The organism is Streptosporangium sp. NPDC005286, assembly GCF_040607515.1.
In the GTDB taxonomy this organism is placed as follows: domain Bacteria; phylum Actinomycetota; class Actinomycetes; order Streptosporangiales; family Streptosporangiaceae; genus Streptosporangium.
In genome coordinates, this window is sequence record NZ_JBEXGU010000024.1 from 1 (window position 1) to 56,888 (window position 56,888).

A 56,888-nucleotide genomic window follows, 5' to 3' on the forward strand; every position below is an offset into this window, starting at 1 on the left:
AGGACTACCTCGACCAGCAAGGCATCCCGCGCTTGCGTTCCTGGCGAGCCGCCAGCTGACCCGACAGCGAACAAGATCCCCGACAGAGTCAAGCTGAGAGACTGCCGCCATGGGTTTGACACCCAATCAGGCCGCATTGGCGGTAGAACGACACGACTGCCCGAAGTGTGACGCGCCCGCCAGCAGCGCCTGCCGCACGAGGGGCGGGAAGACCGCTTCGAAGTACCACACCCCGCGCTTCGTCCTCGCGCCCGCGCTGCGCGAGGAACTCGAAGTGCCGGTACCCGCCGACCGCAGCCCCGGCCGCGCGCCGACGACACAGCTCCCTCGGCTACCAGGCACCAGCGGCCTACGCCGCGTCGTGCACACACCGATGAGTCGTCCGTTGTCGACCGCAGCCCACATGGCCACGCGCGGCAACCCCTGTGGCGTAAGGTCCCGGGTGTGGACACAACAGCCCCGGTACCCCGCGTCCTCGTGATCGGCCTTGACCCGTATCGGGTTCCCGGGCCCTGGAACCCGAAGCCGGTGGCCGACGCGATCGAGGTCGGCATGGCTCGATTCGCCGAGCACGGCGTCGGCGTCGAGACCTGCCTGTTCGGCCTCGACGGCAGCGACGACGTGGAAACGATCGTCAGCCGTACCCTGCGCGCGCGGCCCTGGGAATGCGTCGTCATCGGCGGCGGTGTACGGAAACCCGAAGATCAGCTTGAGTTGTTCGAGCAGGTCGTCAACCTGGTACGACGACACGCTCCCAACGCGGCGATCGCGTTCAACAGCACCCCGACGGATACCTTCGACGCAGCCGCCCGCTGGATCGACACTCCCAGACCGACCGGTTCCGGCTGACCAGCGCGGCACCTGGCCAAAGCACACCCCGGCCGCCGGGCTTCGGGGCGAAGCACCACCGGACCGCCGGCTCTCACCGCGTCTGGATCACTTCTCGGGGTCCCTTCACAGGTCCAACTGTCACCACGGGTGCCATGGCTGGCATGCGCCGTCGCGACCGAGGGCAGTATCGAACAGATCGACAAGCGTCTCGTAAAACAATTCGCAGCGCTGCTGCAACCCGGGGCTGAAGAATCCGGGAACAGCGGTTATCGCTGAGAATGATCAAGCTTGCGGAGTGTCCGTTAGGGGTCGCTCACCGAGACGGCCCCGATGTTCCTTACGTGGAGACCCGACCTGCGGCGACGCGGTCTCATTCAGGTTGTCCGCCAAACTGTCCGGTGATGGGGGGCTAAACGGTACGTTGCTGGCCCGCTCGGTCCCCGACGCCCGCGACATCGGTGACGCCCCGGTCGCCCGGGGTGTTCGCCTGTCTTTGGGTGGGAGCATCTACGACCCGGCCGACCCGATGTCGAAGATGTTCTTCAACATGCTGGCGGTGTTCGCCGAGTTCGAGGCCGGCTTGCTCAAGATGCGGACTCGCGAGGGGATGGCCGTCGCCCGTTCCCGAGGCAGGCTCAAGGGCCGCCGGCCCAAGCCGACCGCCCGGCAGCAGGCCGAGCTGGTGCGGATACACGCCACCGGCGAGTACACCATCGCCGAGCTGATGGAGGTGTTCTCCATCGGACGTGCCACCGTCTACCGGGTCCTGGGCCGCGCTCCTGGTAGGTCTGAAGGCCAACGCGAGGGCCGGGCGGTCTCGTGAGCGCGGCAGTACGCCGATATCGCCGCCGGCATCGGGGCAGTCGCGGCGCGGAGGCTGCATGCGGACGGGCATTCCGTCGTCGTCGTGGGCCGCTCCGCCGAGAAGACCCGCGCCGTCGCCGCGGAACTCAGGGCCGACAGTTTCGTCGCCGACTTCACCCGCCTCGACGACGTCGAGCGGCTCGCCGCTGGACTCCGTGCCGCGTACCCGCGGATCGATGTGCTCGCCAACAACGCCGGCGGGGTGTTCGGCACCCGGACGAAGACCGTGGACGGCTTCGAGAAGACGTTCCAGGTCAACCATCTCGCGCCGTTCCTGCTCACGCGGCTGCTCCTAGACACGCTCATCGCCTCGCGGGCGTCGGTGCTCCAGACCTCCAGCACGGTGCGGTTCGCCAAGGAGATCCACCTGGACGACCTCGACCATGACCGCAACTACGACCCGGTCCACGCGTACGGCGCGTCGAAGCTGGAGAACATCCTGTTCACGACGGAACTCCACCGGCGCCACCACGCCGATGGCCTCTCGACGGCCTGCTTCTACCCGGGCAACGTCGTGACGAACTTCGCCTCCGACACCACTAGCCCGATCATGCGTACCGTCCGTTTCTTCGGTACCAAACCGGTGATCCGGAACATCCTGCTGTCCACGCCCGAGCAGGGTGCGGACCAGATCGTGTGGCTCGCCGAAGGCACACCGGGGAGGGACTGGCGGTCAGGGGCCTACTACTACAAGCGCAAGGATGTGGAGCCGAAGAACCCGCAGGCTGTCGACGTCGATCTCGCCCGCAGGCTATGGGAACGCTCCGAGGAGCTCCTCGCGGGGCGACTGCCCGCATCGGCGTGACGGGCACGGCGAGGGCGCCCTTCGTGGCCGTACGCGACGGCCCTGCGCGAGTGTGAATCAGAGCTTCTCCATCACGTAGTCCACGCAGTGCGTCAGCGCCTCGACGGCCGCCGTCTTCGGTGATGCCGGTGGTGATCACGATGGCCTGGGAGACGCCCGCACCCGCCGCAGACAATCTGCCACTGCTGCACTTCTTCGATCATTCCTGCATATCTCTAAACCTGGAACAACGGCACAGTGGAAGCCTGATGGTGACTGAACACCCCGACAGCAAGGGTCACCGCTACCTTCCCTTGAACAGGACAGGGAAGGCCCCGCTCACACGGGACGGCGGGCGGGGCTGGGCTATGGACGGCCCGCGGCAGGTGAGCGTCAGTCCTGCTCCGGGTCATCTCCCCGGCCATCGGCGGGCGAGCGCAGTGGCCCCAGACCAGAGTCTCCTGCTCGTCAATGTCGATCAGGTCGAATGCGGTATCGAGATCGCAGAGAACTCCAGAGCCCGGATCCACCCGGAAACGCTCCGCGACTTCATCGATCTCCTCCGTGTCGATCCAGGCCACATCGAAGCGGCTGTTCAGGAGATCCTCCTCCAGGAGATCCCACTGGCTCTCCGCGGGCATCGCTCGCGACAGGTTCAACAGACAGATCCTTTCGAGGTTCGAGCAAGTCTGTGAGTGGAGGCGGATGACCGCCTCCACTCACAGACGTTCAGCTGGGCAACCTGAGATTGTCCGGATCAGTTCACGATCTTGACCCAGAACTGATTACCGGGCACGACACGATAGTCGGCGTAGAAGCTGTCGAGAGCGGCCCCATGATCCAGGTTGTGCTGCTTGGGAACCGCTTGGATGGAGTAGTTCCCGTCCTTCTTGCCGGCGCCTTCCAGCGTCGACGCGAATGGATACTCGTCACACTGGAGCCAGCCCGCCTGCGGAACTCCGTAGGCCCATTTCTTCGCCGTCTTGTACTCATCCCAGAAGTAGTACTTGCAGTGGTTCACCCCTATGAGCTGTTTACCCGTCGGCTTCGGCCTGGTGCCGTCGGGAGCCCGGGGAAGGTCCGGCCAGTGTTTCTCGTCAGCCGTACCTTGGTCCGTGATGAACTCGATGTTCTGGAAGAAGCTCCGGTTGTAGGTCCCGCCGTCGAGGGTAGATCAACACCCGACGGATCACGGTTCGGGGCGGTTCGATGACTCTCGACCCGGTTCCTTACACTTGATCAGATGCCCAAAGACACGACGCTCGCTCTCATCGTGGTCGACCATGACCCCGCCTGGCAGGCACGAGGAACCGCCCTCGCAAACGACCTGCGCTCCGCGCTCTCGCCACTGGCCCTGCATGTCGAGCACATCGGAAGCACGGCGATCCCCGGCATGGCAGCCAAGCCGATCTTCGATCTGCAGGTCAGCGTCCGGGATCTCCAGGAAGCCGAGCACAACTTCGACCAGCCATTGGCCGACCGGGGATTTCAGCGATCCGTCTATCGGTATGACCACGTCCCGGCCGGATGCGACGATGCCCAGGAACGTTGGACGAAGAGACTGTGGTCACGGCGCGGGCACGTGGACGAGGACATCAACCTGCATGTCCGCATCCTCGGCACCCCCAACGAGCGATTCGCTTTGCTGTTTCGCGACTGGTTTCGGGCACACCCCGAGGCGGTCCCCGCCTATGCCCGCTTCAAAAGGGTCCTCGCAGACACCGTCAGCGAGATTGGTACCTACGCCGACGTCAAGGACCCCGTGGTCGATCTCGTCATCACGGTCGCCGAGCCCTGGGCCACCGCAACGAACTGGGTGCCGCACGCCGGATAGAGCTTCAGGGGCGTGATGCGGTGCGCCGACACCGATCACTGACACCGAGAAGATCGACCGCCTCGCTCACGAGGCGGCTCCCTTGCCGCGGAGCGCGGTCTCGGCGGCGGCGCGCTGGGTGCGCTCGTGGGTCAAGGCTTCGCGCACCGCCTCAGCGGCGGCGTGGGCCCGGCGGACGTCGGCCAGCGGGGCAGTCCATGGCCGACAAGCTGTTGTTCATGGTCGCGGAGATGGAACGCGAGATGATCCGCGAGCGCACCTTGGACGGCCTGGCCGCGGCCACGGCCCAGGGCCGCAAGGGCGGCCGGCCCCCGGCGGTGGACGACGACACCCTGGCCATCGCCCGCTCCCGCTGCGCCCGCGGGGAGTCCATCACCGCGATCGCCACTTGGCGTGGTGCCAGTGCTGGCGGCCCAGCTCGCCTTCGCGCAGCTGCCCGGCGAGCTCGGCCAGGTGCGCCAGCCACTGCTGCGCCGTCGCCGGGACGGCCGACGTCGCGCCCGGCTCGGCGGGCTCGCGGGGGGCGGTGACGATGCGGGTCTGCACGACGGTTTCGCGGACCACCTCGCGCACCGGCTCGGTCCGCACGGTGCCGGCGGCGATGTCGCGCTGCAACCGGGCCTCCGCGCTGCGCACCTCCCAGGCCCGGTTGCGACACGACTTCGAGCAGTAGGTGGCCAGGCGGCCGCGCCCGGCTTAGGGCACGTGCCGGCCACACCAGCCGCACGAGCGGCCCAGTAGCTGCTTGCGGACGCATACGTAGGGCCACCCGTGAGGCGGCGGATCCGGCGACTCTGCGGCCTCGGCGGGCATCGCGTTTCCCCCTTTTCGTCCCGGACGCATCGACACGAAAGTGACGATGCCTTAGCACTGCTGGTTGATCCTGCTGTTGGTGGTGTCGCTGGTTGGCCTGCTGATCCGCTGTGCTCTGTCGTTCGTGGTCTCGTTGGTGTTCGTGCTCTCTTCGTCGTGTCGTCGTCCTCTCCTTCGTGGCGCTGGTCTTCTGTGATCACGGTTCGCACCACTTCTCGTCCCTCGGCCCGAAGGCGTCGCCGGACGGGGCTCCTCGTCCTCCTGGCCCTCCTCGCCGACACCGACGGCCTGCCCTCGGATCGGTAAGTCCGACTTGTGTTCTAACTTGCTTCGTAGAAGCCGGTGGGTTCGAACGGCCCGGCCTTCCCGCCGACCTTCCTCACCCTCCCGGCTCGTCCCCGGAGGGCCCTTCGGCCGGTGCGCGGCCGACTGGACCGGCGGCAGGCAGCGGCCACGCTTCGGGCCGGGGGAGGAGACACATCACCGCAGGTCAGTGGCAACTTCGTTGGAAATTTCTTCATTGCTAACGGGACCCCGTACAGGGCGTTGATACGGGTGTTGTCGGCGGGGGAGATCGGCGTCATGGGGCGAACGCTAGGTCCCGCCCGCGGATGTGCGCCGCGGTCTTCCAGCCACCGGGACCGCCGGGCTATCGTGGACGCTGCGCGCGCAGATCTCCGCGACCTTTCAGATTTTCTGAAAGGTTCCCTGCAGAACTCCTCGATGGACGCGCGCTCTCGCCCGCCAACAGACTCCCTTCCTGAGATCCAAGCAGCGGACCCGACCGATCGGGACCGCCTCACAGGAAGCGCGATCTATGGCGAATCGATCCCGGAGAGTGGTGCCCGCAGGGCTCGCGCTCGTCCTGGCCCTCGTGATGGCGGGCTGCAACGCGAACTCGCAGTCCACCGAGCCGACGAAGGAGAAGAACACGACGGCGCTCGAGTCCGTGCCCCAGGGCGGGACCCTGCACTACCTCTCGCGGCGCGCGACCGAGTCCTTCGAGACCGCCAACGCGCAGATGGTGCCGACCAGCCGGCTGCGGTGGGTGCACCGCGGGCTGACGTCGTGGCGGACGCTCCCGGACAAGGACACGATCCTCGTGCCGGACCTCGCCACCGACACCGGTACGACGGACGACGGCGGCAAGACGTGGACCTTCACGCTGCAGAAGGGCCTGAAGTTCTCCGACGGCAGCCCGATTACCGCGCAGGACGTGAAGTACGGCATCGAGCGGTCGTTCGCGCCGATGTTCCAGGGTGGCCTTGGCTACCACAAGACGCTGCTGGTCGGCGGCACCGACTACGACGGCCCGTACGACGGCAAGGAGCTCGACTCCATCGAGGTCGTCGACGATCACAAGATCGTCTTCCACCTGACGCGTCCGTTCGGCAACTGGCCGTGGATCGTCAGCATGCCGGCCTTCGCGCCGGTGCCGGCTGCGGCCGACACCGAGCCGGAGACGTACGGCGAGCACCCGGTCGCCAGCGGCCCGTACCAGGTGACGAGCTTCCGCAAGGGCTCGCAGGCGGTGCTGGACCGCAACCCGAACTGGAAGGCCGACACTGACCAGGCACGGTTCGCCGGCCCGGACAAGATCGTCCTCGACATGGGCCTGAACAACGACACGATCGTGCAGCGCCTCATCGACGACAAGGGCGAGGACGAGACCGCGATCAGCAACGCGCTCATCTCGCCGTCGCAGTTCCAGCGGATCGAGTCCGACCCGTCGATCTCCGACCGCATGGCCAACAGCCCGTCGGGCTACTTCCGCTACCTCGCCATGAACGTCAAGCGCCCGGGCCTCTCCGACGTCCGCGTGCGGCAGGCGATCAACTACGCGATCAACAAGGCCGAGGTGCAGAGCGTGTACGGCGGCCCGAAGTTCGGCGGCCAGATCACCTCGACCATCATGACGCCCGGCATCCCCGGCTACACCGAGTACAACCTGTACGACGGCGGTGACACCGGCAACGTCGACAAGGCGAAGGAGCTGCTCGCCGACGCCGGCGTCTCCGACCTGAAGCTCACGCTGACCTACCCGACCGACGTGAGTGCGATCGAGGAGAAGGAAGCCCAGAGCATCAAGAACTCGCTGGCGCGGGTCGGCGTCAAGGTCGAGCTCAAGGGCCTCGACGGCGACACCTGGTACGAGCTCGTCTCGTCCGCCGACGGCGACTACGACATGACGACGAACGGCTGGGGAGCGGACTTCCCGAGCGGCATGAGCACCATCCAGCCGCTGTTCGCGTCGAGCGAGATCGACAACGGCGGCGGCAACGCCTCGAAGTTCTCCAACCCCGAGGTGGACGCCGCGATCGACGCCGCGAGCGCGGAGCCGGACCTCGACAAGGCCGCCAAGATGTGGGCCGCGATCGACAAGCAGATCATGGAGGACGCCCCGGTCGTGCCGATCCTCGTGCAGCGCACGCAGGCCCTGGCCGGTTCGAAGATCCTGAACTACTTCATCCCCGCCTACCCGCCGTTCGCGAATGAGCTGGTCGTCGGTGTCGATCGCTGAGATCCAGCAGGCGGAGGGCCGGGGTACGCCAGTCCTCGGCCGCTTCCTCCGGAAGCGGTCCGGCGTCGCCGGCCTGGTCATGCTGGTCGTGCCGCTCGTCGCGGGGCTCTGCGCCCCGCTGCTCGTGTGGATCGAGGGACAGGACCCGAGCACCTTGCACACCGACCTGCTCGACCCGGACGGCGGCCGTCCGCTGGGCGCCTTCGGTGGCGTCAGCGCCGACCACTGGCTCGGCGTCGTCCCGGTGACGGGCGTCGACCTGTTCGCCCAGATCGTCTACGGCATCCGCTCGTCGCTGTTCATCGCGTTCGGGGCGAGCATCCTGTCGATCGCCTTCGCCGCCGTCCTCGGTACGGCGATTGGGTACTTCGGCGGCTGGCTCAACGCCGTCGCGGGGCGGGTGATCGACTTCATGTTCGGCTTCCCGGGCCTGATGTTCGTCATCGCGATCATGGCGATCGTGCCGCCGGAGATGCCGCGGGGCCTGGTCCTCGTGCTGGTACTGGCCTTCTTCGGCTGGACCGTCCCGGCCCGGATCATCGGCGCCCAGGCCGGCGCCATCAACGCCCGCGCCTTCGTCGAGGCGGCGCGCGCGACCGGGGCTCCGCCCTGGCAGATCATCCGCCGCGAGATGCTGCCGCACCTTTTCGGCCTGGTCGTCGTCCTGTTCGCGATGTCACTGCCCGGCAACGTCAGCGTCGTCGCGGGACTGTCGTTCCTCGGCGTCGGCCTACGTGGCGACGTCCCCGACCTCGGCAAGCTGCTCTCGGACTCGCTGCCGTGGATCTACAGCGGTGCGGACGTCTGGTACATGCTCTTCCCGGGCGCCGTGGTGTTCCTGATCGTATTCGGCGCCACGCTCGCCGGTGACGCGCTCCGCGACGTCCTCGACGTGCGCACGGAGGATGCTGCATGATCGTCTACATCGCCCGCCGCATAGTCACCGCGGTGTTCATGCTCCTCGCGATCGCCTTCGTGACGATATCCCTCTTCTTCGGGGCCTCGAAGGACCCGGCCCGCGCCATGTGCGGCAAGCCGTGCCCGCCCGAGACCCGGGCCAAGGTCAGCGCCTACATGCAGACCGACCAGAGCGCGGTGTGGCAGTACACCGAGTTCGTGAAGGGCCTCTTCGTCGGCCGTACGTACGGCGAGGGCGCCCAGCAGGTGCACTGCCACGCACCCTGCTTCGGCTACTCATTCCCGAACCGCAGCGACGTCACGACGCTCATCGCCGAGCGGCTGCCCGTCACGTTGTCGCTCGCGGTCGGCGCGGCCGTCCTGTGCCTCGTCGTGGGCATCGGCCTCGGCGCGTTGTCGGCGATACGCAAGGGCGGGATCGTCGACCGGTTCTCGACCGGCTTCGCGATGTTCGGGCTGTCGGTGCCGACCTTCCTCGTCGGCCTGCTCGTCGTCCAGGTCTTCGGCTTCATGCTCAACGCGCTGCCGTACTCCGGCTTCGTGTCGTTCTCGGAGTCACCGACGGACTGGGCCTGGCACCTGATCGGCCCGTGGATGGTGCTGTCGTTCATCCTCGCCGCCGGCTACATCCGGGTCACCCGCACCCAGCTCCTCAACGAGCTCTCGGCCGACCACCTCGTCGCGATGACCGCGCGCGGCGCGTCGACCCGGCAGGTGAACCGGCACGCCGTCCGCGGCGTGATGGTGCCGGTCGTGGCGATGTTCGCGCTCGACGTCACCGCGCTCCTGGGCGGGTCGGTGATCGCGGAGAAGGTGTTCAGCCTGCACGGGCTCGGCGACCTGCTGCTGTCCGGCGTGAACGAGTCCGACCTGAGCATCGTCGTCGGGGTGACGCTCTTCTCCGCCTTCCTCATCATCGTCGGCAACCTGATCGCCGACCTGCTGATGCCGCTTCTCGATCCGAGGATCCGCCGTGCCTGACCCCGTACTCCAGGTCGAGGACCTGTGCATCTCGTTCACCAGCGGCGGCGTCACCGCCGATGTCGTCCGGGACCTCTCCGTGAGGCTGGACGGCGGCCGCACGCTCGCCGTGGTCGGCGAGTCGGGGTCGGGCAAGACGATCACCGGCCGGGCGATCATGCGGCTGCTGCCGCGCGGGGCGAGCGCCCGGGGCCGGATCGTCGTCGCCGGCCGGGAGATGCTCTCCGCCGACGAGCGCGAGCTGCGCCGGGCCCGCGGCTCCGACGTGGCCATGGTGTTCCAGGACTCGATGTCCGCGCTCAGCCCGTACCTCGACATCGGCGCGCACATCGCCCAGGCGGTCCGCCTGCACGACCCGTCGGTCACCCGCCGCGCTGCGCGGGCCCGTGCGGTCGAGATGCTCGACCGGGTCGGCATCCCCGAGCCCGCGGACGCCGTATGCCGCTTCCCGCACGAGTTCTCCGGCGGCATGCGGCAACGCGCGGTGATCGCGATGGCCCTGGTGAACCGGCCGGCGCTCCTCATCGCCGACGAGCCGACCACCGCGCTCGACGTGACGGTGCAGGCGCAGATCCTGGCCCTGCTCCGCGAGCTCCAGCAGGAGTACGGCATGGCGATGCTCCTGATCAGCCACGACTTCGGGGTGGTGGGGAGCGCGGCGGACGACGTCCTCGTGCTGTACGCCGGCCGCCAGGCCGAGTACGGCAGCCTCCGCGACATCTTCGATCAGCCCGCCCACCCGTACACCGCCGGTCTCCGCGCGGCCACGCCGCGGCTGGACGCCCGACTCGACACTGGAGGGGAGCGGACCCGGCTCCGCGCCATCCCCGGCGCGCCCACGTCGCTGCGCGACGCCGGACCAGGTTGCGCCTTCGCGCCGCGCTGCGGCCTCGCGGACCAGGTCGGCGAGCGCTGTGTCGTCGAGGCACCGCTGCCCACCGTCCGCCCGACCAGCGAGGGCGGCGGCCTGCACCTTGCGGCCTGCCACCTCGATCGTCTCCCCGCACTGCAGGAGGTCGTCCGGTGAGCGAGCCGATCCTGGAGATGACCGACGTCAGCAAGCGCTACCGCACCGCCGGTGGCTTCGGCCGCGGGCGCAAGGGCTTCCTCGCCGTCGACGGCGTCTCGCTCCACGTCGAGCGGGGCGAGGCGCTCGGCCTGGTCGGCGAGTCCGGCTCGGGCAAGTCCACGCTGGCGCGGATGGCCAACGGCCTGGTGGTGCCGACGTCCGGCACCGTCCGTACGGACGGGCAGGACGTCGCCTGCCTCAGTCGGCGAGGACTGCGGCGGCTGCGGCGCAACGTCGCCATGGTCTTCCAGGACCCGTTGGCGTCGCTGAACCCGCTGCAGACCGTGCGGCAGACACTGGAGAACGTCTTCCGTGCGCACGGCGAGACGACGTCGACCGCCGAGCTGGTCGCGCTGCTGGAGTCGGTCGGCCTCGGCGCCGACTACCTGGGGCGCTACCCGCACGAGGCGTCCGGCGGGCAGCTCCAGCGCGTCGCCGTGGCGCGCGCGCTCGCCCTCAGGCCGGACCTGATCATCGCGGACGAGCCGACCTCGGCGCTCGACGTGTCGGTGCGTGCCCAGATCCTCAACCTGCTGGCCGACCTGCAGCGCGACCAGGGGATCTCGTTCCTCCACGTCAGCCACGACCTGGCGGTGATCCGGCTCTACAGCGACCGCGTCGCCGTCATGCAGCGCGGCCGCATCGTCGAGACCGGCCCGTCCGACGAGATCTTCCGCTCCCCGCAGCACCCCTGCACGCGCGCGCTGGTCGAGGCGACACCGGAGGCGGAGCTGCCGGCCTGACCTGCGGGAGCGTTGCGCGACGTCGGCCAGGCGTGCCACGATCATGACCATGACTCACCGAACGACCACCCCGTCGTGAGCCGGCCGGAGGCCGGCGCGACAGAGTACTGAATGAGGACACGTGGGAACCGACCTGTTCGTCCGAGAGTACGGGCGGGACGCAGCAGATGCGCCCGCCATCCTCATCCTGCACGGCGCCGTGGAGTCCGGCGCGTGCTACGGCGACGCCGTCGACCGCTGGTGCGGCGACTACCACATCGTGGCGCCGGACGCTCGGGGCCACGGGAAGTCGCCCAGCCGCCTGCCCGAGCACGAGGGCGTTCCGTCCACCGACGTGATGGTGCAGGACGCGATCGACATCCTCAAGGACATGCTCGGCGAGACCGGGCGCAAGACGCTCGTCGTCGGGCACTCCATGGGCGCGCGGATCGCCGCCTTCGTCGCCGCCGACGCCCCGCACCTCGTGGCCGGCGTCGTGCTCGAGGACCCGCCGTGGTGGGTGCCGGAGGCCGGTCCCAACCCGTGGCTCAGCGTCGAGCAGACCGCCAAGGACCCCTTCGACTACGCCGACACGGCGTCGGTCGAGGAGCTCATGGACATGCAGCGCGAGCTCAAGCCCCACTGGGCGGAGCAGGAGCTGCGCCCGCTCGCCGAGGCGATGAAGGCCGTCAACATCGACTACATGGAGCAGCGGGTCCACGAGAAGCGCCGGATCTGGACGCCGACCGCGCGGCAGATCACGGTCGGCCCGGCCGGCGTACCGGCGCTGCTCGTCACCGGCACCGGCGACGTCATCGTCGACAAGCACTCCCGTGAGCGTCTCACGGCCGTCGCGCCCGGCTTCGACGTCGTCGTGATCGAGGGCGCCCACCACTGCGTGCGCCGCGACAAGCCGGACGAGTACCACCGGCACGTCGACGCCTTCCTCCGCGAGAACGCGCCGTCGGCCGGAGCCGTCACTCGACGCTGAAGGTGTCGGACCGCGCGAGCGGGCCGTAGATCTCCGAGTCCGGCTCGGCGACAGCGGCCCGCATCGCCTCCAGCCCCGCGCGTACGACGGGGTGGCCCTGGTTGTCGCGCCGCGTCGTCATGATCACCTTGCGCAGCGGCGCGATGCCGCGCGTCGGCAGGATCGTCACCCAGTCGGCGTCGCGGGCGGAGAGCGCAGACTCCGGCACCAGGCAGATCCCCGCCTCGGCGGCGACCAGCGCCAGCGCGGCGCGGTAGTCGTCCGAGACATGGCTGATCGGCGGGTGGAAGCCGAGCTCGGCGCACGCCTGCAGCACCATCGTGCGGCACGGGTTACCGGGCGAGGGCATGATCCAACCCTCCTCGGTGAGCTGGGTGAGCCCGATGCCCTCCTCGCCGGCCAGCGGGTGCGCGTGGGGGAGGACGGCCCTGAACCGCTCGATGTAGAGCGGGAACTTCACGATGTCGGGGGAGTCGCGCTCGGGGTCGGACTCGTACTCCAGGCTGACGGTCACGTCGATATCGCCGCGCATCAGCATCCGGTGGCTCATGTGCGCCTCCGCGTCGACGACCGTGACGTCGACGCCCGGCGCCTGGCGGCGCAGCTCGACGATGGCAGGTGCCACCAACCAGCTGATCGCCGTGGGGAAGGCGCCGATCCGGAGCTGCCCGAGGACACCGCCCGCGTGCGCGGCCAGGTCGGCTTCGGCGATCTTCAGCCGGGAGTTGATCTCCTCGGCGTGCCCGGCAAGGATGCGCCCGGCCGGCGTGAGCGCCAGCTTGCGCCCCGTGCGTACGACGAGCGTGTGGCCGACCTCGCGCTCGAGCGCCGCGAGCTGCTGCGACACCGCGGACGGCGTCAGGTGCAGCGCCGCCGCGGTCGCGGTGACCGAGTCGGACAGCACGAAGGCACGGAGGACGAGGAGACGTCGGGGGTCGATCGTGGGCACGCGGGCTCCGTCGCGAGTCGGCCGGGCGTCCGTCGCGGTGGGGGCATCCGCGAGGCGGGACCTGGGGACCCCGATGCTTGCGGGCGCTTCCGGACGCGGCCGCACCCAGGGAGGTGGTGTTTGAGAAGGCCACCCGTAATCGGTGACTATTAGGAAGCGATCGCCTCAATAGTCACTTTAGCATCGTTTGTCTTATTTTTGGAATCGGGTGAACCGGTGTTCTTGCGACACTCGGCGAGGACCTCCAGCCCCATGTAGCGGCGCTGTTCGGTCCACTCGTCGTTCTGCTCGGCCGGCACCGCGCCGACGAGCCGGATGATCGAGTCGCGGTTTAGGCAATCAGGGCACCTGATCGCGGTCGGCGGCCGGGGCGCCGCGCTGAGCCGGGAGGCGGGCACCCGGTCGACGGCGCCGGGGAGGCGCCGCGCTGGACCGTGGGCTGACCTTACTCAGTCAACCCCGATCGTGTTCTCGGAAGCGGAGACGGTCGCGACTTCTGAGGGGGGCGGCCGGAGTACGCCAGAAACACACCGCGCCACTACATCCCCGCAGGCCATCGCCACCATGTCCGGCCGGACTGGTCTGAGCATGTACCGGATAACGTGCCCGAGTCGTGCGGCTGCCGTCTTCACGCCGCTGCTGGTCAACGGCACCGTGACGTCGGCGATGTACGTGATAACAGTCCCTTATCACGTACATGAGCTCACGAGTGGATTCGGGGTCTAGCGGGGCACTCGCTGCGGATCGGTGAGCCAAGTGTGTCGACGACAGCGAGGCTATGGGCGTGGCCTGCGGGCGTGGAGGACGAAGGCCGGTGGGGTGTTGCGCCAGATGGTCCGGGTGGGGATGACCTCTTCGAAGCGGTCGGCCGGCAGATGGCGGAAGCGGCGGGCGGAGGCGAGGGGTACGGCCCCAGGAACACGGAGATGACGGTCGTCGAGAAGGCGCTGTTGGCCCAGTCGTACATCTACCAATCGGTGCGTTCCCGGCGCCCTCGCGACCAACTATCGGCCGTCACCTCGGGGCTGTCGACCGTCATCGGATGCACCTCTCTGCCAAGACTCGCCGCAGGACATTGATCCCGGCGCCCCGGGGTCACTCAACCGTGATGACGAGCTTTCCGGGCGCGTTGCCCGCCGCCAGGTCACCCACCGCGGTGGAGGCCTCCGCCAGGGAGTACGTGCGCCCGACGGCCGGTCGCACGGTCCCGGCCTCGATGAGGTCGCGCAGCGCGTCCAGGTCGGCGGTGCGGGTCAGCGCGATCCGCGCCTCCAGGCGCTGGCGCGTGAACGGGGTGATCAGCCGGACGGCCAGCAGCCGGCCGAGCCCGCCGAACCACCGACCGCCGCCCTCGCCGCCGACGATGGCGAGCCGGCCGCGCTCGGTGAGCAGCCCGCGCAGCATGGTCAGCGGCCGGATGCCCGCGATGTCGATGATCAGATCGTATGTCCCGGTGAGCGGCTCGCGCGTGTAGTCGATGACGGCCTGGGCGCCCAGTGACCGGACGAGGCCGGCCTTGGCTGTGCTGCACACGGCGGTGACGTGGGCGCCGCCGGCGACCGCGAGTTGCGTCGCGAAGCTGCCCACTCCGCCGCCGGCGCCGATGACCAGCACCTTCTCGCCGGCGGTGACCTGGCCGACGGCCCGCAACGCGGTCACCCCTGACACGGGTACGGCCGCCGCTTCGGTGAAGCTCAGGTTGGCGGGCTTGCGGGCGAGCTTGCCCGGGCGGGCGAGCGCGAACTGCGCGTACGCGCCGGTCGCCGCGCCGTACACTTCGTCGCCGGGGCGGAACGCGGTCACGTTGGCGCCGACGGACTCCACGACGCCGGCCACGTCCATGCCCGGCACGCGGTTGCGGGGCCGGCGCAGGCCGAAGCCGAGGCGGCCGATGAGCGGCAGCCCGGTCATGATGTGCCACACGCCGTAGTCGACGCCGGCCGCGTGTACCCGGATCAGCACATCGTCGGCGCCGGGCGTCGGGATCGGGACCTCGCCGAGGCTCAGCATGTGCGGCGGGCCGTACTCGTCCTGGACTATCGCCCTCATGAGGGGTCTCCTTCGGTGTCGGGGTACTGGAAGACGTCGTCGAGTCCGACCCGGAACACCCGGGCGATGCGGAACGCCATCTCCAGCGAGGGGGAGTAGCGACCCTGTTCGATCGCGATGATGGTCTGGCGGGTGACGCCGACCCGGTCGGCCAGCTCGGCCTGGGTCATCTCGTCGTGCGCGAACCGCAGGGCCCGGATCGCGTTGGTGACCTGCGTCGGCTTCACCACGTCTGGAAGCCGCCCTTGCGGTACGCCATGATCTTGGCAAACGAGCTGAGCACCGAGGACAGCACGAACGCCAGGTAGACGGCGTTGGCGATCCAGAAGTGGCGCAGCTCGGCGATGGCCATGACCAGTACGGCGAGCGCGCCGATGACGAGGATCGACTGCCCGATGCGCTCACTGACCTGGTTGATCTCACGGTCGCGCTCGTCAGTGCGGTCGGCGCCGTGGCCGCCCGCGATAGCCATCGCGATGTGGGCCACGATCGCGGCGACGATGGCGCCACCGATGGTCCACAGCAGAGTTCCCGCGTAGGCGACGTCGGCGAGCGGGCCTTCGCCGGCCCGGCCCAGGATGGTCACCACGTAGATCGTGTACGCGCCGACGGAGACCACGATCATCACCCAGGCGCGCTTTTCCTCGAAGGCCATGCCCGCTCCTCATGTAAAACAAAGCTGACATCAACCAATGTAAAGCGCCCCGGACACCATGTCAAAGTTTATTTACACGCACGACCGGCGACGCCATAGCGCCCGGCGCGGTGTTGCTGCAAAACGTCCACAGTCGGCCGGACGGCGCAGGTCGCACCAGCCCGCCCTCATCGGAAGAGCCGCAGGATCCGGGCTACTCCGGTTCGCGCCGCCGGGCGGCACCCTCGCCGCCGCCCAGTGGCAGACGCTTGGCCGCGTCCAGCCGCACCTCGCCGTAGGGCCGGACATGCTGCCAGAACAGCGGAGTCAGCCCGCGCCGGTCGGCGGGCTTGAGCAGCTCTCAGCAACCAGGGGATCCGGCAAGGTCCGGGTTCAAAACGGCTCTGGGCGTTGCGGAGTCATCCGACGTCGGGCAGGCAGTGTGTCTGTCCCATGGCGGCGACGTCTTGTGCGCGGTGACGGCAGGCTACCGGAGCCCAAGAAGGTCAGGGCGGGGGCCGTTCCGTCACCGTTAATCGGCGTGTTCTTGCTCGGCAGCCGCGGCGTAGGCGGCGTCGAGACGCTCGAACGGGCCTGGACCGTCGTGTGGCTTCGGCGGGGCGCCGAGGTGGCGGACGCGAAGCTCGTCCATGAGCTCCTCGATGAACGCCGGACCCTCATCGCGCATGAGCTGCTGTCGGCTCCGGAGCTCGTCGCTGCCCGGGCGCCAGTCGAGGCCCCAGTTGCCGACGGCGTAGATGATCGGAAGAGTCTGGATGCCAGCTTCAGTGAGGCTGTAGCGAGCGCGCTGCCCCCGCGCTGCGGTGCCGCGGGTGAGGATCCCTGCCTCGACGAGCCGCACAAGGCGATCGGCGAGGATGTTCGAAGCGATGCCCTCGATCGACCCGGTGAGCAGCACCCGAAAGTAGCGGCGGTCGCCGAAGATGACGTCGCGAAGCACGAGCAACGACCAGCGATCTCCGAGCACCTCGACAGCGGCATTGATCGGACACCCGGACCGTGGTTCCACGATTCCTCCTTGACAGGTATTTCGTCCTACCTATAGTAGTTGCAGAATACAATCACTCTTGAGAAGAGGAGCTGATGGGCCGCTTCATTTATTCGATGCAGGTGTCCCTCGACCTGCGGATCGAGCAAGTTCCCGGGGACAACGGTGCTGGCGAGTGGCTGCGTATCCACGAGGAACTGCACCGCGAGTGCAACGCGCTGACGCAGGCGCTCGCGCTCATGGTCCAGGGCCGGGTCTACTACGAGGTCATGGAGGAGTACTGGCCACGGGCGTGCGAGGACGCGTCACTGCCGGACTTCATGCGTGAATACGGCGAGATCTGGACCGCCAAGCCCAAGGTGCTTGTCTCCCGCACCCGCCACAGCGCCGATCACAACACCCAGATCATCGGCGGAGACGACGCGATCGAGCAACTCGCCGCCCTGCGGGCCGGGACCGACGGCAGCATCAGTGTGGGCGGCGCGGCGCTCGCGACGCAGCTTCTCCGGGCGGGGCTGCTCGACGAGCTGCTGCTCTTCACCCACCCGGAAATCCTCGGCTTCGGCAGGCCGCTGTTCGACGACTACGACGTGCCGATCGAGCTCGACCTGCTCGAGCAGCGATCGTTCAAGCAGGGCGTCACGATGCATCGCTACGCCATCCGGGATGTAAAGGAGGCGAGCTCGTGCTGAGGCAGGTCGCGGAGGGTGTGCTGGTCCATCAGAGCGAGTTGCTCCAGAACAACACCGTTGTCGTGCAAGGCCGGGCGGGCGTGTTGCTCATCGACCCCGGGATGCAAGGCTCCGAAATGGCCTGCCTCGCGAACGACCTTCGCGAGTTGGGCCAGCCCGTTGTGGCAGGCTTCTCGACGCATCCTGATTGGGATCACGTGCTCTGGCACGCCGAGCTCGGCGAAGCGCCCCGTTACGGTACAGCCCGCTGTGCGGCTTATATGCGAGATCTGCGGTCGAACGCGGGCTGGAAGGCCCCCGTCGCCGAGGGGTTGCCGCCGGAAATCGCCGAGGAGATACCGCTGGACCTGTTCGGCCTCATTACCGGTTTGCCTGCCGGAACTGCGCGGATTCCTTGGGATGGCCCTCAAGTCCGGATTATTGAGCATCCGGCTCATGCCCCGGGCCATGCGGCGCTGTTGATCGAGGAGCGCGGGGTTCTCGTCGCCGGCGACATGCTTTCTGATGTCCTGATTCCGATGCTCGACGACTTGAACAGCACCAATGACCCGATCGAGGAGTACCTTGTTGGGCTGCGGCTGCTCGAGGGCATGGCGGGCGACGTTGATGTCCTCGTCCCCGGTCACGGGTCTGCCGGCGGAGCTGATCAGGTACGCGCACGGATCGAACTTGACCGCGCGTACGTGCATGCCTTGCGTGACGGCCATGCTCCCGATGACCCGCGGCTCGGCCCATCGGCTAAGCCCGGCTGGGAATGGGTAAGCGACATACACGCAGGGCAAGCCCAGAGCCTCGCCCGAAGAAGCGAGCGCGACGGGACGCCCGGCTAGCGATCGGTGTGCGACACAGCCAGTACGCGCGGGTCGCCGGTCGGGATCTGGGGCAGCGGCACGACGTTCTCCAGGGTGATCGGGCTGGTCAGCGGGGGTTGCCCTCTGCGGCGGCGAGCTGGGCGTCTGCGAAGGTCTTGTGGACGACGCCGACGGAGACCTTCACTCCGGCGGCGATGGTGCGGGAGGTGAACAAGTCCACCACCGCAGTAAATCCGGGGTTTACTGCGGCGTGGCAGTTTTCCGGCATACCAGTGCTGGACCCCTTGATCACCCGCGCCGCTGAGCGGATCGTCGACTGGGCGGTGGACGAGCGCGGCATCCAGCGCGTCGAATGCTCGCCGAGTTCGCCGAGGAGGAGACCGGGGAGCGGACGGAGATCTTCGGCGATGCCGCGCAACGGCTGTGTCGCTACCGGAAGAGCGGCGTTCACAGCGGCAAGCCGTTCACCGGAGCGGGGACGAAGAGCATCCACTTCCTGCGCATGCCAGAGGGCTGGCGGATGACCGCCCTCTTCTGGGACGACGATCGTTAGCGGACCGTTCGAGCCGGGTGGCGGATCTGTCCGGGGCGAAGGTGGGCCCGGCCTTGGTGCCGGAGGTAGGAGAGGGCTTTATCGAAGGCGGCGTCATGGCCGCCGTTCAGTTCCTTGTCACTGAAGACGCCGGGAGTGGCGAGGTGCGGCGGGATACCGGTCACATCGAAGGCGGTCCCGGTCCGGGTCAGGAAGCGCTCGTTGGGCAGTGCGAAGCTCCACCCGTTGGGCAGCGTCCGCCACAGGAAGTCGGAGAAGGCCCCCTGGGTATTCTCCCCGATCCGCTCGGGCCTGGGAGCGCGCTCCATCATGGCCTGGGTGAAGGTCTCTCCCGCGCTGATGGTCAGGCTGCTGGTGAGCAGAGCGATGGGACCCGTGTACGTCGGTGCGGTGGCCGGCCGTACCCGCAGCCGCTGGGCCCGGGTGAACCCGGGCGGGTCGCCCGGAACGTTGAGGGCCTGTTTGGCGTAGGCCGGGTAGGGCTTGCCGGTGAGCCTGGAGGCGAGTTGCAGGCCGAGCGCGTCGTAGCCGCCCAGGTTGACCCGGACATCGAGGATGAGGCCGCGCAACCTGTTGGGACCCGAGGTGCGCGCCCTGGTGAAGATCTCATCGAGCGCACGGTTCAGCTCAGCCGAATTGCGGGTGAACCCGCCTGCGGCGTAACCGTCGAACGCGCCCAGCCGCAGGTAACCCAGCCCATCCGGTAGATCGGCGTAACCGATCACTCCCTGCCCCCACGTCTTCAGGGGCCTGCCGGTGTCGTGCTTTTCGATGAACTCCTGGACCCGTTTGTTGAAGGCCAGGAAGGCCGGTACCCCCTCCAGCTGCCTGGTGCCCGGTCGCAGTGGTCTGGAGAACTGGTTCTCACCCGCGAGGAGGGCGGTGTGCGCGTCGCCGAGCTCCTTGAGAATGTCCCGCAGTACGGCGAACAGCTCCGCCTCCCCGGTGCCGGGACCGACCCTGGGTCGATACCGGTTCCGAACGGCCTGCCAGTCGATGCCCTTGGCGGCGAAGAACGGGTAGTTCTCGGCGAAGGTCGCCCAGAAGATGTCGAACACCTTCACCGGGTCGCTGGGGGTGGATGTGGCGCAGGCCCCGGGAAGGCCGGGGAGTCTCCGCAGTTCGATGGCTCCCGCGCCGCCCAGATACCGCAGCCGCGCCCGGCCGGGCCCCTGCGCGTGGATGGTGAGCTGCCGGAAGCCCTTATCCGCGGTGAAGGACGCCGAGTCGCGCGTTTCCGCTGTCTGTTTCGCCGCGAGCAGCCCTTGAAGGCAACTGATCGCCGTTGTGTCGAAAGAGGTGAGCTGCCCCTGGTCGATCCTGAAGATCGTGCTGTAGCCGTCGGCCCGCCAGGCCCCGTCCAGCGTTTTCCGTCCTGTCGAGGCGGCAGCGCCTTCGGCCGTCGCCGCGGCCTGCCCGGCGACGGCGACGCCCAGCGCGGTCAGTACGGCGGCCAGCCGCCCGAAGGTTCTTCTGCTCTTCGTGTTTCCGTTGTCGTTCACGGATTCGACGCTAGGCAGTGGCTCCCGCGGCGGGCGTCACACCAGGGAGCCAACCTCGGGGTGAGCCGCCGGTATCACGAAACGATCATCGGCTACCCCGGATCGGGTGGCCGATCCGAGGTAGCCGTCGTCAACGGGCGGCTCGTGTGCCTGCCGTGCTCGCCGCCCTCCGCTGACGACCTCATACCTGGGGGCCAGTCGACCCGCGGGTCATACCGGGGAGGGAAGCCGAAGATCGGCTGCAGGGCGGATCCCCCCTGCGGGGAGCGCGGGCTAACGTGGTGGGATGCTGCGCGACCTCACCCCGGACGCGACCGACACCGCAGCCCCGGCCGCCGCCCGGCCCACCCTCCGGCTGACGAGAGTGCCGGCCGCCGCGTCCTGGATGGTGGCCTGCTTCATGTTCGCGATGAACGTGGGGATGCTCGCCACCGTCTACGACGCGCCGACCGAGCTGACGGTGGTGCTCGGCGCGGCCTGCGCGGCCCCGGTGGCGATCTGCCGGCACCGGCTGATGACCGCCTGGTGGATGATCTACCTCGGGATGCTGATCACTCCGCTGCTAGTCTCACCACCGCGGGCGAACAACCCCTGGCCTTGGCTTCCGATACCCATGGCGGCCTATCTGATCGTGCTGTTCGCGCTGGCGCAGCGCCGGCCGAGATGGATGCTGGCGGCCGTCTGGGTGCTGACCCTGCTCGGCGTCTTGGTGGACATGTCGTTGGTGTCGAGGCCGCCGGAGATGGGCCTGGCTGTGGTGCTGCAGTTGGCGGCGGTCATCGTGCCGGTGCCGCTGATCGCCGGTGACAACCTGCGCTGGCGCCGCCGAGCCCAGGCGCGAGTCACGGAGCAGGAACAGGTCAGCGCGGTGGAACGGGCCCGGCGCGAGCTGTTGGAGGAACGTGCCCGAATCGCCCGTGAGATGCACGACGTGGTGGCGCACCACATGTCCGTGATCGCCGTACAGGCCTCCAGCGCAGCGCGTCGGCTCGGCGGGGTGCCGGCCCGGGCTGAACAGGAGTTTGACTCCATCGGGGCGGCGGCCCGGCAGTCACTGGCCGAGATGAGGCGGCTGCTGGGCGTGCTGCGCAGCGACGACGCGGCGCCGAGGCGCGCTCCGTTGCCGGGGCTGGACCAGGCGGGCCGGCACCCCGGTCGACCTGACGGTGAGCGGCCTGCCCGCGCGCGTGCCGCCGGGAGTGGAGCTGTCGCTCTACCGGATCGTGCAGGAGTCGCTCAGTAACGTGATACGGCACGCACCGGGCGCCGCCACGGCTGTGATGATCACGGGGAACGGGGCCGGGCTGCGGGTCGTGGTGGAGAACGCGCTCCCGGCGGACGGGAGACGCACGCCCATCGAGCCGACCGCCACCGGGCACGGGCTGGTCGGGATGCGAGAGCGGGCCGCCATGCTGGGCGGTGTCCTACTGGCAGGGCCCGCACCAGGGGGTGGGTTCCGGGTCGAGCTGACCCTCCCCCTGGTGCCGGCCGAGCCGAAAGACGGTGACATGTGACGATTCGGGTGCTCATCGCCGACGACCACGCCATGGTCCGAGCGGGCTTCGGCGCGTTACTGGCCGCCGAGTGGGACATCGAGGTCGTCGGTGACGCGGCCGACGGTGAGCAGGCCGTAGCCCAGACCCGAAGGCTGTGCCCCGACGTTGTCCTCATGGACGTCCGGATGCCTGGGCTGGACGGACTTCGGGCGGCCCGGCTGATCCTCACCCCTCCTCCGAGAGAGCACCGGCCGCGCGTGCTGATGCTCACCACCTTCGATGTGGACGACTACGTGTACGAGGCGCTGCGCGCGCGCCAGCGGCTTCCTGCTCAAGGAGGCGCCACCCGGTGACCTGATCTCGGCGGTGCGGGTGGTGGCGGCGGGGGACGCGCTGCTGGCGCCTTCGGTGACCCGGCGCCTCATCGAGGAGGTCGTCCGGTGCCGGCCCGCGCTGCCCAGCTCACCCTCCCGGACGGGGAGGCTGACCGAGCGCGAGGCCGAAGTGCTCCTCCACATCGCTCGGGGTCTGTCCAACACTGAGATCGCCGCCGCACTCGTCGTCGCCGAACAGACCGTCAAGACGCACATCGGTCGCATCCTGACCAAACTCGATCTGCGGGACCGTGCTCAGGCGATCGTCTTCGCCTACGAGAGCGGCCTTGTCATACCTCGCTCCGGTCTTCCCCTCATCCCGGAAGCCGCGCCCGCCGGGATGCGCGCCTCGCCGCTCGGCGCGCGCGACATTCTTGGCCGGCCATACCGCGACCTTGGTGGCGTCGGCGGTTGAACAGATGCGAAAGCCCAGGTGCTTGCGGATCCGGCTGCGGTGGTAGTCGATCGTCGAGCCGGACCACTTGTACAGCCCAAGCTCCGAGGCGGGCACCTTGACCTGCTTGGCCACGTGCTCGACTGCCTCGTCAGGCACCTCAGAGCGTCCTCGCGGAAACCGGCCGTACTGCGTGTAGAACTCCAGCAAGATCGCGAAGGCGAGCCGTGTGGCGCCGCGCTTTCCGGCGATGAGGTCGCGTTCCTCGTCCAGGATCGTCCAGTGCTCGACGAGTTCGTCGATGTGCAGCGGGTGGCCTTGTCATGCCCGCCCAGCATCACCTAATCGGTGGTTTGTTGGCATGGGGCTGATGCCGCGGTAAGCCGATGGCAGGAGGACAAATCCTGCCGTTCGGGGTGGTCGTGATGACGACCGCACGACGTCCGTGTCCACCGGCACCGGGTCTGTTGGAGGAGTACGCGGCTCGGTTCGATGATCGAAGTTTGGCCTGCATCTCCGATACCCGCGACCACGACCCCACCGGGGCCGAGGCGCTGGCGCTGCCATTCGGCAGCGCGTCTTTCGGCATTACAGCCTCCTCTCTTCTCGAATCCGCTGCCGCCCTTCGCCATGTGACCGGCTCTCCCGGCCTCGGACTACTACGGCGGCTCCGCCCCACCCGGCCCGTTCAGCGGTCGATGCACCTATCCCGGCCGACAGGCTGGATGCCCATGACCTGGAGCTGTGACCGAGTGGTTCCCGTGTTCACTGTGATTCGCTCGACGAAGTAGGAGCCCGACTTTGCCCCTGCGGCATCGCCATGAGTACGCCGCAGACCTTCCCCATGGCCTCCCGGTCGGCATCGGCAAACCGGCCCAGGAGTTCCCCACCGGCCCTCGGCCGGCGGGTGCGCACCGCGTCCTGCCCAGATCCGCCAGGTTCGAGCAGGCGTTCAGTGGAGGGACTTAACGACGTCGGTTCCTCTCGTACTCCTCTCCATCACGCTCACCGGACCCGCACCATCTGGCAGTACTGGCACGTCCCGGCTTTGTCGGGGCTGCTCCCGCCCTTCCCGGCATCACCCGGATCAGGCTGCCCCCAGCTCCACCGACCTGCTACGACAGGCCGGAGGCGAAGGTCTCCCACCTCCACTCAAATCACAGCGCCTCACGGCGCACGCCGTTAACTGGACACACCCCTGTCCAACCAGACGACAGGTGGTGTCGTCTGGTTGGGCACGAGTACATGAGGCCGGCGCGCGGGCCATCGTCGAGGCACGATCGATGAGGAGAACCTGCCCGTGCTGGCCGTTGTTCAGTCAGTCACCCCGGAGTCGATCAGGAGGTTCCTCGGCCGTCGGTGGCGTGCTGTGGGGGGCGGTTGGTGGTCGGATGTGGTGCGCCGGGTGCCGGCCAGGGCGGCCAGGGCGGTGGTGATGGGAACCGCGGCGATGAGTCCGATGGTGCCCACCACGCTGCGGACGATCTCCTGGGCGATGACCGGGTTGGTCAATACCTCGCCGACGGGTTGGTCGCCGACGCTGATGAGCAGCAGTAGCGGCAGGGAGGCGCCCGCGTAGGCGAGGATGATGGTGTTGATCACTGAGGCGATGTGGGCGCGGCCGACTCGGGCGGCGGCCCGATACAGCTGGGCGAAGGTATAGCCAGGGTTGGCGTGGGCCAGTTCGGTGACGGTGACCGCCTGGGTGACGGTGACGTCGTCGAGCACGCCCAGGGAGCCGATGATGATGCTGGCCAGTAGCAGGCCCTGAGTGTTGATCCGATAGTTCATGTCCAGATAGAAGGAGCTTTCGTCAGTGATGCCGTTAAGGTCGGCCAAGCCGATGGCGGCCACCGACAGCGCGCCGGTGAGGCTGAGGCTGACCAAGGTGCCGACCACAGCCATCGAGGTGGGGATGGTGAAGCCGTGGGTCAGATACAGCACGGTGAGCATGATGGCCGCCGAGCCGACGATGGCGACCAGCAGCGGTGGCTGTCCGGCGAGGATGGCCGGGATGACGAACATCAGCAGCAGCACGAAGGTGATGGCCAGCCCGATGAGCGCGGTCACACCGCGCCAGCGGCCGAAGGCGATCACGGCCAGAGCGAAGGCGGCGCCGAGCAGTCCTAGGGGTGAGGACCGGTCGTGGTCGGAGATCTGGTAGGGCGGCACATCGAGGATGCCTTTCGGCGTGTAGATCAGCACCACGTCGTCGCCCGCGGTGAAGACCTGCGCGCCGGGGCCGCTGGGCAGCTGGGTGGCGATACGTCGGCCGGCCTGCGGCCCGCTGGTCAGGTCGACTTTGGCTTCGCCGCAGGTGGCGGGGTCAGCCGGTGGCTGTTGGCCGCGGGGTTGGCCGTCTGCGGGCGGCTCCTCGATGCAGGGGGTGAGGGTGATGGAGGTGATCGTTCCCGTCATCTGCTGCAGGCTGGCCGATGGCTGGCCGGTGGAGGTGCGCTCAGTAGGCCACAGCCAGATCAGAGCGGTCAGCGTGGCCAGCGCCAGGGGAACGATGACGGCCAGCGTTGCCCACACCGTGCCGCGGGAGCTGGGAACGGCCGGGCCGTGTGAATGGTTGGTGCCCATGGTCGAGAAGGGCCTCCTTAGCGGCGGGGAAAGGGGAAAGTACCGCACCACGAAGGTGACCGTGTTGCCCTACCCCGGCGTGATGGAGGCCGCCGGGTCCCCGGTTCATGAGAACCACCCTGATCCGACCGCAGGCAGCGGCAGCCACCTGAGTAGCCGCAACGCGGTCGACCGCGCTACCTGCACGCCCAAGGCCCGGGACAACCGGGCACTCGCCCTGCCCGACAACCCCGCGTTGTCGATCCGCATCGGCAGCATCGCCGAACAACCCGATCTGGTCCGCCAGGCGGTGCAAGGCCACGACGCCGTGCTGTCAGCCCTGGGCAACCCGTTGTGGCTGAAGGGAATGCGTGGCCCGGCCATCCTCGCCGCCGCGGCGGCGAACCTGACCACGGCCATGCACGCCACAGGCGTCCCCGCCTCGTCCTGCCCGTTTCGCGGGGAACCGGCCTCAGCCGCCTCGCCGCTGGTACGCGCCATCGCAGCCACACTGATCCGTCGCGACTTCCGCGACTTCGACGCCGCGGAGAAACTGGTCACCGCATCGAATCTCAAGTGGACGATCGCCTATTTTGGTGCGCTGACCGACGACGAACCCACCACTCGGTGGAACGCGTCCACCCGGATCCGCACGCCGAGCCCGCTTGCCATCGCGCGCGAGGACGTCGCCCAGTTCCTGGTCTCCTCCCTCGGTGACGAAACCCTCGTCAAGCAGCACGTCGTACTCAGCGGAGCCCCAGCGGCCGCGAAAGGAAGCACAGCATAAAAGTCATCGGCCCGAGCGGTTTCGCGCGGCACGGATTTACTTCCGCTCGTATGTTCCTCGGGGTTACTCGCCGTCCATTTCTGTCGTCAAATGACCCTTTGACGACAGGTGCTCCGGACCGGCATCAGACCCCGCCGATCATGGGAAAACCGGCGGCTCGATCCAATGCGGTCCGATCCAAATTGACGACAGGGTTTGACGACAGATAGAACCGTCAACGGCCGCACCCGACAGCCGGAGAGGCGGGGCGGGGTCGTGGCGGAGCTGGTCTACACGCGGGTGTCCACCGACGAGCAGAACACCCAGCGCCAGACCCACCTGCTCGCCGAAGCCGGGCTCGTCGACGGCGCGGACGGTGTGCGGCTGTTCGCCGACCCGGCGACCTCGTCGAAGATCCCCGCGCTCGAGCGCGCCGGCTTCCGCCAGCTGGCCGGCTACGCGCGGCCTGGTGACCGGCTGACGGTGTCCGAGCTGTACCGACTGTGCCGCGACCTGGCCGACATCCTCGCGGTCCGGGAATGGTGCCGCGCCCACGGCGTGAAGCTGCGGGTGCTGTCCGGGGCGCTGTCGGGCATCGTCGACCTGGCCGCCACCGACGCGACCACCACCATGCTGGTCAATGTCCTGGTCTCGGTCGGGCAGTTCCAGCGCGACCTGCAAAACGAACTCACCCGTGACGGGCTCGCGGCGGCCTGGGCGCAGGGCGCCCGCTCTGGACGCCGCCCGCGGGCTCGTCCCGCTCCGGGCCGCCGATCACGGCCGAAGAAAGTAATCGCACACCCGACAGCATCACGGCCTGCCGCCGCTCTGTCACGCCAGTAAGCCGGACCGTCCGGCAGGGTGAACCTCGCCCTGGCCGCCGCTACCGTCGCAGGCTGCCGCGCCGGATGCCGCTGGAGCGCCACCGGCATCTCCCACGACTGGGCCCTGGGAACCGGCCACCGCGCGGCCGACCTGCTGGAGGTCGGCCTGGTACGGGTGTGAGACGCGGTCCAGCCGGGTGCGGCGCCCGGCTGGACCTCCCCTGTTGATCCCCCTCGTTACGGGCGCTCGCCCGGGCCGTTGACCCAGCCGGCGTCCTGCAAGGTTACCCGGAGGAGTGGCGCGTCGTCCTCGACCTCGGTGACCTCGTACTGGAGCAGGTTCGCGTTCTCGGGGTCGATGACCAGCCGGTACCTGATCTTGTCCGGACGGTCCCGGTCGTCCGGGCCGAGGACCGTCAGGACGGCCCCCGAGCGTCCCATCGAGTCGGTGGTCGTGCCCTCGGCGGTGATGCCCGGCTCCCCGGCCATGACCCGGAACAGCGCCGCCTTGGTGCCCGGCGTGATCGGCGCCGACAGCAGGTCCACGCCCGTCTGCCACAGGTAGCCCGCGAAGTCCTGCAGGCCGCCACCCTTCGGCCGGGCCTCGAACAGCCCGCGCAACTCGCGCTCCAGCGCCTTGGCCGAGGTCGGCAGCTCATCCACGTTGCGCATGTTCAGGCCGGGGTTGGCGATCGACAGCACCCGCGCCGGCCCGTCGTGGCTCTGCGGCCCGGTGCTCTGGACCAGTTTGGGGGAGCCCGCCGCCTTCCACCGCGCCTCGTCCTCGGACGAGCCGAAGGTGACCTTCGCGTCATCCGTGCGCCTGGAGCGGTCGGTGTCGCCCTGGGCGCGGGCCCGCCACAGCTCGTCGGTACCTTCGGCGAAGGCGGCGTAGGGGAGCCCGGTCTTCTCCAGGATCTCCGCTTTGTCGGTGTTCTTGTCGCCGTGCTTCTTGACCTGCTTCTCGATCTCCTTCTGATACGCCACCGGGTCCACATGCAGCCGCTGGAACGTACGGTCGCGGGTGTACCACCAGCGGCCCGAGGAGGCCGGCGCCTTGGCCGCGGTCTCGGCCGCGGCCAGCAGGAAGCCGCGCGCGTCGATGGTCGCCGGCTCGGCCGGCGTGCGGGAGGTTGCCCCGGGGACCGGCGTGACGGCCTTCCCGTCGCCCAGGCCCGGCACGATGATCACGGCGGCGGCGAGGCCGGCGGCGGCCGCGCCGGCGACCAGCAGCAGCGGGCGGCGGGGGGCGCGCACGCGTACCTGTTCCCGCGGGGTCTCAAAGGCTCGCCGCCGGCCGGCGGCGCGCCGCCGACCGTAGGCGTCCTCGGTCAGCTCGTCCAGCGCGGCCGGCCTGAGCTCGGCGATGATACGGTCGGACATGTTCTGCTCTTCCCTTTTCCTGTCGTAGGGGCCGTGGACGTGCGGCATCACGCCTCCTCCACGAACGCGCGCCGCGCGGCGCGCGGGGCGGTGCCGGTGGTCTTGGCGTCCAGGCGCAGTGCCACGCCCAGCCGCTTGCGCGCGCGGTGCAGCCGCACGTTGTAGGTGCGCGTGGAGCACCCCATGACCATGGCGGCCTGGTCGGGCGGCAGCCCGTGCCAGGTGGCCAGCACCATCGCCTCGACGTCCTTCTCCGGCAGCGCGCTCAGCGCCTCCAGGGCGCTCTCGCGGTCCACGATGTGCTCGGCGACGTCCCAGCTCACCCGGTCGCGCTCGGTGCTGAGCGCGGTGATCTGCTCCACGAGGGCCTGTCGCCGGTAGCGCGAGTCGCGCTGCTTGGCCAGCAGGTTTCGCGCGACCCCGAGGAGCCAGGGCAGCGCCGGCTCGGGGATCTCGCCGATCCTCCGCCAGGCGACCAGGAACGCCTCGCTGACCACGTCCTCGGCGGCCTCGCGCTCGGCGCGCAGCAGGGCGTAGCCCAGCACGCTGCGGTAGTGCCGGTCGTAGAGCCCGGTGAATAATTGTTCTTGGGAATCGTTCACGCCCAGAAGTCCCTCCGCGGGCTCCAGGATTACCGGCCGCACCGGAAAAACGGTGCCGTATGGCGTAACCGGGCCGCGTCTTCGCGGGCGCCGACTGGTTCGGCGGCGGTGCGGACGAGCGCCGCTGTCTGGTCGGGGTGGTGCTGGACGGCCTGACCGGGGTCAGATGGCTGGCGCAGCGTGGTGATGAAGGACCACACCGACGGCGGCTCTTATGGCCTTTATGCCTCCAACGGTGTTGTCCCGGTCGGCTGGCTGCAGATCACCGTCGATGAAGGCGGGGGGCGGGGGTGTCAGCCCGCTCTTCCTGCAGAAGCGCATGAGCGGGCGCAGTGCCACGATGGTGTTCTCCCGTTTGGCGCCCCGCAGGGTGTCCTTAATGGTCACGATGTCGTCGCGGGTGACCTTGCGGAGGTGATCGTAGGTGCGTGACCAGTCGAGCAGGATGGGCCGGATCTCGGTGAGGTAGCTCCAGACGGCCTGGATGCTGCACGCTCGATGGCGAGGTCCGCTCGTGCAGTAGGCGGGCCCACGCCTCGACGTCGGCGGCGATGCCAGGAGCGATGCCGCTCAGCTTGCCGGCCGGCCAGCGATCGAAGGCAGGAATGCGGTCGTCGTCGAGCAGGCCGATGCGGGCGAGGACTTCGACGGTGCGCCCGACGCTGAGGCCGTGGTGACGCAGCTTGGCAAACAGCTCCGAGAAGCGGATCATGTCGTCGGCAGTGTGAGTGGACAGCAGCATGACCAAGGCCCGGTCGACGTCGCTGATGATCCACCGGGTCCAACCCCGAGCCTCGGCAAGAGTGGCAGCCGCCGCGCGGGCCGCGCGTAGCCGGGTTGGCCGATCCGATCGAGGTCTGTCACCTTTGCCCACCTCGCCATCATCGACGAGATCCCCACGGAGGTCGGCCAACATCAACGTCACTGTCCAAAAGATCCTGTTCTTGCCCTACTTGAGTTACAGAAGACTAGTTCGTCCCCAGGTCTCACGAGAGTCTGACAGAGAGGGATGCGTTCGTGGATCGGTGAACGGGCACGCTTCAGAAAACGCTCGCGCTGGATGGCGGTTTCGCACCCTCGCCGTTGTCAACGACGTCTGTTTCCGTCGTCGTCAGCCGTTCTCAGGAAGGACTTGAACGTCACAGCCTTTCACACGGCTTCGGGCTGTGCTGGCCTTCGCCTGACCGGGTGTCCGTCGCGGCCTCAGGCTGATCTGCCACGAAGTCCGGCGGACCAGCCTGAGGCGCTGTCTACCCAGCCTGTTCCCGGCTTGATCAGCGGGATCTCGAGGTGGAGGCGTAGGGGAGCAGGGCCATCTCGCGAGCGTTCTTGATCGCGGTGGCCAGCCGGCGTTGTTGCTGGACGGTGACCCCGGTGACGCGGCGGCTGCGGATCTTGCCGCGGTCGGAGATGAATTTGCGGAGCAGGTCGGTGTCCTTGTAGTCGATGTGGCTCACGCCGTGCAGCGGATTGGTCTTCTTGCGGGGCGTGCGGCGAAGTTTCACGCGGAGGCCTCCTTCAGATCGAGGTCGAGGACGAATGCGAACGGGTCGGGGTATCCGGCCCAGACGTCGGAGCCGGCCAGGGTCTCGGCCTCGGTGAGCAGGCAGGAATCCAGAAGCCGGTGGATACGGTCGCGGTCGAGGTCGGGACCGGTGAAGACGAGGTGCTGGACACGGTCGCCGAGCTGGGGAGTCCAGTCGAGGGTGGCGGCCATGCGGCGGGCGGGGCTCTCCATCTCCCAGGCGGCCTCGGGCAGGGTGACCAGCCAGGGGCCCGCGTCCTCGACGGTGATGACGCCCGCCACGGCGTCCCAGCCGAGCAGGCGCTCGTGCCGGTTGGCCAGCCAGAACCGGCCGCGGCTGCGGACGGTCTCGGTGACCAGCTCGTCGACGGCGTCGAAGAGCCGCTGGGGGTGCAGGGGGCGCAGCCGGTGCCAGACGACGGTGGAGATCTCCCCGGTCTGCGTGTCGCAGGGCAGCTGGGCGGTCGCCGGGTCGACGCGGGCCCCGAGCATCTCCACGTCGATCCCCGCACCGGTAACGGCGGGCAGATCGAGGTCCGGGGGACCGGCCAGGGTGGTGGGAGCGAGGTGGCTGAGCACGGCCAGGGCCAGCTCGACGTCGTCGGCCTGCTCACCGGACACGACGAGGGCGGTGGCGTACTCGATCTGGCGGGTGAGTACCTCGGCCAGGTGACGCTCGTCGCCTCCTGCGGCGTGTTTCCTGCGGGAGGCGAGGGTGTCGTCGCAGCAGATGTCGTCGGTCATCTGCGCCGCCTCCAGTGCGGTCAGCACCCCGGTCAGGCGCAGGCGGTGCACGGTGTCCTCGTGCCAGGCGAGGGCCTCGGCCACGGTCCGGGGTTCGACCGAATCCCACAGCTCCACGACGAACAGCGGCGCCGAGTCCGCCCGCGACAACAGGACGGGAATGAGATCCTCGCGCACGGTGCAGGTGACGCAGCCGTGCGCGAGCCGCACTTCCCGCTCTTCCAGCGTCCCCGACGCGTCGCGCACGATGCGCTCCACGCGCCCGGTGCTCACCTGCCGCAGGTCGTGGTGGATCGCCACCGATCCGGGGTGATCGGCGAGTATGCGGTCCACCAGGGCCGAGCGCGCTTGGGGATACAGTCCGGAGACGATGACGACGGGGACGGACATGACAGCTCCTCTCGTAGTGCGGGGTTCACCGCGCGGGTTCACCGCGCGGGTTCACCGCGCGGGTTCACGGTGGGGGTTCGGGGTGCGGGCCGGTTCTCAGGGAGTGAGGAGGCCGCGCCGGTAGGCGCGGACGAGTCGGCGCGGCACCAGCAGTTCGCGCCCGTCGATGGTGATCGGGACGAGGCCGGGTGCGGTGGCCTTCCACTGTGAGCGGCGGTGGCGGGTGTTGCTGCGGGAGGTCTTGCGTTTGGGGACTGCCATGTCGTGGTGCTCCTACCAGCTGGACTTGGTGACGCCGGGCAGTTCGCCGCGGTGGGCCAGTTCGCGGAAGCGGATCCGGGAGAGCCCGAACTTGCGTAGGTGTCCGCGGGGGCGGCCGTCGGTGCTGTCGCGGTTGCGCACGCGGGTGGCGCTGGCGTCGCGCGGCTGGCGGCTCAGCTCGCGGACGGCCTGGGCTCGCTCGTCGGGGGAGCCGGTGCGGATGATCTCCTTGAGCTCGGCCCGGCGCTCCGCGTAGCGGATGACAACGAGCTTGCGTCGCTCGTTGGCTGCGATCTTGCTTTTCTTGGCCATCAGATGCGTTCTCCCCGGGCGCGGATGCGGGCCACGGCGGCCTCGATGCCGATCTTGTCGATGGTCTTGACGGCTCTGGCGCTGAGCGTCAGCCGTACGAAGCGACCCTCGGTGGGCAGCCAGTAGCGCCGTGGCTGGATGTTGGGATTCCAGCGGCGGCGGGTGCGCCGGTGGGAGTGGGAGACGTTGTTGCCGAACACCGGCTTGAGGCCGGTGAGCTGGCAGTGGGCGGACATGCGGTTTCCTTCCCGAAGGGGGTGGGGTCAGGTCCTGCCGTAGCGCTGGTTGAACCGCTCGACCCGGCCCGCGGTGTCGAGGACGCGGCTGCGGCCGGTGTAGAAGGGGTGGCTGGCCGAGGAGACGTCGACGTCGACGAGCGGGTAGGTGTTGCCGTCCTCCCACTCGATCGTTTTGCCACTCGTGACGGTGGAGCGGGTCAGGAAGGCGAAGCCCGCGCTCGGGTCGCGGAACACCACGGGGTGGTAGTCGGGGTGAATGTCTTTTTTCATCGCTTCAGCGGTCCTCTCGGAACAGCACGTGCTGGCGGATGACCGGGTCGTATTTGCGCAGGGTGAGCCGGTCGGGGTCGTTGCGGCGGTTCTTGCGGGTCACGTAGGTGTAGCCGGTGCCCGCGGTAGATCGCAGCTTGATCACCGGTCGTACGTCGTTTCTGGCCAAGCGTCTTCACTCCTGGAAGGGGGACGATGGTGCCATGATAGCGATAACCGTTTTCATTTGCGAAACGAGGGGTGATGGCGATCCGTCATCTCGCCGCACGCTTCCTCGTGACAGTGCTGTCCGGGTTCCTGGACGCGGGCACGACCACGCTGCTCAACCGCCTCCCGGGTAACCCTGCGGGTTGCGCATGGCTGCGATCGTCAACAACGTGAGCGAGATCAGCCGCGACGCCGGTCCGATACGCGACGAGGTCTTCCCGTCGCGCACCGATGAGGGCGTCCCGGTCAAGACGGGCTGCCGCGTCCTGCAGGTCTTGGTCGGTCTCGGGCTGTTATGCCTGGTGCGGCCCGCCCCCGGACTATCTGGCACGCCTGCCGGCCGATCTGATCATCGAGGTCTGCCGGAACCCCATGGCACCTATGGAGATCACCCGTGCATGCCGAGCCGTGCCTGGGCCAGTGTGTGCCGGTCGGGCACGGGGCAGTGGGAATGTTGATGCGCTGGGCCGGCCGGGGTCAGTGGTCGGCCCGGGTGGCGTCGTTCCACGTCCGGCCAGATCGCCACTGACCTGGTCGACCGGGCTTTTCCCGGACCGGCCCGAATCAGCGGTGGATCACCGGCATCTATGGATGGTCCGCCAAGACCTGACGACGTCGTATTGCCTGGTGGGGGTCCCGGTAGTCCTGTCGAGGAATCCAACAGATATAGCTCTGACCTGCTCTGATGTAAGGGCGCCGCAGGACTGGTGTGCCGGTTGGTGGATGTGGTGGGCCGAGGATGCCGCTGACCTTGCCCGGGTGCTCCACGTCGACGCCGGTCAGCGATATCCGTCCGATTTTCTGCGGTTACTACGGCGACCCCAGTGACCTGCAAGCGTTCTTCAAGAAGACCCTTACATGATCCATCTCCGAAAGGGGAGTGGCTGATGCGGGAATGGAAGATGCGGCGTGTGGGGCATGCTGGGCGTGCCGTCGTGTGCCTGCTGGCGGCGTCCGTATGCGAGCTGGTGATCGCGGCAGTCGCCTTCGTTTACCTGATTGTCCTTCACCCGACGCTCGGCGAAAGCATCTTCGCAGAGCGCACGGCAGGCCTCCTTCCGTCGTACATGTGGGCCTACACCGCGGCCGGTGTGATCACGCTGACCGTGGCGGCCCTGGCGTGGCGGCGAGGCGGGACCGCGGGAGTACAGGCCGTCGCGGCGCTGGTTCTCGTACCGTACACGGCGTTCTATGTTTGCTTCGGCCTGCTGATGCCGGTGCTCATGGACGATTATTGGGCAGAGAGCTGGTACCCGTGCATGGTTCTGTGGCTGGCGGGCGTGGCCGGGCTCCTCTACCTCGCGGGGGTGGCCCTGCTCTTCCTCGCCGCACCAAACCCCCGGGCGGGCGAGGGCCGCGAGGGCGGGACACCGGACGAACTCGCCGCGGACGCCGTCATCGACGCACAAGGTGAGGATGCGGCGGTGCGGGGATGGAGGAAGCGACGTGCGGGGCGTGCCGTCATGTGCCTGCTGGCGGCGTCCGTGGGCGAGCTGGCGATTGCGGCGGGCGCCCTCGTTCTCCTGCCCCCCCTGCAGCAGAAGCTGACGGCCAGCTACAAGCCCGGCTACGGCGTCGACTACTCCCTGGAGAACACGGTGTACCAGCTCCAGTGGTACATGTGGAGCTACGCCGCGGCCGGGGTGATCACGCTGACCGTGGCGGCCCTGGCGTGGCGGCGAGGCGGGACCGCACGAGCACGGACCGTCGCGGTGCTGAGTCTCGCACCCTACACGGCGTTCTATCTTCTCTTCGGTCCGCTGCTGTGGTCCTTGGAGTTGGAGGAGGAGCATGTGGGCCGGTACTCGGACATGGTCCCGTGGCTGGCGGGCGCGGCCGGGCTCCTCTACCTCGCGGGGGTGGCCCTGCTCTTCCTCGCCGCACCAAACCCCTGGGCGGGCGAGGGCCGCGAGGGCGGGACACCGGACGAACTCGCCGCGGACACCGTTGCAAACACACCGGATACAGGCGCGGCGGTGCGGGGACGAAGGAAATGGCGTGCGGGAGGTGCCGTCTTGTGCCTGCTGGCGGCGTCCGTGGGCGAATTGGTGATCGCGGTGGGCGCTCTCGTTCTCCTGCCTCCCCTTCAGCAGGAGCTGACGGCCAACTACGGCGTAGACCCCCTCCAGGGGAGGACGATAGAGCAGATCGACCTGGAGAGGACGGTGGACCACCTCCAGTGGTACATGTGGGGCTACGCCGCGGCCGGTGTGATCACGCTGGCCGTGGCGGCCCTGGTGTGGCGGCGAGGCGGGACCGCGGGAGCACGGGCCGTCGCGGTGCTGAGTCTCGCGCCGTGCACGATGCTCTATCTTCTCTTAGGCCTGCTGGTGGGGCTCTTGGGGGAGGAGCATGTGGGCTGGTACTCGGACATGGTCCTGTGGCTGGCGGGCGTGGCCGGGCTCTTCTACCTCGCGGGTGTAATCCTGATCTTCCTCGCCGGGGGCGCCCACCACGGCAGACGCCTCCACGCTGCTGAGAACACCGGCGTCGCGTCGTAGCGGCCCCCGCGCGCCGGCGCGCGACGCGACCCGGAATGTCGGTCGGGTCGGACCGAGGCGCCCTGCCGTGATTACTCACGGCGGGTTTCCCCGGCCCGCCCGCCGCCCCCGGCGTGCGCGTCTCCACGCACCGGGCGCTCCAGGGGTGCCACCGGAATACGGCCGGCATGGGCCGTCGAGCGGCAGGAACTTCTTGGACGTAGGTTTTCGAGCGGCATTCGCGCGGGTGAGCCCGTCGTCCGAGAACGTGCACGTTCCCGGACGACGGGCGTCCGGGATTGCAACATCGCAGGTCAGACATCCCGTAGCCGCTTGACACAAACGGCTACGGGATGTCTGACCTGCGGAGATGCGGTCAAGTTCCTGTTGTGATCTCGGCGAACTCTGAGTGGGCCCAGGCGACCGCGTCGGGGTAGGCCTGGGCCTTGTCGTGCTCGGCCAGGGCGCGGTAGATGCTGGCCAGGCTCGGATTGCGGCCTTTGTGTTTCCCGGTGGGGATGATCAGGTCGCCTCGGATGGTCTCGACGGACTCGCCGGTGGCCCGTCTGCGGAGCACGGTGTGCAGCATGTCGCCGGTCGTTTCATTTCGTACACGGTCGGGATGACGCGGCAGTGCGGGGCGTGCGCCTTGATCTGGCGGGCCAGGGCGAGCGCGGCCTCGAACTGGGGGCGGACCCGGACCCGGGTCGAGATCTTCTCGGAAAAGATCTTGTCACGATCGATGCCGTGGGCCGCGAGGGCATCCAGCTGTGACTGCAGTTCCTGGGTCAGCGAGCTGCAGCGGGCGTATCCTATCCGGATGTCAGCGGTCGGCGCATCCGTGGCGAGTGGGGCCGGTGGCGGGGTGCCGGGCCGCCACGGCTGTCCCGGACCGCGATCGGCAGGGGTCTGTACCCGCAGCAGCTTTGCCAGCCGGCCGACCTTGGTGAAGCGGCCGGTGTGGTAGGCCCCGGCGACGGCGCCGGAACGGGATCGGCACGGCGAGCCCGCCGCCACGCCGCAGCGCGGGCACGGATGGAGCTCGACGTCGTCGGCGTCACGGCCGGCAAGGGGCATGGCGGATGCGGGAGGTCGGCCACACCTCGCATCGTGTCACAAACATTTCTCACAAGGCTGGAACTCGAATTTTGAGTGAGAACGAGTTGTGAGAAGGAATTGGTGATCCCAACGGTCACCGCGATGCCCGATTGATCTTCCTCCGGGAACGGAGCGTTTGTGAGAGCATGCTGGCCTTGTCAAATAGGGCTGATCATGCCGATAGCTCGCCAACGCCCGGCGGGGAGACTCAGGAGCCACCACTGATGCCCAACCCAGACTCGCGGTACGCCGCGCGCCTGGCCGTCTACGGAGCGGTCTCCACCCAGCTGTCGCTGCTGAGCGATCGCCGACTCAGCCAAGCCGTGGCGGAAGCCACCGCGCTCGGGTCCGGCATCGGCGGCAGGTCGGCGGAGCTGGATATCAGCGGGAGGCAGGTCTTCATCAAACGGATCCCGCTGACCGATGTCGAGCTGCGGCCGGAGAATGTGCGCTCGACGGCGAATCTGTTCGGACTGCCGCTGTTCTACCAGTACGGGGTGGGCTCGGCCGGGTTCGGAGGCTGGCGTGAACTGGCCGTACACACCATGACCACCAACTGGGTCCTCGGACGGGAGTACGAAGGCTTTCCCCTGATGTACCACTGGCGGGTTCTACCCGACTCCCCACCCGAGGGGTTCGTCGACGAATTCGGCGGCATCGATGGGGCGGTCGCGCACTGGGAGGACTCGTCGGCCGTCCGTGAACGCCTGGAGGCCGTCGGCCGCTCAACATCCAGCCTGGTGCTCTTCTTGGAACACGTGCCGCAGACTCTCGCCGCCTGGCTGGCCGACTCGCGGAAGGCCGCGCCGGGCAGCGGAGAAGGCTCGCCGTACCCCTGGGTGGAGGAAGCTCTGGCACGTGGAACCGCCTTCATGAGCTCTCGTGGGCTCGTCCACTTCGACGCCCATTTCGTCAACATCCTGACCGATGGCCAGCGGCTCTACTTCGCCGACTTCGGGCTTGCCTTGAGCTCCGGCTTCGAGCTCACCGCGGCCGAGGCCGCGTTCCTGTCCGAGCATCTCGACTACGACCACTGCTACACCGCGAGCCATTTGCTGCACTACCACCTGCTCGACGACCTGCGCGGCGACATCGACCAGCAGGCGTTCCTGCGGGAATGGATCGCGGGACGACAGCCCGATGACGTCCCGCCCGCGACTGCCGCGATCATCGACCGGCACGCCCCGGCGGCCATCGTCTTGAACGAGTTCCACCACCGCCTGCTCAACGTGAGCAAGCGGACGCCGTTTCCAGCCACCGAGATCAAGCACGCCAGGCAAGTCACCTGAGACGAGACCGACGAGCCATGGCTGTTGGCTCTGCGCCTCACAGGTCCAGCTCCCGTAGCTGGGCCGGGCGCAGCGGTCGCCAGCCGTCACTCAGTTTGGCCAGCTCCGCCTCGACGTCGACGTGGATCGCCCCGAAGAAGTTGATGTTGTCACTGTGCCCGGGCGAAATATGGGCAAGTACCTCGTCGGGGACGTCGCGGCCCTGGGCACGTAGGTCGATGACAGCTTTAGAATAATATTCTGTTGTCCGGGTCGCGACACAGTTGGTCAAGAGAGTCAAGCACCAGGCCTGTTCGGTCTGCTGGGACAGGTGCGCCTTGGTGACGATGCCTTGCTGGGCGTAGTGCAGATCACGGCGCAGCGCGTGCAGGCTCTCCCCTTGCTGAGCTGGCGGGTGATCTTCCGCGGGTACGCCGGGTCCGACAAGTACTTTGCGGTCTGCACCGTACGCCGCAGCATCCCCCACTCCTTCAGTGCGGTGGCCAGGGTGTTCTGCCGGGAGGCCGCCGACCACTTGCCGACGATCAACGACGCGGTCGCCTGCCCGAACTTCAGCGACCCGGCCATCCGCAGCAGGTCCGGCCACATCTCGGCGACCAGGGCCTCATTCCACCGCGCTCCGAGCAGTGGCCCTGCGTGCGGATAGAGCTTGCCGATCTCGGTCGGAGTGTCGTCCCGGACCAGGGTGACCCGGGTCAGGTCCCGCATCCGCGGCGTCAGCGCCTTGCCAACCAAATCGAAGAGGGCAAAGTTGATGAGCGTGGCACCGTGGGTATCGGTCGCGTGTTCGACGATCGGCAGATCGGTGGCGTTGCCGAGGAGCTCGTCCAAGGCGAAGTGTCCCTCCCGCGCCGTCGGCACGATGATCTTCGTGCCGTAGGTAGACCACTGATCGGAGACTTGGGTGTAGGTGGACAGCACCTGCCCGCCGTGGATGGTCATGGTCCGCCCGGTCACGCTCTTGCCGCGTACCGGGAAGCGCTGCCCATCGGAAGAAGACATGGTGCCGCCGCCGAACACCTCGGCCAGCGCCAGGCCGTAGTGGTGATCAACGACGCAGGTGTTGGCCTCGCGCAGCGTCTCCTCCCGCACATACCACTCCATCGTCCAGGCGAGGGTGTCGTAGGAGATGCCGCACGCCTCGCTCATCTTGACCAACCCCAAATTCGTGGCCTGGCTGATCAGCACCGCGAGGATGTTGCGCTTGAGCTCGGGCGAGGTGGCCAGCTTCTTGCCGCCGGCGTGGGTGAAGCAGTCCAGGAACCCGGTGCGCGCGTCCAGTTCGATCAGCAGGGAGGCGATCGGCGCGAACGGCAGCATCCCGGCCAGCTCGTCTTTGAGCTCCTTGGCCTCGGTGGGGATGTCCTCGGCCGACAGCGGGGGGGATCACCAGGTGATCGTCGTCGTCCAGGCGAACCGCGCCGGTGTCATCGGGCAGAGCGCCGGCCAGGACTGTCTCCAGATCCGCCAGTGCGGCGTGCAGTTCCTCCTTGCCTTGCTCCAGCGCGTCGGTCGCCGTGGCCGGTTTGCGGACCAGCTGGCAGAACTCCGCTCGGCGCGGCTCCCACTGCTCGGGGGTGTACAGGTAGGTGGAGGGGTCGGCGTAGCGGCGCGAGCCCGGCACGAACACATCCCCGCTGCGCAACCCGTCGCGCAGGCCCAGCAGCACGCACAACTCCCAGTAGTGGCGAAAGGCGGTGTCATCGCCCGCCTTGAGGGCTTTTTCCAGGTAGTCGGCGTAGCGAGTGGGCACGAACGACATCGGCGCGCCTTCGGGGAGCTTGCGGCCGCCGGTGCGGTTCAGCTCCTTCAACATCGCCACCGCCCGCATCAGTTCGGCCGTGCTCGGTCCGCCGCGGAAGTCGATCGCCGCCAGCACCGGCGGGGTGAACTGCCGCAGGTAGGAGTAGGAGGAGGCCATCTCCGACAGGCGGCCGTGATCCTTGGGCAGCGCCTTCCACCCGCCTGCGGTCACCTCGCGCAGCTTCCCCATCCCGATCCGCCCTCGCAGCAGGCCGCCGACCTGCTCGTCCGGGACGCCCGTGTCTGCCAGCACCGGCAAGATCACCTGCAGTAGCAGCTGCCGGGCCTCGCCGGTCTTGGCCCGCTCCACCAGCGCCTCATCGGTCTTGGTCTTTGCTCGGGACTTGCGCGCCGAGACGGTCTGGTCGAACAACGCCGCCACCTCATCGAGCTGGTCGATCGCGGCCTGGGCGACGAACGCCAGCAGGATCGGGTACCGGCGCTCCCGGCGGCGCTCCAGCCCCTGGTTGGTGGAGCGGCGCGCCACCTGGGCCAGGAACCGGCGCCGCTCGTTCGGCAGCGCCGACAGGTCCAACTGGTGCGCGTCCATCGCGCGCAGCCACACCAGCTTGTCGATCGAGGTCTTCACCGCGGTGGCGGAGGCCTCCACCGCTGGTTTGGTCAGCCACTCCAACCGGGTGCATCCCAGCCCGGCATCGACCTTCAGCAGCAGATCTAAATCCCAGCGCACCTGCTCGGTCAGCAAGTGGGCCACCTTGTGCGAAGTCAACTCTCCCGCCGCCGCCCGGGCCGTGCCGACCATCTTCGCCAACGCGATCGCCCCAGGCCGGATCCCCTTCGCCGACATCAGATACTCGCGGGCCAGGTTGAACAACAAGGTCGGGGAGTCGTGCTCCATGGCCCTGTCGGTCAGGAACTGCTCCAGTTCCTTCATCTCCTGGCTATCGGTCGCGGCCTGTTTCCAGCCCAGGTACTTGGTGACCTGGCCCACATGATCGGACCGGGTCTGGGCCCGCTGCCCGTATCCCCGTAGCGCCCCTGGATGCAGGCCCAACGCGATCGCCAGCCGGGCCACCGCCTCCGGCGGAGCCGACCCCACCTCATCGGGCACAAACCCAAGCCACGGCAGCGTCGCGACCATCACGGCCATCCCCAGCCGATCGGCCGGGCCTCGGCCCCGTCCCGGATCCACGAACGCCACATCCGCGGGCGTCAACGTGAAGTGCGTGATCAACTCATCGCGGCCGATATCCGGGAACGACCGTAACTGCTCCAACTGCTCGCGGGAGAACATCTTCTCCGACACCGAACCACCCCACGCTCTAGACCGGACAAACCGGAACAGAACGTAGCGGAAACGATCTCAGGCCCCTGCGCCGATCCCTGCATCACCGCAGCTCAGAGCTATATGTGTTGGATTCTTCGACAGGACTACCGGGACCCCTGGTGGCCGACCATGCTCGGGGAGGGGAACCTGAGCTTGTACATGCTTTTTGGCGTTACTCGTACTGCTCGTCGGGGGGCTCGATCCTCGTGAGGCTCTTGCCGGTGAGCTGGGGGTAGATGACGCCGGTGGTCATCTTGCCGAAGGTCTGCGGGATCCAGATGCCGGTGACCTCGACCCAGGTGTCGGTGGGCGGTGCCTGCAGTCCCCTGACGGCGACCTTCAGGGGGAACGCGTCCGCGGCGCAGCAGGCGATCTGCATGCGGGTGACGTACCATTGCCCCTTCTTCTTCGCGGGGGAGACGAAGCCGGTCAGTTTGACCTCGCGGTCGGTGAGGGACTTCTTGTCGTCGTCCCAGGCGCGGCCGATGAAATCGCCGATGGTCATCTCCACGGCGCCGGTGCCGGTGAGCGGGGTGAAGGAGCTCAGGGTCTGGTCGCGGGGCGGTGGGGTGTCTTCGCGGGAGGCGGCGAACGAGCCCAGCGCGGGCGGTGCGATCAGGAAGATCGCGAACACCGGCAGGCACAGCAGCCACGAGACCCGGGGGCCGCCGTGCGCGTGGTCGTGCCCGTCACCGTCGGACCGGTCGCGATCATGCGAGCGATTGTCGGCGGATGAGTGATCGTGGCCGTCTGAATGGTCGCGTGGTTTGTCTTGGGGTGGGTTCTCCTTCATCCGGGACGCCTGGAGCAGCCCGATGACCCCAAGGCCCACCAGCACTACCCCGGCGCCGATCAGGAATGGCTGGAAGCCGGGTTTGACGTAGTTGAGGTAGGTCGTGGAGAACGCCGAGATCCGCAGCACGGCGCCGCCCAGCAGGGTCAGGACGAGGTTCTGGGTCACACGGTTCATCGGGGGGCGCGGATTCCTTCCATCGTGCCGGGGCCCGAGGCCGAGCCGTGGCGTGCCTGGGGGTGCGGAGCGAGGGGACGGTGATGGGGAGCCTATAGCAGCAACCACCCGAAGAGGGTGCTCACCAGGATGGCGAGGGCGAAGGTCACCGGGACGAACCTGACCGCGAAGGCCCTGCCGAATGTGCCGGCCTGCAGCGCGATCAGTTTCAGGTCGACCATCGGCCCGACCACCAGGAAGGCCAGCTTCGCGGTGGGGGAGAACGCGGTCATCGAGGCCGCCACGAACGCGTCGGCCTCCGAGCAGATCGACAGCAGCGCCATGACCAGGATGGCCAGCCATGGCACCCCGGCGACCGGCACGGCCATGGCCGGGTTAGCGGGCAGTGCCCTGGTCCAGAACGACGCCGGGACGAACGCGGTGATCGCCGCCGACAGCGCCACCCCGAAGACCATGCACACAGATCGCCACGAAGATCGTGGCCCACGTCTGCAGCGCGGGCGCCGTCAGATACGGCGCGAGCACGAACCGGCCCACCACCAGCAGCACGATGACGAGCGCGAAGCCCCACGGCAGGGCGCCGCCCGCCGAACCTGTACGTCCCCAGGAGTCGGGGGACGGGCTCTCGTCGTCGGCCCACACGCCGCGCGGACCGGATCGAAGCTCGGGCATGCGCCCCATTGTGGAAGGCCGTCCCGGCAGCCCGGGCCGAACCTCCTCTAGAAATCTACAACGTAAAGGCGTTCGGCGGTTTCAAGATCAATAAAAGCACAGTCGACTAAAGACCGAATCTCAACAAGCAAAAGTCATCCCGGCGATGCGCCGGGATGTAGCAGTGCAGGCCGGGCGTCCTCCAGCCAGGCCACCGAAGACGCTACGAGCCGGTTGGACGAGGAGGTGTAGGCGGACTCTACAACCACGCGAACGCATCGGGCTGGGGCCGTGCCGGAGAGGATTCGGGGGCGTAGAAGTTGAACGAGTAAGTCCGATGCCCGAGGAACATGCGGCTCCCTCACCTGCGATGGAACCGCAGGTGAGGGACGACGCTTCGTAGCTTTTCGCAGGTCTCCTCGTATTCGCGTTCCGGGGTGGATTGGCCCATGATGCCTGCCCCGGCACGGAGCCAGGTGCGGTTACCATGCGCGAACAGCGTGCGCAGGACCAGTGCCGCGTCCAGTGAGCCGTCGGTTCCCGCTCGGAACACCGCTCCGCCGTAGAGCCCTCGGGGTTCGGGTTCATGGCGGTTCAGGGCCGCGAGGGCTGCGCTCTTCGGTACGCCGGTGACAGTGACCGCCGGGAAAAGTGCCGCGAACGCCGACCAGGGGCCCAGGTTCTCGCGCAACCGCCCGGCGACCCGGGACGCGAGATGCTGTACCGAGCCACGTGCCTTGACCGTCATGAACTCCTCGATCACCACCGAGCCGGGCCGGCAGATCGTTTCCATTTCCTCAGCGGCCAGTCGTACCGAGATCGCGTGCTCGTGCACCTCCTTCGGGTCGGTGCGGAGTTCGTCGCGCAGGCGGTCGTTCTCGGCGACGTCGGGTCCCAGGGATCGGGTGCCCGCGAGTGGTTGGGTGCGGATCCGGCCGTTCGCCTCTACCTCGACGATGGTCTCTGGGCTGAAGCCGGCGGCTCGCTGGCCGCCGAGGTTCAGCAGGAAGGAACGCGCGGGGGTGTTGGCTCGGCGCCCGGCGAGGTAGGAGGCGGCGAAGTCGGGCTCGTTTCCTTCGGGCAGTACCACGATCCGAGACAGAACGGTTTTTTCCAGGAGGCCTGCGTGGATGTCGGCGATGCTGCGGGCGACGGCGTGGTGGTATGCGGACGCGTCGGAGGCGATGAGGCGTTCGGCTTCCGTTGCGGCCGGTGTGGTCATCGTCGCATCGACCGGAACGGGGTCGTCCGGGTTTTGGAGCAGGGCCGTGACCTTCGCGGCCCAGGCTTCGTCGACGGCTCGCAGTTCGGCCTTCCCTGGGCTGAGGGTTACCTCCACGCAGGGAACCAGGAACGACAGGAGTGGTTGCGTTCCCGCGGCGGTGGGATCACCGTGCAGCAGGTGGGCGAGTTCGAAGGTGGCCCATCCGTACAGATAACGGGTTTCGGTAGCGCCGTTCCCGAGTGCTGTGAGTGCTTCGGTGATTCTGTCCAGTGGTCGGCCTTCGGTGGCCGCGGTCCACGTGTGTCCGTCGGCGCGGGCGACGACCTCGGTCGCGTCCGCGGTGAGCGTGACGGCGGAGCCTGCCGCGAAGTACCAGACCCCGGCGTGCTCGTAGACGGTGTACTGTTCGCCGAGGCCGGCTCTGGCGAGGTGCACGGCCGTGCGGGCCGGTTCGTCCGGGGTGTGAAGTAGGGCTGTGCATGTGAGGGCGGGTACGGCCCGTGCCCAGTCCGCCCATGGTTCGGATTGTCTGGCGGTCATCGTTGTGCTCCTTGCCGTGCGGTGTTCTCGTGCTTCGGTGGACGCGCCGGTCGGGGCCGCTGTGGTCACGGGGCCACTTCCAGCCGCCAGCCGCCCGCGTTGGTGCGCTGTCGCCAGAAGTCGGCGTAGGTGCCGCCGGCGGTGGTGAGTTGCCGGTGCGTGCCGCGTTCGGTGATCCGCCCGTTTTCCATGACGAGCACCTGGTCGGCGGCCAGTACGGTACTGAGGCGGTGGGTGATGACGAGCAGTGTTTTCTCGGCGGCCAGGGCTTGGATCGTGGATGTCAGCACGGCCTCGTTCTCCTGGTCGAGCGCGGCGGTCGCCTCGTCCAGGATGAGAATCGGCGCGTCCTTGAGCAGGGCGCGGGCGATGGAGACACGCTGACGTTGTCCGCCGGACAGGGCGGTACCGCCCTCGCCGACCCGGGTGGTCCAGCCGTCGGGCATTTCCTCCACCACCTGGTCCAGCCCGGCCATGACCGCGGCGCGGCGCAGTTTCTCCTCGCTGGCGTCTGGATCACCGATGCGGACGTTGTCCTCGATCGTGCCCTCGAAGAGGTAGACGTCCTGGAAGACGATCGAGACGGTCGCGGCCAGGTCCTCGGAGGTGATGTCGCGGACGTCGACTCCCCCGATGCGGACCGTGCCGCCGGTGGTGTCCCAGAAGCGGGCCAGTAGTCGGGCGACGGTGGTCTTGCCGGCGCCGGACGGTCCGATGAGAGCGGTCATGCTGCGCTCAGGGATGCGGAAGCTCACGTCGGAGAGCAGTTCGGCCTCCGGATCGGTGGGGGAGGTGGAGCCGCCTACGGCGTCTTGCCGGTAGCGGAAGCGGACCGCGTCGAATTCCACGTCGGCTCCGTGTGGCAGCCGGGGTTCGGTTGGTTGCGGGAACGGTTGACGGCCGAGTACGGCGTCGAGCCGTTCCAGGCTGTTGCGGGTGATCCGTATCCCGGCGCCCAGGTCGGCCGCGCTGGACAGGCTGTCGGTGAGTCGGCCGATGAGCACCAGCAGGGCCAGCAGGGTCGGCACATCCATGGAGCCGCCCAGAGTCCAGGAGACTCCCAAGGCCAGCAGGAGGGCGAAGACCGTGCGGGTGGCGAAGGCGAAGGACACCAGGCCCGGTATGCCGCGGTGAATCAGCCGGCGGTCGGCACGCGACTCGGCCACCAGGGCGTCGTCGAGTGCCCTGTAGCCGTCGACGGTCCGGCCGAAGGCGCGCAGGACCGGCTGGCTCTGCGCGAACTCCAGGACGCGGTCGGCTGATTCGCCGATCGCTCCGTCGCGTCTCCGATCCAGCCTGCTCATCACGGAGGTGCTCCACAGGTGTACCGCCAGCAGCACCGGCGCGCACAGCAGTAGCACGAGCGTGACCCGGCCATCGAAGAAGAAGGTGGCGGCCACGATGGTGAGCGGGGTGAGCACTGAGCTGGTCAGCGGACGCAGCAGGTGCGCTGGCATGTTCATTACCTGGATGACGTTTTGGCTGGCCAGGCGGCTGAGTTCGGCGGCTCGTCCGGGGGTGAACCAGCCGATGGGCAGGTCGAGGGCGCGGTCGGCGAGTCGCCGGTGCAGCACCCGCGAGAGCCGGGAGCCGACGGTGAAGCCGTTGCTCAAGGCGACGGCTTGGAGGGTGGCGTAGGCCAGTGAGCAGACGGTCAGGGCGGCGAGCCATGGCCACATCTCTCCCGGGTTCTCGCCGAGCAGGGCACGCAGCACCGGCACCAGCAGGGTGAAGGCGAGGCCCTGGAGGATGGCGGCCCCTGCCAGTACGACGAGGAGACGGTTCAAGAAACCGGATCCCTCGGGTCCGAGGGTTCGGTAGAGATGACGGATCATCGTGAGGTTTTCTCCGGGGAGGCGTCGGGGCTGTCGTGAAGGGCTGATGCCGTCGGGGCCGGGGTAGGGGTGGGGGCTGTTTCGCTGTCGGCCTGTGCTGTCTCCTGGGCTCTCCACAGCCGGGCGTAGCGGCCTTTGGTGGCCAGCAGGTCCGGGTGGCGGCCCTGTTCGATGATCCGCCCGCCGTCGAGTACCACGATCCGGTCGGCGTGGCGGATGGTCGCCAGCCGGTGGGCGATGACGAGCAGCGTGCGACCGGTGGCCAGGGTGGACAGCGCGTTCTGGATCAGCGCTTCGGAGTAGGGGTCGGCGTATGCGGTGGCCTCGTCCAGGACGAGGACGGGGGCGTCGGCGAGCAGGGCGCGGGCGATGGACAGGCGTTGTCGTTCGCCACCGGAGAAGGAGACGCCGGTGGTGACCTCGGTGGCGTAGCCGGCGGGCAGTTCGGTGATCCGGTCGTGGATCTGGGCGGCGCGGGCGGCCTGTTCGACCTGGTCGTCGTCGGCGGAGGGGCGGCCGAGGCGGATGTTGTCGGCGACGGAGGCCCGCAGCAGCCGCACGTCTTGCAGGACGAAGCCGGCGTGGTGGTAGAGGTCGGCGGCGGGTATGTCGCGGATGTCGGCGCCCCCGATGGTGATGGCGCCTGCCGTGACGTCGTGGAAACGCAGAAGTAGCGAGGCGAGGGTGGATTTGCCCGATCCGGAGGGGCCGATGAGCGCGGTGACGGTGCCGGGTTCCAGGTCGAGGTCGATGCCGCTTAGGGCGTCGGTGCGGCTGTCGTAGGAGAAGGACACCTTGCGCATCGAGATGCGGGAGTTTTGCGGGGTGGCGGGTGTCGCGCTCTGGGGCAGGACCGGCGTGTCGAGCAGCGCGGAGATCCGGGTGGCGGCCGCCTGGCCGGCCCGGATCTGCTGGATCCGGGGGCCGACCACGCTCATGGGGGCGGCGACGGCTGGTCCGAGCAGGATGAACGGTATGAGGTCCGCGGCGGTCGTCCATCCGCCGGTGACGAACACGGCTCCCAGCACGGCCAGTAGGAGCAGGACGACGGCCGGGGAGACGACGAGCAGGGCCGCGGTCGAGGTGACCAGCGTGGTGCGGACCCAGGAGGTGAAGAAGTCGGAGAAACCGTCGGTGGCGTTTAGGAAGCGTTCGTGGACCTTACGGCTTCGGCCGAAGGTCTTCAGAACGGCGATGCCGTTGGAGAACTCCACGGCGGCTGAGGAGATCCGGCCCAGGGCTGCTCCGTACTCGGCCATCTGTGCTGCCGCTCCGGCCATGGCTCGGCTGAACAGGTAGGCGCCGAGGGCCAGGGGCAGCATGCTGAGCAGCGCGAGCCGCCAGTCGAGGGTGAACAGGTAGACCAGCGCGAGAACGGGGGCGGTGAGGACGGCGGTGACATCGAGAAGGGTGTGGGCGACGAGCGTGTGCAGCGCGTGCACATCGTCCTGTACGGCGCGTTTGATTTCCCCCGCACCTTTGGAGGTGATCCATCCCAGTGGCAGGCGACCGGTGTGCCTGGCCAGTCGGCGGCGCAGCGCGAGTTGCAGGTCGTTGTCGGCGAGATGGCTGATCACCCCGGCGGCGGATCCGAGGACCAGGGCTGCGAGTCCGGAGAGGCATGCGAGGGTGACCAGCGGCCAAAGGTCGTCGCCGAGGGGAGGAGAGCCGTCGGTGAGGTGGACGGCGATCCGGGCGACGGCGATGAAGGGGATGACTCCGGCCAGTGCGCCGGCGGCCTGCAGGACGACGGCCAGGGCGAGGTGGCCCCGGACCTGGTGCAGGATGCCGCGTAATGGCGGCACCTTCGGGGCATCCGGCGGGGTCGGGCCCGGGGAGGTGTCATCGGACGTGCCGGAGGCCGCGGATGCGTCGGACTGCTGCGGGTCCCGAGGTGAGGTGGGTTGGGTCATTTGACGAGGACTCCGATTTCGGGGATGGCCTGGCCGCCGGCCTCGGTGATGCGGCGGCTTGTCATTCCCGCCTCGCGGGCGAGCCGGGTGACGTCGAGGGTGTGCCAGTCGTAGCTGTCGGTGATTTCGCGGATGGTGCGACCGTCTCGCAGGACCTTCCAGGTGGTGGTGAATCGCATGGCGTCGCCCTGGGCGGGCTCACCGCTGATCCACCACTCATAGGTCTGGCGGCCGATGGTCTCTCGCAGGGACATCACCGGTGGGATGAGGCGTGGAGCGGAGACCCCCATCAGCTCGACGACGATGAGACCGCCGTCGGGCAGCCGGTCGCGGAGCCGCCGCCACAGGGCGCCGCGTTCGGTGGCGGTGAGATGTCCGGCCACGCCGAAGATCACTACTGCGGAGAGCCGTTCGGGGAGTTCGAGGTCCTGCGCTGAGCCGTCGACGACGGTGACGCGGCGGCGCAGGTCCGCCTCCCGGGCGACTCGGGAGGTGAGGACGGCCCGCATGGTGGCGGAGGGCTCGGCGGCGATGATCTCTGCTTGCGGCAGCGCGGACGCGATGACCTCGGTGATCCGGCCGGTGCCGGCGCCGATTTCCAGCACGGGGCCGTAGGAGATGTCGACGTGGGCCAGTACACGGGTGAGCGGTGGTCCGCTGCTGGCGGTGTGGCGGGTGGCGACCATCTCGTAGAACTCGGCCGAGGGCGAGTAGTAGTCGATCATGGGGTTCTCCTGGTTGTGCGGGCGCGGCCGGATGGTCAGGGGGTGCTGGGCCACCGGTGAGCGCCCATGGCCAGCGACGGATCCAGACGTCGAAGTACTGCCGTGATGACCTCCCGGCGTCGTGGACCGAGGTAGAAGTGGTCGCCGGGGAAGGTGTGGATCTCGGTGCGGGCAGTGGTGAGATCCGCCCATCCGCCGGCTCGGTCGCGACCGCTTTGCGGGGTCAGCTCCGGATCGGCCTCGCCGGTGAACACCTCGATCGGGCAGCGCAGCGGGGGCCGGGAGATCGGGCGGTAGGTTTCGATGAGGCGGTAGTCGTTGCGCACGTAGCCGAGTACCACCGGGCGCAGATCGGGATCGGCCAGCACGTCGTCGCTGGTGCCGCCGAGCCGTTGCAGTTCCCGGCACAGGAGGTCGTCGCTTTGCCGGTGGACCTCACCGACGGTGGCGGTGCCCGGGGCCTCGCGGCCGGACACGAACAGCCGTCGCGGGCCGAGCGCCTCGCGGCGCCGCAGGTCGTGGGCCACCTCCCAGGCGACGGCCGAGCCCATGCTGTGTCCGAACAGGGCGTAGGGGCGGTCGAGCAGCGGCACCAAGGCATCGGTGACGGCTGTGACCAGCTCGTCCATCCGGTCCACCGGGGGATCTTCGAAGCGGTCTTCCCTGCCTGGGTACTGGATGGCCCACAGCTCGATCTCTGGCGGCAGCAGGGCCGCCCAGGGGCGGTAGAAACCGGCGCCGCCACCGGCGTGCGGGAGACAGATCAGCCGTAGCCGGGCTGCCGGCCGCGGGCTCCAGCACCGGATCCACGGGCCGAGACGCCGCGGCGCCGGCGGGGCGGGCACGCCGGGATGGGTACTCACCACGTCACCGGCAGCCGCTCGATGCCGAAGGTGGCCGAATCGTGTTTGAAGTCGATTTCCTCGTCCGGGGTTGCCAGGCGCAGCGTCGGCACGCGGCGGATCAGCGTCTCCAGGGCCACCTCAAGCTCCAGCCGGGCCAGGTGCTGGCCGATGCACTGGTGGACGCCGTAGCCGAAGGCGACGTGGTGGTTGTCCGGGCGGCGGAAGTCGATCCGGTCGGGGTCGGGGAACTGCTCGGGGTCGTGGTCGGCGCCGGCCAGCAGGGCGATGACGCCGTCGTCGGCGGGTATCACCGTGCCGGAGATCTCGATGTCCTGGGCGGCGATCCGCAGCGGGATGGAGTCGGCGATCGACATCACCCGCAGGAGCTCATCGACGGCGGCCGGCATCAGGGAGGGGTCGGCTCGCAGTTCCTCCATCAGATCCGGCCGCTGGAGAAGCAGCAGGGTGCTCAGAGCGATCATGTTCGTGCTGGTCTCGCGTCCGGCGTTGATGGTGATGCCCACGGTGGACAGCAGTTCGGGCAGGGTGACGTTGCCGGTCTGCAGGTGGTTGACGACGAGTTTGGAGAGCAGGTCGTCGCCCGGCTGCTCCTGCCGCTGGGCCACCAGGTCGGAGATCAGGGCGAACAGTGCGCCCAGTGCCTCGGCGACCTGCTCGGCGGTGCTGTGGCGGGAGCCGGAGATGCGGGTGACGTCGCGGAAGAACTCCAGGTTTTCTGCGGGGATGCCCAGCAGTTCGCAGATCACGGAGGTGGAGACGGCGTTGGCGTAGAGGGGGACGAAGTCGACGGGGGCCTCGGTCGCGAGCATGGAGTCCAGGAGGCCGTCCACGATGGTCTGCACGGCGGGCCGCATGGCGCGGATCCGGCGGACGGTGAACTCCGGCAGCAGCATCCGGCGGTAGCGGGTGTGTTCGGGGGCGTCGGTGCGGATGAAGGGGCGCAGCCGGGCCCCGATTTCCTGCTCGCCCTCGCCGAGGGCGGGGAAGTTGGGGCGGCGGATGTCGGCGCTGATTCGCGGGTCGGCGAGCAGTTCGCGGACGTCCTCGTAGCGGGAGACCACCCAGGCCTCGCGTCCGGTGGGCAGGGTGACCCGGGCGACGGGTTCGAGGGTGCGCAGGCGGGTGTACTCCTCGGGGGCGGAGAAGGGGCAGCCCCGGCGGATGGGGAAGTTCTGCGGGCGAGTGGCGTCCGCTACAGGGGAGGTGGCCTCGCCCGCAGCAGGCGCGGGGGTGGAGGGCACGCTGGAAGGCGTGGGCGGGTTCATCGGTCGTCCTTCGTCGTTGGCGAGGAGGGGAGAAAGAGAAGGGGGTCAGGGGAGAACGGGGCGTGGGGAGGGGACAGGGGAGGCAACGACCGGCTGCCGGGTGAGCTCGGCCAGCGGCGGCGCACCGGGCCGGGTGGGCAGTAGCCGCGCGTGCAGCCCGGACTCCTCGGCCACCTGCCGCAGCCCGAAGGGAATCCATCGGTAGGAGTCGTGCACCACGCGTAGCGGGATGTCCTCGTCGTCCCGGTACACCCGCCAGGTGGTGTGCAGCCGCATCGTGGCGGAGTCGTCATGGTCGGGAGCGCCGGAGAACCACCATTCGTAGCGGTGGTGACCGGCTCGGGCGGTGGCCATCCGGGCCTCGGGAAGGACCAGAGGCCTTTCCACCCCCAGGAGTTCGACGATGACGACACCCTTGGGGGACAGGCGTCGCAGCAGGCGCTCCCACAGCCGCCGGCGTTGCCCGGCGTCCAGGTGGCCGAGTACACCGCACAGCAGGACGGCGCTGACGCGGTCGGGCAGCTCCAGCTCCGGAGCCGCGTCAGCGGTGATCGTCACCCTGGGGCGCAGGTACGGGTCGCTGAAGACGCGGCTGGTCAGGACGGCCCGCATGCCGGTGGCCGGTTCGCAGGCCAAGATCTCCGCGTCGGGCCGGGCCCGGGCGACGGCCTCGGTCAGCAGGCCGGTACCGGCTCCGATGTCGAGCACCGGTCCGTGCGAGAGGTCCGCGCCGGCCAGTGCTCGCGCGACGGCGGGGGCGCTCGCGCCGGCGGTGTGTTCGGTGGCGATGAGATCGAAGAACTCGGCCGACGGCGTGTACGGAGGCGCCGCCTCGGTGCCCGCGGACGACTCCGATGGGGGGAGCGGCCGGGATCCGGTGTCGGTGGGGGGTTCGGGTGAGGGGATCGGTTCTCGCGCTTCAGCCGGGGCCGGCGGAGCGGGGAACAGTTCGCCGGCCGGAAGGGGGCGTGGCGCGGGAGGCCGGATGATCTGTGGTGGCCCGAGCCGTGCGGCCAGATCGGACCAGATACGGCACACTGTCAGGTCGTACTGCGCCGCCCGCAGTACGTCTTCGCCTTCGGCCATGGCCTCGCGTAGCCCGTCGAGCGCGTGGCCGACGGCCTGGGGCCACAACTCGGTGAACACCTCGCGGAACGTTTCGGTGCCGCCGATGACCGAGGTCGTCGTGAGGTCGAGGTTGTCGGTGCCCGGCCCCTCGAGCACGAACCGGCGGTCGGCGTCCCGGTTGACGTGCAGTCGTGGGCTCCACAGCAGCGGCCCGTGGGTGTCGGCCAGCGTGAGGACCCCGCCCTCGGTGCCCAGCGACACCCGATGCCAGTGCAGGGCGTGGTTGTCGCGGTCGGAGGGGTCGAGCTGGTGGTGGACCCGCAAGGTCAGCGGTACCCCGCCGAGCACTCCCTGCAGGAGGCGGAACGGCTGTGTGCCGAACTCCGCGGGCAGGGCCAAGGGGTCGGTGAATCGCCACGGGCGCAGCGAGCCGAGTGCCCGCCCGAGGATGTCCACCATCGGTTGCATCAGGTGGACAGGGGTGGCGGCGTCGACGAACAGCGGCTTTTGTTGGCCGGTGAGCCTGCGGGCGGCCTGGGTGAACGCGTGCACCGGCTCGACGTGCGGGTAGTGCGTGTTGAGCCGGTACTGCACGCGGTGGCGGCGGGCGAGCTTCAGGCATTCGGTCAGCTCGTCGAGATGAACGGGGTGTTCCTGCAGGACGTGGATGCCGCGGCCGATCAGGGCCTTGGCCAGTGCGGTTCCCTCTCCTGCCGATATCGATGAGCCGACCACGACGCACGCCGCGTCGATGTCATCCGGTAGCTGGTCGACCTCGGTGTGGTGGGGGACGCCGAGGCGTCGCGCGTAGGCGCGGGAGGCGGCGGAGCCGCGGCTGAGGATCGCGGCCAAGGTGTAGCCGGGGTGGGCCAGGACGGCTTCGGCGTAGAAGCGGCCGAAGTTGGTGCCGCAGACGACCACCCGCAGCGGGGGGTGCCCGTTCACAGGACGCCCTCCTCGGCCGGATCGTCGGCGGACCTGGACAGCTCGAACCGATCGGCGGCCCCGCCGCCGCGGAGCCGGTCGGCGACGGTGTCCGGGTCGAGCACATCGCAGGCGAAGTGCACGCCGGGCGGGACGGTCGCGCGCAGGATCGCGTCTGCGGCCAGCGCCCCGACGGCGGCGGTGAGCCGGTAACTGCTGGCGGTGCGTACCGTCAGCCGACGCCGCGCGGGCCGGCCGGCCGTGGTGCCGGTCAGCTGGAAGTCGAGCACGTAGTAGGGCGCGCGTCCGGCCAGGTCGAGTTCGGCGGCCAGGATCAGCCGGGCGGCGAGTTCGCCGAGGTCGGCTCCGGTGGCGAGGCGGCCCGGCAGCAGGTTCAGCAGGGCGCGTACCTGCGGGCCGGGGTGGACGTTGAACCAGTCCACCCGGTCCAGCCCGAGACGCGTGGCGAGGCGTTCGCTCTCGCCGCTGAGGAAGGGTTGCACGGCCACCCGGCCGGGAAAGCAGGGGATTTCGGCGTCCTCGACGGCCCGCAGCGCTCGGGAGAGGCGGCGGCCGCCGCGGACGGCGGCCAGCGGCTCTCCGTAGGCGGCGCCGTTCGCGCCGCCCGCGGTGAGGGAGAGCATCAGGTCGGTGGCCACGGTCGGGGAGCAGGACTCCAGGCCGCCGCAGTGAGCGGTCAGCGTTGATACGTCGTCCAGGTCCTGGCGGGCGAGCCAGCGCGGCAGAATGGCGGACAAACCGGGCAGCGTTCCTGCGGACAGGATCACGGTCCGGCCCTCGCGGGCCGGGTCGCCGTCGTTGAGCAGGTCTTCGGCGGCCGGGTCGTCGCCGGCCACGTCGACGCAGTGCGCTCCGGCGGCCAGCGCGGCCGAGGCCACGGTGGCCCTGAGCCGGTAGGTCGGGCCGGCGCAGTTGAGGACGACGTCGCATCCTTGTGCGAAGGCGGCCAGGCTCGTGGTGTCTTCGACGTCGGTCCGGACGATGTCACCGGTACCGGCGAGCTCCTGGTCGGCCACGGCCCGCAGCGCGTCCATGCGGCGCCCGCCCAGACGCAGCGCGCCGTGGCCGAGGTCGCGCAGTTCGCGGACCGCGGCCCGGCCCACCGCGCCGGAGGCCCCCAGCACCCCGACGACCCGCGTGCCGGTCATCGGGTCACCGCGCCGTCGGTCAGCTCGGTGAGGATCTTCAGCACCGCGGGGGCGTGCTCGACCGACAGGCAGCTGAAATGGTCGCCGCCGATGTCGACGATCTCCAGATCGCCCAGGGTGAGCTCCTGCCAGTACTCGGTGACGGCGGCCTTGCTGCCGGGGAAGGGGTAGGCACCGTCGTGCCGCAGGAAGGTGATGTCGCCGGCGTACGGTTCGGCGGTGTAGCGGGTGATGGCGAAGACGCTCTGCCGGTAGGCGGAGAACAGCCGGGTCATGTGGTCCGGTTCGTAGCTGCCGGCCGAGGCGGGTACCGCCTCGCACATCCGGGCGATGCGCGTGGCGCGGGGTATCGTGGCCAGGTTCCGGAAGCAGGCGGCGACGTCGGCGTACTTTCCGGTGAGGGCGGCGAGTCCGCCGTCGGGCAGGACGCCGGGGCTGGCGGCCAGCACGGCGTCGGTGGCGGCCGCCACCCGGTACTGGTCGTCGGGAAAGCCGAGATCGGCCGGGTCGATGCCCATCATCACGGCGAAGGAGTACTCCGACAGCAGTTCGTCGTCGAGGCGGAACCTCGGGCTGTGGCTGCTGATGACCGTCAGGCTCTCCACCTGGGCGCCGGACTCGGACAGGTTGCGGGCCACCTCGGTGGCGATCAGGCCGCCCAGGCAGTACCCCACGACGTGGAAGCGCCTCCCGCCGCCCGCGGTCAGCGCGCGGGCGTAGTCGGCCGCGAGTTGCTCGATGAGTCCTTCGGGCGGGGCGGCCAGATAGCGGTCGAGGCCGGGGACCTCCAGGCCCACGACGTCGGCGCCCCCTGGGGAGCGCCGCCTGATCTCGGTGACCAGCGCCCGGTACGGCATGATCGTCCCGGTTCCCGCGTGCACGAGGACGGTGGTGGGCTCGTCCGCCGAACGGGCGCCGTGCAGGTGGATGACGGGATCGACGGGCGCATCGGGCCGGTCGGCCGGAGACTCGCCGGTGAGGCCGCGCAGGAAGGCGGCGAGGCCGGCCACCGTCGGGCGCCGCAGCATGTGCCTCAGCACGACCTCCCACTCCAGGTCGGCGGCCTGCGGTATCCGCTCCCGCAGCCGGCCGACCATGCGGGCCACGAGCAGGGAGTCTCCGCCCAGGGCGAAGAAGTCGTCCGTGCGGCCGACGTGCTCCACGGCCAGCAGCTGCGCCCACAGCTCGGCGAGCCTGCTCTCCAGTTCGTCCATCGGCCGCTCGTCGGCGGCCGGAGCCGCCTGCGTGCCCTCGCGGGGCAGCCAGGAGCGCAGCCGGTTGCGGTCGGTCTTGCCGTTGGCCGTGCGGGGCAGGGCGTCGACGATCTGCCACAGCGACGGAACCATGTACTCGGGCAGCCGGGTGGACACACCGCGCGTCAGCTCGCCCGCCGTGACGTGGGCGCGGTCGGCCTTCAGGCGGGCGAGGAAGAGTTCCTGGCCGGTGGCGGCCAGCGGGTCGCCTGGTTCCGGAAGCGAGATGACGTCCGCCGCTTCGTGCCGGTCCAGCAGGTCCAGCCACTGCGGCCGGGTGAGGAAGGACTGCCCGTTGTGCGCCCTGTGGTCGGTCCAGGTGCGTCCGGCGACCTCCAGGAACTCCATGGACACCAGCAGCGGGTAGTGGTCGTCGCGGGTGTTCTCCACGAACACCAGGTGGCCGCCGGGCACCAGCAGCTCACGAAGCCGGGCCAGTGCGGTCTCGGTGTTGGAGGCGGCGTGCAGGGTGTTGGCGCACACCACGACGTCGAAGGAGTTGGGGATGAATCCCTGGTCGCGGATGTCGTCGTCCACGTCGAGGCGTTCGTGGCGCACCCAGGGGTGGTCGGCGAAGCGCTCACGTGCCTCGTTGAGGAAGAACGCCGACGGGTCGGTGAACACGTAGTCCACGCCGTATTCGGCGAGGAGCGGCACCAGTTCGCCGGTCGTGCCGCCGACGCCGCCGCCGACCTCCAGCACGCGCAGCCGCTCCTCGCCCGCGTGATCGGCGGCGATCTCCCGCACCGCGGCCACGAGGGCCCGGTTGAGGTGGCGGATGGCCAGGTTGTCACGGTAGGCGGCATCGGCGGCCTGCGTGGCCGCCCCGGGGAAGAGTAGCGCGCGGATGTCGAGGTCGCCTGTGATGAGTTCGGGCAGCCGGTCGGCGCAGGTGCGCATGACCCCGAGCAGTTCGGTGCTCCAGCCGACCTCTCGTTCCAGCGCGGTGGCCCGCTGCCAGGCGTGCTCCAGATCCGCCGCGGAGGTCGGGTGCAGCCCGCCGAAGGTCGCGGCGGCGTCGTCGTGCGACAGCCGGCCCCGGCTGGTGAGTGCGCGCAGCCAGCGGCGTACGACGTGGCGGTGACGTGGGGTGGAGCGCAGCGCGGTGTAGATCTCCTCGGCGGTGTGCCCGGCGGTACCGGCGAACAGCCCGGCGCCGGTGAGCACCCGGCTCATCACCGAGAGCGCGACCTCGTCGAGCGCATCGAGGAAGGCGGTCAGTCGTTTGGTGTCGATCTTGGCGGAGGCCTCGCGTACGGCGCGTGCCGCGGCCTGGCGCGCACGGGCGGCGGACGGGGGTGGGGGCTCGTCGGACCCGTGGTGTGCTGTGTGGTGTGCTGTTTCGACGAACGCGGCCAGGCGGCGCCCACCCGAGGCGGAGTCGTCGACCAGGACCGCCCCCGCACCTACCGAGGGGTGTGCCTGTAGGGCGGCCTCGATCTCGGCGAGTTCCACCCGGTAGCCGCGGATCTTCACCTGGGCGTCTTCGCGGCCGAGGAACTCGATGTCCCCCTCGGGCAGGTAGCGGCCCAGGTCACCGGTGCGGTAGATCCGCTCACCGGTGGCCGGATCGGTGATGAAACGCTCCGCGGTGCGGGCCGGGTCGCCGAAGTAGCCCAAGGCCACTCCGGCTCCGCCGATGTACA

General features: G+C 69.0%; 52 protein-coding genes and 6 pseudogenes (1 of these 58 running past the window's edge). 22 read left to right on the top strand and 36 right to left on the bottom strand.

What is annotated here, in order from left to right; translation table 11 throughout:
- The first annotated feature begins 444 nt into the window (after positions 1-444).
- The 4 genes from ABZU75_RS11945 to ABZU75_RS11960 all read left to right on the top strand — a co-directional run bounded on the left by ABZU75_RS11945 (position 445) and on the right by ABZU75_RS11960 (position 3,174).
- Positions 445-849 carry a hypothetical protein gene (locus ABZU75_RS11945; RefSeq protein WP_355552477.1) on the top strand — a complete coding sequence of 135 codons (405 nt, stop codon included), beginning with the start codon at positions 445-447 and terminating at the stop codon, positions 847-849.
- A 403-nt stretch (positions 850-1,252) separates the two neighbouring features.
- Positions 1,253-1,654, top strand: coding sequence for a recombinase family protein (locus tag ABZU75_RS11950; RefSeq protein ID WP_355552480.1), 402 nt, complete (start codon positions 1,253-1,255; stop codon positions 1,652-1,654).
- 30 nt (positions 1,655-1,684) lie between these two features.
- Positions 1,685-2,500, top strand: a complete 816-nt coding sequence (locus ABZU75_RS11955) for an SDR family NAD(P)-dependent oxidoreductase (protein ID WP_355552655.1) — start codon at positions 1,685-1,687, stop codon at positions 2,498-2,500.
- Positions 2,501-2,628: 128 nt separating this feature from the next.
- Positions 2,629-3,174, top strand: coding sequence for a hypothetical protein (locus ABZU75_RS11960; RefSeq protein ID WP_355552483.1), 546 nt, complete (start codon positions 2,629-2,631; stop codon positions 3,172-3,174).
- Between the two features lie 62 nt (positions 3,175-3,236).
- Here the strand turns inward: ABZU75_RS11960 and ABZU75_RS11965 are convergent, their stop codons facing one another.
- Positions 3,237-3,500 carry a NucA/NucB deoxyribonuclease domain-containing protein gene (locus ABZU75_RS11965; RefSeq protein WP_355552486.1) on the bottom strand — a complete coding sequence of 88 codons (264 nt, stop codon included), beginning with the start codon at positions 3,498-3,500 and terminating at the stop codon, positions 3,237-3,239.
- Between the two features lie 222 nt (positions 3,501-3,722).
- Here ABZU75_RS11965 and ABZU75_RS11970 point away from each other — a divergent pair, with 222 nt between their 5' ends.
- Entirely contained in the window at positions 3,723-4,313 is a 591-nt protein-coding gene (locus tag ABZU75_RS11970) for a GrpB family protein (RefSeq protein WP_355552489.1), read from the top strand.
- 372 nt (positions 4,314-4,685) lie between these two features.
- Here the strand turns inward: ABZU75_RS11970 and ABZU75_RS11975 are convergent, their stop codons facing one another.
- Positions 4,686-4,949 (bottom strand): hypothetical protein, encoded by a 264-nt coding sequence (locus tag ABZU75_RS11975; RefSeq protein WP_355552492.1) that lies wholly within the window; start codon positions 4,947-4,949, stop codon positions 4,686-4,688.
- A gap of 994 nt (positions 4,950-5,943) precedes the next feature.
- Here ABZU75_RS11975 and ABZU75_RS11980 point away from each other — a divergent pair.
- The 6 genes from ABZU75_RS11980 (at position 5,944) to ABZU75_RS12005 (ending at position 12,328) form a co-directional block, all read left to right on the top strand.
- The gene (locus ABZU75_RS11980; protein WP_355552495.1) at positions 5,944-7,647 is read left to right on the top strand and encodes an ABC transporter substrate-binding protein; all 1,704 of its coding nucleotides are present in this window, start codon (positions 5,944-5,946) and stop codon (positions 7,645-7,647) included.
- The gene (locus ABZU75_RS11985) at positions 7,634-8,563 is read left to right on the top strand and encodes an ABC transporter permease (protein ID WP_355552498.1); all 930 of its coding nucleotides are present in this window, start codon (positions 7,634-7,636) and stop codon (positions 8,561-8,563) included. Before ABZU75_RS11980 ends, ABZU75_RS11985 begins: the two co-directional genes overlap by 14 nt.
- Positions 8,560-9,546: an ABC transporter permease gene (locus tag ABZU75_RS11990; protein WP_355552501.1), complete on the top strand. Its 987-nt coding sequence runs from the start codon at positions 8,560-8,562 to the stop codon at positions 9,544-9,546. Before ABZU75_RS11985 ends, ABZU75_RS11990 begins: the two co-directional genes overlap by 4 nt.
- On the top strand, positions 9,539-10,573 hold the full coding sequence (locus ABZU75_RS11995) for an ABC transporter ATP-binding protein (protein ID WP_355552504.1): 1,035 nt from the start codon (positions 9,539-9,541) through the stop codon (positions 10,571-10,573). Before ABZU75_RS11990 ends, ABZU75_RS11995 begins: the two co-directional genes overlap by 8 nt.
- Positions 10,570-11,358, top strand: a complete 789-nt coding sequence (locus ABZU75_RS12000) for an ATP-binding cassette domain-containing protein (protein WP_355552507.1) — start codon at positions 10,570-10,572, stop codon at positions 11,356-11,358. The genes ABZU75_RS11995 and ABZU75_RS12000 overlap by 4 nt, the downstream gene beginning before the upstream one ends.
- Before the next feature lie 121 nt (positions 11,359-11,479).
- Positions 11,480-12,328: an alpha/beta fold hydrolase gene (locus tag ABZU75_RS12005; protein ID WP_355552510.1), complete on the top strand. Its 849-nt coding sequence runs from the start codon at positions 11,480-11,482 to the stop codon at positions 12,326-12,328.
- Here the strand turns inward: ABZU75_RS12005 and ABZU75_RS12010 are convergent.
- From ABZU75_RS12010 to ABZU75_RS12035, 6 genes and pseudogenes are all read right to left on the bottom strand, one after another.
- Positions 12,315-13,277 carry a LysR family transcriptional regulator gene (locus ABZU75_RS12010; RefSeq protein WP_355552513.1) on the bottom strand — a complete coding sequence of 321 codons (963 nt, stop codon included), beginning with the start codon at positions 13,275-13,277 and terminating at the stop codon, positions 12,315-12,317. The genes ABZU75_RS12005 and ABZU75_RS12010 overlap by 14 nt on opposite strands.
- Positions 13,278-13,426: 149 nt before the next feature.
- Positions 13,427-13,609, bottom strand: a pseudogene (locus tag ABZU75_RS12015) (IS256 family transposase); the annotation flags it as partial.
- 763 nt (positions 13,610-14,372) lie between these two features.
- Positions 14,373-15,326, bottom strand: coding sequence for an NAD(P)-dependent alcohol dehydrogenase (locus ABZU75_RS12020; protein ID WP_355552516.1), 954 nt, complete (start codon positions 15,324-15,326; stop codon positions 14,373-14,375).
- Positions 15,323-15,526, bottom strand: coding sequence for a helix-turn-helix transcriptional regulator (locus tag ABZU75_RS12025; protein WP_281048031.1), 204 nt, complete (start codon positions 15,524-15,526; stop codon positions 15,323-15,325). Before ABZU75_RS12025 ends, ABZU75_RS12020 begins: the two co-directional genes overlap by 4 nt.
- A 23-nt stretch (positions 15,527-15,549) precedes the next feature.
- Positions 15,550-15,981: a hypothetical protein gene (locus tag ABZU75_RS12030; RefSeq protein WP_355552519.1), complete on the bottom strand. Its 432-nt coding sequence runs from the start codon at positions 15,979-15,981 to the stop codon at positions 15,550-15,552.
- Positions 15,982-16,492: 511 nt separating this feature from the next.
- Entirely contained in the window at positions 16,493-16,990 is a 498-nt protein-coding gene (locus ABZU75_RS12035; RefSeq protein WP_355552522.1) for a helix-turn-helix domain-containing protein, read from the bottom strand.
- Between the two features lie 74 nt (positions 16,991-17,064).
- On the opposite strand from ABZU75_RS12035, the gene ABZU75_RS12040 reads away from it, so the two are divergent.
- The 3 genes from ABZU75_RS12040 (at position 17,065) to ABZU75_RS12050 (ending at position 19,026) form a co-directional block, all read left to right on the top strand.
- Positions 17,065-17,661 (top strand): dihydrofolate reductase family protein, encoded by a 597-nt coding sequence (locus ABZU75_RS12040; protein ID WP_355552525.1) that lies wholly within the window; start codon positions 17,065-17,067, stop codon positions 17,659-17,661.
- Entirely contained in the window at positions 17,655-18,491 is an 837-nt protein-coding gene (locus ABZU75_RS12045) for an MBL fold metallo-hydrolase (RefSeq protein ID WP_355552528.1), read from the top strand. The genes ABZU75_RS12040 and ABZU75_RS12045 overlap by 7 nt, the downstream gene beginning before the upstream one ends.
- A gap of 334 nt (positions 18,492-18,825) precedes the next feature.
- Positions 18,826-19,026: a hypothetical protein gene (locus ABZU75_RS12050; RefSeq protein WP_355552531.1), complete on the top strand. Its 201-nt coding sequence runs from the start codon at positions 18,826-18,828 to the stop codon at positions 19,024-19,026.
- On the opposite strand, the gene ABZU75_RS12055 is transcribed toward ABZU75_RS12050, so the two are convergent.
- The gene (locus tag ABZU75_RS12055) at positions 19,023-20,528 is read right to left on the bottom strand and encodes a S41 family peptidase (RefSeq protein WP_355552534.1); all 1,506 of its coding nucleotides are present in this window, start codon (positions 20,526-20,528) and stop codon (positions 19,023-19,025) included. The two genes, ABZU75_RS12050 and ABZU75_RS12055, sit on opposite strands and share 4 nt — an antisense overlap.
- A 286-nt stretch (positions 20,529-20,814) precedes the next feature.
- On the opposite strand from ABZU75_RS12055, the gene ABZU75_RS12060 reads away from it, so the two are divergent.
- The 3 genes and pseudogenes from ABZU75_RS12060 to ABZU75_RS12070 all read left to right on the top strand — a co-directional run.
- Positions 20,815-21,771 carry a histidine kinase dimerization/phosphoacceptor domain-containing protein gene (locus ABZU75_RS12060; RefSeq protein ID WP_355552537.1) on the top strand — a complete coding sequence of 319 codons (957 nt, stop codon included), beginning with the start codon at positions 20,815-20,817 and terminating at the stop codon, positions 21,769-21,771.
- A 1-nt stretch (position 21,772) separates the two neighbouring features.
- Entirely contained in the window at positions 21,773-22,042 is a 270-nt protein-coding gene (locus ABZU75_RS12065; protein ID WP_355552540.1) for a hypothetical protein, read from the top strand.
- Positions 22,043-22,074: 32 nt separating this feature from the next.
- Positions 22,075-22,696 (top strand): annotated as a pseudogene (locus tag ABZU75_RS12070) (response regulator transcription factor); the annotation flags it as partial.
- 66 nt (positions 22,697-22,762) lie between these two features.
- Here the strand turns inward: ABZU75_RS12070 and ABZU75_RS12075 are convergent.
- Positions 22,763-23,101: pseudogene (locus tag ABZU75_RS12075) on the bottom strand (DUF4158 domain-containing protein); the annotation flags it as partial.
- Positions 23,102-24,106: 1,005 nt separating this feature from the next.
- Positions 24,107-25,378: a YibE/F family protein gene (locus ABZU75_RS12080; RefSeq protein ID WP_355552544.1), complete on the bottom strand. Its 1,272-nt coding sequence runs from the start codon at positions 25,376-25,378 to the stop codon at positions 24,107-24,109.
- 235 nt (positions 25,379-25,613) lie between these two features.
- Here ABZU75_RS12080 and ABZU75_RS12085 point away from each other — a divergent pair, with 235 nt between their 5' ends.
- From ABZU75_RS12085 to ABZU75_RS12095, 3 genes are all read left to right on the top strand, one after another.
- Positions 25,614-26,144: an NAD(P)H-binding protein gene (locus ABZU75_RS12085; protein ID WP_355552547.1), complete on the top strand. Its 531-nt coding sequence runs from the start codon at positions 25,614-25,616 to the stop codon at positions 26,142-26,144.
- A 195-nt stretch (positions 26,145-26,339) separates the two neighbouring features.
- Positions 26,340-26,966: a recombinase family protein gene (locus ABZU75_RS12090; protein WP_355552550.1), complete on the top strand. Its 627-nt coding sequence runs from the start codon at positions 26,340-26,342 to the stop codon at positions 26,964-26,966.
- 18 nt (positions 26,967-26,984) lie between these two features.
- On the top strand, positions 26,985-27,128 hold the full coding sequence (locus ABZU75_RS12095; RefSeq protein ID WP_355552553.1) for a hypothetical protein: 144 nt from the start codon (positions 26,985-26,987) through the stop codon (positions 27,126-27,128).
- A gap of 56 nt (positions 27,129-27,184) precedes the next feature.
- On the opposite strand, the gene ABZU75_RS12100 is transcribed toward ABZU75_RS12095, so the two are convergent.
- From ABZU75_RS12100 to rpmG, 10 genes are all read right to left on the bottom strand, one after another.
- Complete coding sequence (locus tag ABZU75_RS12100) at positions 27,185-28,330, bottom strand: hypothetical protein (RefSeq protein ID WP_355552556.1); 1,146 nt, start codon at positions 28,328-28,330, stop codon at positions 27,185-27,187.
- Between the two features lie 47 nt (positions 28,331-28,377).
- Positions 28,378-28,932, bottom strand: a complete 555-nt coding sequence (locus ABZU75_RS12105; protein WP_355552559.1) for a sigma-70 family RNA polymerase sigma factor — start codon at positions 28,930-28,932, stop codon at positions 28,378-28,380.
- A 376-nt stretch (positions 28,933-29,308) separates the two neighbouring features.
- Complete coding sequence (locus ABZU75_RS12110) at positions 29,309-29,848, bottom strand: hypothetical protein (RefSeq protein WP_355552562.1); 540 nt, start codon at positions 29,846-29,848, stop codon at positions 29,309-29,311.
- Between the two features lie 358 nt (positions 29,849-30,206).
- The gene (gene rpsR / locus ABZU75_RS12115) at positions 30,207-30,437 is read right to left on the bottom strand and encodes a 30S ribosomal protein S18 (protein WP_350922232.1); all 231 of its coding nucleotides are present in this window, start codon (positions 30,435-30,437) and stop codon (positions 30,207-30,209) included.
- Positions 30,434-31,591 (bottom strand): GTP-binding protein, encoded by a 1,158-nt coding sequence (locus ABZU75_RS12120; protein WP_355552567.1) that lies wholly within the window; start codon positions 31,589-31,591, stop codon positions 30,434-30,436. The genes rpsR and ABZU75_RS12120 overlap by 4 nt, the downstream gene beginning before the upstream one ends.
- A gap of 96 nt (positions 31,592-31,687) precedes the next feature.
- Positions 31,688-31,852, bottom strand: coding sequence for a 50S ribosomal protein L32 (gene rpmF / locus ABZU75_RS12125; RefSeq protein WP_355552570.1), 165 nt, complete (start codon positions 31,850-31,852; stop codon positions 31,688-31,690).
- A 12-nt stretch (positions 31,853-31,864) separates the two neighbouring features.
- The gene (rpsN, locus tag ABZU75_RS12130) at positions 31,865-32,164 is read right to left on the bottom strand and encodes a 30S ribosomal protein S14 (protein WP_350960469.1); all 300 of its coding nucleotides are present in this window, start codon (positions 32,162-32,164) and stop codon (positions 31,865-31,867) included.
- The gene (gene rpmB / locus ABZU75_RS12135; protein ID WP_326639958.1) at positions 32,164-32,400 is read right to left on the bottom strand and encodes a 50S ribosomal protein L28; all 237 of its coding nucleotides are present in this window, start codon (positions 32,398-32,400) and stop codon (positions 32,164-32,166) included. The genes rpsN and rpmB overlap by 1 nt, the downstream gene beginning before the upstream one ends.
- 27 nt (positions 32,401-32,427) lie before the next feature.
- Positions 32,428-32,673, bottom strand: a complete 246-nt coding sequence (locus tag ABZU75_RS12140) for a type B 50S ribosomal protein L31 (protein WP_355552575.1) — start codon at positions 32,671-32,673, stop codon at positions 32,428-32,430.
- Between the two features lie 4 nt (positions 32,674-32,677).
- Complete coding sequence (rpmG, locus tag ABZU75_RS12145; RefSeq protein WP_355552578.1) at positions 32,678-32,842, bottom strand: 50S ribosomal protein L33; 165 nt, start codon at positions 32,840-32,842, stop codon at positions 32,678-32,680.
- Positions 32,843-33,767: 925 nt separating this feature from the next.
- On the opposite strand from rpmG, the gene ABZU75_RS12150 reads away from it, so the two are divergent.
- The gene (locus tag ABZU75_RS12150) at positions 33,768-35,381 is read left to right on the top strand and encodes a hypothetical protein (protein ID WP_355552581.1); all 1,614 of its coding nucleotides are present in this window, start codon (positions 33,768-33,770) and stop codon (positions 35,379-35,381) included.
- A 355-nt stretch (positions 35,382-35,736) separates the two neighbouring features.
- Here ABZU75_RS12150 and ABZU75_RS12155 read toward each other — a convergent pair whose 3' ends face one another.
- Positions 35,737-35,949, bottom strand: a complete 213-nt coding sequence (locus ABZU75_RS12155) for a hypothetical protein (protein WP_355552666.1) — start codon at positions 35,947-35,949, stop codon at positions 35,737-35,739.
- Entirely contained in the window at positions 35,883-36,437 is a 555-nt protein-coding gene (locus tag ABZU75_RS12160; protein WP_355552584.1) for a recombinase family protein, read from the bottom strand. Before ABZU75_RS12160 ends, ABZU75_RS12155 begins: the two co-directional genes overlap by 67 nt.
- Positions 36,438-36,682: 245 nt before the next feature.
- Between ABZU75_RS12160 and ABZU75_RS12165 the strand changes: the two genes are divergently transcribed.
- On the top strand, positions 36,683-37,747 hold the full coding sequence (locus tag ABZU75_RS12165; RefSeq protein WP_355552587.1) for a protein kinase family protein: 1,065 nt from the start codon (positions 36,683-36,685) through the stop codon (positions 37,745-37,747).
- Between the two features lie 37 nt (positions 37,748-37,784).
- On the opposite strand, the pseudogene ABZU75_RS12170 reads toward ABZU75_RS12165, so the two are convergent.
- The 13 genes and pseudogenes from ABZU75_RS12170 to ABZU75_RS12230 form a co-directional block, all read right to left on the bottom strand.
- Positions 37,785-39,067: pseudogene (locus ABZU75_RS12170) on the bottom strand (transposase).
- 1,246 nt (positions 39,068-40,313) lie between these two features.
- Positions 40,314-40,805 (bottom strand): annotated as a pseudogene (locus ABZU75_RS12175) (DUF4158 domain-containing protein); the annotation flags it as partial.
- Positions 40,806-41,010: 205 nt separating this feature from the next.
- Positions 41,011-41,808 carry a TIGR03943 family protein gene (locus ABZU75_RS12180; RefSeq protein WP_355552590.1) on the bottom strand — a complete coding sequence of 266 codons (798 nt, stop codon included), beginning with the start codon at positions 41,806-41,808 and terminating at the stop codon, positions 41,011-41,013.
- 92 nt (positions 41,809-41,900) lie between these two features.
- Positions 41,901-42,480: pseudogene (locus tag ABZU75_RS12185) on the bottom strand (permease).
- A gap of 340 nt (positions 42,481-42,820) precedes the next feature.
- A complete protein-coding gene (locus ABZU75_RS12190) occupies positions 42,821-44,224 on the bottom strand; it encodes a salicylate synthase (protein ID WP_355552593.1) in 1,404 nt (467 codons plus the stop codon).
- A gap of 65 nt (positions 44,225-44,289) precedes the next feature.
- Positions 44,290-46,011, bottom strand: a complete 1,722-nt coding sequence (locus ABZU75_RS12195; protein ID WP_355552596.1) for an ABC transporter ATP-binding protein — start codon at positions 46,009-46,011, stop codon at positions 44,290-44,292.
- 44 nt (positions 46,012-46,055) lie between these two features.
- Entirely contained in the window at positions 46,056-47,972 is a 1,917-nt protein-coding gene (locus tag ABZU75_RS12200) for an ABC transporter ATP-binding protein (protein ID WP_355552599.1), read from the bottom strand.
- Positions 47,969-48,751 carry a class I SAM-dependent methyltransferase gene (locus ABZU75_RS12205; protein WP_355552602.1) on the bottom strand — a complete coding sequence of 261 codons (783 nt, stop codon included), beginning with the start codon at positions 48,749-48,751 and terminating at the stop codon, positions 47,969-47,971. Before ABZU75_RS12205 ends, ABZU75_RS12200 begins: the two co-directional genes overlap by 4 nt.
- Positions 48,733-49,560 (bottom strand): alpha/beta fold hydrolase, encoded by an 828-nt coding sequence (locus ABZU75_RS12210; protein WP_355552605.1) that lies wholly within the window; start codon positions 49,558-49,560, stop codon positions 48,733-48,735. The genes ABZU75_RS12205 and ABZU75_RS12210 overlap by 19 nt, the downstream gene beginning before the upstream one ends.
- Positions 49,557-50,828, bottom strand: a complete 1,272-nt coding sequence (locus tag ABZU75_RS12215) for a cytochrome P450 (protein WP_355552608.1) — start codon at positions 50,826-50,828, stop codon at positions 49,557-49,559. The genes ABZU75_RS12210 and ABZU75_RS12215 overlap by 4 nt, the downstream gene beginning before the upstream one ends.
- Before the next feature lie 45 nt (positions 50,829-50,873).
- Complete coding sequence (locus ABZU75_RS12220) at positions 50,874-52,841, bottom strand: Gfo/Idh/MocA family oxidoreductase (RefSeq protein WP_355552611.1); 1,968 nt, start codon at positions 52,839-52,841, stop codon at positions 50,874-50,876.
- Positions 52,838-53,989: a saccharopine dehydrogenase NADP-binding domain-containing protein gene (locus tag ABZU75_RS12225; protein WP_355552614.1), complete on the bottom strand. Its 1,152-nt coding sequence runs from the start codon at positions 53,987-53,989 to the stop codon at positions 52,838-52,840. The genes ABZU75_RS12220 and ABZU75_RS12225 overlap by 4 nt, the downstream gene beginning before the upstream one ends.
- A protein-coding gene (locus ABZU75_RS12230; protein WP_355552617.1) for an amino acid adenylation domain-containing protein crosses the window boundary here: on the bottom strand, positions 53,986-56,888 show its 3' portion. It continues 2,623 nt past the right edge of the window; the window shows 2,903 of its 5,526 coding nt (coding positions 2,624-5,526); its start codon lies off the right edge, out of view; the stop codon is at positions 53,986-53,988. The genes ABZU75_RS12225 and ABZU75_RS12230 overlap by 4 nt, the downstream gene beginning before the upstream one ends.

Coding starts and splice junctions, on each gene's coding strand:
- ABZU75_RS11970 (WP_355552489.1), top strand. CDS start 3,723: ATGCCCAAAGACACGACGCTCGCTCTCATCGTGGTCGACCATGACCCC.
- ABZU75_RS11980 (WP_355552495.1), top strand. CDS start 5,944: ATGGCGAATCGATCCCGGAGAGTGGTGCCCGCAGGGCTCGCGCTCGTC.
- ABZU75_RS11990 (WP_355552501.1), top strand. CDS start 8,560: ATGATCGTCTACATCGCCCGCCGCATAGTCACCGCGGTGTTCATGCTC.
- ABZU75_RS12020 (WP_355552516.1), bottom strand. CDS start 15,326: ATGAGGGCGATAGTCCAGGACGAGTACGGCCCGCCGCACATGCTGAGC.
- ABZU75_RS12030 (WP_355552519.1), bottom strand. CDS start 15,981: ATGGCCTTCGAGGAAAAGCGCGCCTGGGTGATGATCGTGGTCTCCGTC.
- ABZU75_RS12040 (WP_355552525.1), top strand. CDS start 17,065: ATGGGCCGCTTCATTTATTCGATGCAGGTGTCCCTCGACCTGCGGATC.
- ABZU75_RS12050 (WP_355552531.1), top strand. CDS start 18,826: ATGCTCGCCGAGTTCGCCGAGGAGGAGACCGGGGAGCGGACGGAGATC.
- ABZU75_RS12060 (WP_355552537.1), top strand. CDS start 20,815: ATGCTGCGCGACCTCACCCCGGACGCGACCGACACCGCAGCCCCGGCC.
- ABZU75_RS12080 (WP_355552544.1), bottom strand. CDS start 25,378: ATGGGCACCAACCATTCACACGGCCCGGCCGTTCCCAGCTCCCGCGGC.
- ABZU75_RS12100 (WP_355552556.1), bottom strand. CDS start 28,330: ATGTCCGACCGTATCATCGCCGAGCTCAGGCCGGCCGCGCTGGACGAG.
- ABZU75_RS12110 (WP_355552562.1), bottom strand. CDS start 29,848: ATGTTGGCCGACCTCCGTGGGGATCTCGTCGATGATGGCGAGGTGGGC.
- ABZU75_RS12120 (WP_355552567.1), bottom strand. CDS start 31,591: ATGTCCGTCCCCGTCGTCATCGTCTCCGGACTGTATCCCCAAGCGCGC.
- rpmF (WP_355552570.1), bottom strand. CDS start 31,852: ATGGCAGTCCCCAAACGCAAGACCTCCCGCAGCAACACCCGCCACCGC.
- rpsN (WP_350960469.1), bottom strand. CDS start 32,164: ATGGCCAAGAAAAGCAAGATCGCAGCCAACGAGCGACGCAAGCTCGTT.
- rpmB (WP_326639958.1), bottom strand. CDS start 32,400: ATGTCCGCCCACTGCCAGCTCACCGGCCTCAAGCCGGTGTTCGGCAAC.
- ABZU75_RS12140 (WP_355552575.1), bottom strand. CDS start 32,673: ATGAAAAAAGACATTCACCCCGACTACCACCCCGTGGTGTTCCGCGAC.
- ABZU75_RS12150 (WP_355552581.1), top strand. CDS start 33,768: ATGCGGGAATGGAAGATGCGGCGTGTGGGGCATGCTGGGCGTGCCGTC.
- ABZU75_RS12155 (WP_355552666.1), bottom strand. CDS start 35,949: ATGCTGCACACCGTGCTCCGCAGACGGGCCACCGGCGAGTCCGTCGAG.
- ABZU75_RS12160 (WP_355552584.1), bottom strand. CDS start 36,437: ATGCCCCTTGCCGGCCGTGACGCCGACGACGTCGAGCTCCATCCGTGC.
- ABZU75_RS12165 (WP_355552587.1), top strand. CDS start 36,683: ATGCCCAACCCAGACTCGCGGTACGCCGCGCGCCTGGCCGTCTACGGA.
- ABZU75_RS12180 (WP_355552590.1), bottom strand. CDS start 41,808: ATGAACCGTGTGACCCAGAACCTCGTCCTGACCCTGCTGGGCGGCGCC.
- ABZU75_RS12190 (WP_355552593.1), bottom strand. CDS start 44,224: ATGACCGCCAGACAATCCGAACCATGGGCGGACTGGGCACGGGCCGTA.
- ABZU75_RS12200 (WP_355552599.1), bottom strand. CDS start 47,972: ATGACCCAACCCACCTCACCTCGGGACCCGCAGCAGTCCGACGCATCC.
- ABZU75_RS12215 (WP_355552608.1), bottom strand. CDS start 50,828: ATGAACCCGCCCACGCCTTCCAGCGTGCCCTCCACCCCCGCGCCTGCT.
- ABZU75_RS12225 (WP_355552614.1), bottom strand. CDS start 53,989: ATGACCGGCACGCGGGTCGTCGGGGTGCTGGGGGCCTCCGGCGCGGTG.